The organism is Acinetobacter sp. 24-47-67, assembly GCF_056779735.1.
In genome coordinates this window covers 57,672-115,342 of sequence record NZ_JBWYIK010000003.1, presented here as the reverse complement: position 1 = coordinate 115,342, position 57,671 = coordinate 57,672, and the positions used below count along the sequence as shown (strand labels likewise).

At 39.8% G+C, this 57,671-nt stretch carries 58 protein-coding genes (2 of these 58 cut by a window edge); 37 read left to right on the top strand and 21 right to left on the bottom strand.

Features of this window, described 5'->3' with window-relative positions:
* Together AC1M9K_RS06115 and AC1M9K_RS06110 are read right to left on the bottom strand one after the other, a co-directional pair.
* Positions 1–495: the 5' portion of an ankyrin repeat domain-containing protein gene (locus tag AC1M9K_RS06115; RefSeq protein ID WP_035264700.1), read on the bottom strand. The gene continues 48 nt to the left of window position 1, outside the view; the window shows 495 of its 543 coding nt (coding positions 1–495); the start codon lies at positions 493–495; its stop codon lies off the left edge, out of view.
* Positions 496–620: 125 nt separating this feature from the next.
* Positions 621–980, bottom strand: a complete 360-nt coding sequence (locus AC1M9K_RS06110) for an HPF/RaiA family ribosome-associated protein (protein ID WP_035264715.1) — start codon at positions 978–980, stop codon at positions 621–623.
* Between the two features lie 240 nt (positions 981–1,220).
* On the opposite strand from AC1M9K_RS06110, the gene puuE reads away from it, so the two are divergent.
* From puuE to AC1M9K_RS06080, 6 genes are all read left to right on the top strand, one after another.
* On the top strand, positions 1,221–2,183 hold the full coding sequence (puuE, locus tag AC1M9K_RS06105) for an allantoinase PuuE (RefSeq protein ID WP_481588788.1): 963 nt from the start codon (positions 1,221–1,223) through the stop codon (positions 2,181–2,183).
* 133 nt (positions 2,184–2,316) lie between these two features.
* A complete protein-coding gene (gene uraD / locus AC1M9K_RS06100; RefSeq protein ID WP_481588787.1) occupies positions 2,317–2,820 on the top strand; it encodes a 2-oxo-4-hydroxy-4-carboxy-5-ureidoimidazoline decarboxylase in 504 nt (167 codons plus the stop codon).
* Positions 2,817–3,143 carry a hydroxyisourate hydrolase gene (uraH, locus tag AC1M9K_RS06095; protein WP_481588786.1) on the top strand — a complete coding sequence of 109 codons (327 nt, stop codon included), beginning with the start codon at positions 2,817–2,819 and terminating at the stop codon, positions 3,141–3,143. Before uraD ends, uraH begins: the two co-directional genes overlap by 4 nt.
* A 34-nt stretch (positions 3,144–3,177) precedes the next feature.
* The gene (locus AC1M9K_RS06090) at positions 3,178–4,536 is read left to right on the top strand and encodes a nucleobase:cation symporter-2 family protein (RefSeq protein WP_481588785.1); all 1,359 of its coding nucleotides are present in this window, start codon (positions 3,178–3,180) and stop codon (positions 4,534–4,536) included.
* 122 nt (positions 4,537–4,658) lie between these two features.
* The gene (locus AC1M9K_RS06085) at positions 4,659–5,408 is read left to right on the top strand and encodes an outer membrane protein OmpK (protein WP_035264928.1); all 750 of its coding nucleotides are present in this window, start codon (positions 4,659–4,661) and stop codon (positions 5,406–5,408) included.
* Positions 5,409–5,503: 95 nt separating this feature from the next.
* Entirely contained in the window at positions 5,504–6,010 is a 507-nt protein-coding gene (locus AC1M9K_RS06080; RefSeq protein WP_179999697.1) for a GNAT family N-acetyltransferase, read from the top strand.
* 31 nt (positions 6,011–6,041) lie between these two features.
* On the opposite strand, the gene hpxO is transcribed toward AC1M9K_RS06080, so the two are convergent.
* Positions 6,042–7,199, bottom strand: coding sequence for an FAD-dependent urate hydroxylase HpxO (gene hpxO, locus AC1M9K_RS06075; RefSeq protein WP_481588784.1), 1,158 nt, complete (start codon positions 7,197–7,199; stop codon positions 6,042–6,044).
* 212 nt (positions 7,200–7,411) lie between these two features.
* On the opposite strand from hpxO, the gene alc reads away from it, so the two are divergent.
* The 3 genes from alc to AC1M9K_RS06060 all read left to right on the top strand — a co-directional run bounded on the left by alc (position 7,412) and on the right by AC1M9K_RS06060 (position 9,790).
* Positions 7,412–8,419 (top strand): allantoicase, encoded by a 1,008-nt coding sequence (gene alc / locus AC1M9K_RS06070; RefSeq protein WP_481588783.1) that lies wholly within the window; start codon positions 7,412–7,414, stop codon positions 8,417–8,419.
* 93 nt (positions 8,420–8,512) lie between these two features.
* The gene (locus tag AC1M9K_RS06065) at positions 8,513–9,013 is read left to right on the top strand and encodes an ureidoglycolate lyase (RefSeq protein ID WP_481588782.1); all 501 of its coding nucleotides are present in this window, start codon (positions 8,513–8,515) and stop codon (positions 9,011–9,013) included.
* Between the two features lie 69 nt (positions 9,014–9,082).
* The gene (locus tag AC1M9K_RS06060) at positions 9,083–9,790 is read left to right on the top strand and encodes a phospholipase D family protein (protein WP_481588781.1); all 708 of its coding nucleotides are present in this window, start codon (positions 9,083–9,085) and stop codon (positions 9,788–9,790) included.
* Positions 9,791–9,878: 88 nt separating this feature from the next.
* On the opposite strand, the gene AC1M9K_RS06055 is transcribed toward AC1M9K_RS06060, so the two are convergent.
* Both AC1M9K_RS06055 and AC1M9K_RS06050 read right to left on the bottom strand, forming a co-directional pair.
* On the bottom strand, positions 9,879–10,787 hold the full coding sequence (locus AC1M9K_RS06055; RefSeq protein WP_481588780.1) for a response regulator: 909 nt from the start codon (positions 10,785–10,787) through the stop codon (positions 9,879–9,881).
* Between the two features lie 3 nt (positions 10,788–10,790).
* A complete protein-coding gene (locus tag AC1M9K_RS06050; protein WP_481588849.1) occupies positions 10,791–14,267 on the bottom strand; it encodes a hybrid sensor histidine kinase/response regulator in 3,477 nt (1,158 codons plus the stop codon).
* 202 nt (positions 14,268–14,469) lie between these two features.
* Between AC1M9K_RS06050 and urtA the strand changes: the two genes are divergently transcribed.
* The 9 genes from urtA to AC1M9K_RS06005 all read left to right on the top strand — a co-directional run bounded on the left by urtA (position 14,470) and on the right by AC1M9K_RS06005 (position 23,402).
* On the top strand, positions 14,470–15,708 hold the full coding sequence (urtA, locus tag AC1M9K_RS06045; RefSeq protein ID WP_035264741.1) for an urea ABC transporter substrate-binding protein: 1,239 nt from the start codon (positions 14,470–14,472) through the stop codon (positions 15,706–15,708).
* A gap of 79 nt (positions 15,709–15,787) precedes the next feature.
* The gene (gene urtB / locus AC1M9K_RS06040) at positions 15,788–16,708 is read left to right on the top strand and encodes an urea ABC transporter permease subunit UrtB (protein WP_035264743.1); all 921 of its coding nucleotides are present in this window, start codon (positions 15,788–15,790) and stop codon (positions 16,706–16,708) included.
* Between the two features lie 19 nt (positions 16,709–16,727).
* The gene (gene urtC, locus AC1M9K_RS06035; RefSeq protein WP_481588779.1) at positions 16,728–17,894 is read left to right on the top strand and encodes an urea ABC transporter permease subunit UrtC; all 1,167 of its coding nucleotides are present in this window, start codon (positions 16,728–16,730) and stop codon (positions 17,892–17,894) included.
* Positions 17,891–18,649 carry an urea ABC transporter ATP-binding protein UrtD gene (gene urtD / locus AC1M9K_RS06030; RefSeq protein ID WP_092766538.1) on the top strand — a complete coding sequence of 253 codons (759 nt, stop codon included), beginning with the start codon at positions 17,891–17,893 and terminating at the stop codon, positions 18,647–18,649. The genes urtC and urtD overlap by 4 nt, the downstream gene beginning before the upstream one ends.
* A gap of 9 nt (positions 18,650–18,658) precedes the next feature.
* Positions 18,659–19,357 (top strand): urea ABC transporter ATP-binding subunit UrtE, encoded by a 699-nt coding sequence (gene urtE, locus AC1M9K_RS06025; RefSeq protein ID WP_035264750.1) that lies wholly within the window; start codon positions 18,659–18,661, stop codon positions 19,355–19,357.
* A gap of 211 nt (positions 19,358–19,568) precedes the next feature.
* The gene (locus AC1M9K_RS06020; protein WP_035264753.1) at positions 19,569–20,612 is read left to right on the top strand and encodes an aliphatic amidase; all 1,044 of its coding nucleotides are present in this window, start codon (positions 19,569–19,571) and stop codon (positions 20,610–20,612) included.
* Between the two features lie 38 nt (positions 20,613–20,650).
* A complete protein-coding gene (locus AC1M9K_RS06015; protein WP_481588778.1) occupies positions 20,651–21,766 on the top strand; it encodes an AAA family ATPase in 1,116 nt (371 codons plus the stop codon).
* A gap of 39 nt (positions 21,767–21,805) precedes the next feature.
* The gene (gene fmdA, locus AC1M9K_RS06010; RefSeq protein WP_092766540.1) at positions 21,806–22,984 is read left to right on the top strand and encodes a formamidase; all 1,179 of its coding nucleotides are present in this window, start codon (positions 21,806–21,808) and stop codon (positions 22,982–22,984) included.
* Between the two features lie 121 nt (positions 22,985–23,105).
* Entirely contained in the window at positions 23,106–23,402 is a 297-nt protein-coding gene (locus AC1M9K_RS06005) for an FmdB family zinc ribbon protein (RefSeq protein ID WP_481588777.1), read from the top strand.
* Between the two features lie 44 nt (positions 23,403–23,446).
* Here AC1M9K_RS06005 and parE read toward each other — a convergent pair whose 3' ends face one another.
* Both parE and AC1M9K_RS05995 read right to left on the bottom strand, forming a co-directional pair.
* Positions 23,447–25,327 carry a DNA topoisomerase IV subunit B gene (gene parE / locus AC1M9K_RS06000; RefSeq protein WP_481588776.1) on the bottom strand — a complete coding sequence of 627 codons (1,881 nt, stop codon included), beginning with the start codon at positions 25,325–25,327 and terminating at the stop codon, positions 23,447–23,449.
* A gap of 14 nt (positions 25,328–25,341) precedes the next feature.
* Positions 25,342–25,926 (bottom strand): YqiA/YcfP family alpha/beta fold hydrolase, encoded by a 585-nt coding sequence (locus tag AC1M9K_RS05995; RefSeq protein WP_481588775.1) that lies wholly within the window; start codon positions 25,924–25,926, stop codon positions 25,342–25,344.
* 248 nt (positions 25,927–26,174) lie between these two features.
* On the opposite strand from AC1M9K_RS05995, the gene AC1M9K_RS05990 reads away from it, so the two are divergent.
* Entirely contained in the window at positions 26,175–27,506 is a 1,332-nt protein-coding gene (locus AC1M9K_RS05990) for a PGAP1-like alpha/beta domain-containing protein (RefSeq protein ID WP_180028389.1), read from the top strand.
* 43 nt (positions 27,507–27,549) lie between these two features.
* On the opposite strand, the gene AC1M9K_RS05985 is transcribed toward AC1M9K_RS05990, so the two are convergent.
* Together AC1M9K_RS05985 and gshA are read right to left on the bottom strand one after the other, a co-directional pair.
* Entirely contained in the window at positions 27,550–28,050 is a 501-nt protein-coding gene (locus AC1M9K_RS05985) for a disulfide bond formation protein B (RefSeq protein WP_180028388.1), read from the bottom strand.
* 18 nt (positions 28,051–28,068) lie between these two features.
* Positions 28,069–29,646: a glutamate--cysteine ligase gene (gene gshA / locus AC1M9K_RS05980; protein WP_481588774.1), complete on the bottom strand. Its 1,578-nt coding sequence runs from the start codon at positions 29,644–29,646 to the stop codon at positions 28,069–28,071.
* Positions 29,647–29,858: 212 nt separating this feature from the next.
* Here gshA and AC1M9K_RS05975 point away from each other — a divergent pair, with 212 nt between their 5' ends.
* Genes AC1M9K_RS05975 through AC1M9K_RS05965 form a run of 3 tightly spaced genes read left to right on the top strand, consistent with a single transcriptional unit; the run spans position 29,859 to position 32,333 of the window.
* Entirely contained in the window at positions 29,859–30,398 is a 540-nt protein-coding gene (locus AC1M9K_RS05975) for a DUF924 family protein (RefSeq protein WP_481586903.1), read from the top strand.
* Positions 30,399–30,433: 35 nt separating this feature from the next.
* Positions 30,434–30,988: a CC0125/CC1285 family lipoprotein gene (locus tag AC1M9K_RS05970; protein ID WP_481588773.1), complete on the top strand. Its 555-nt coding sequence runs from the start codon at positions 30,434–30,436 to the stop codon at positions 30,986–30,988.
* A 37-nt stretch (positions 30,989–31,025) separates the two neighbouring features.
* Positions 31,026–32,333, top strand: coding sequence for a DUF445 domain-containing protein (locus tag AC1M9K_RS05965; RefSeq protein WP_092766548.1), 1,308 nt, complete (start codon positions 31,026–31,028; stop codon positions 32,331–32,333).
* Positions 32,334–32,520: 187 nt separating this feature from the next.
* On the opposite strand, the gene thrH is transcribed toward AC1M9K_RS05965, so the two are convergent.
* From thrH to AC1M9K_RS05950, 3 genes are read right to left on the bottom strand one after another with little or no spacing between them, the layout of a single operon-like run.
* Complete coding sequence (thrH, locus tag AC1M9K_RS05960) at positions 32,521–33,153, bottom strand: bifunctional phosphoserine phosphatase/homoserine phosphotransferase ThrH (protein WP_481588772.1); 633 nt, start codon at positions 33,151–33,153, stop codon at positions 32,521–32,523.
* Positions 33,154–33,165: 12 nt separating this feature from the next.
* Positions 33,166–33,774, bottom strand: coding sequence for a LysE family translocator (locus AC1M9K_RS05955; RefSeq protein WP_035264787.1), 609 nt, complete (start codon positions 33,772–33,774; stop codon positions 33,166–33,168).
* A 3-nt stretch (positions 33,775–33,777) separates the two neighbouring features.
* Positions 33,778–34,548: a 2OG-Fe dioxygenase family protein gene (locus tag AC1M9K_RS05950; protein WP_481588771.1), complete on the bottom strand. Its 771-nt coding sequence runs from the start codon at positions 34,546–34,548 to the stop codon at positions 33,778–33,780.
* A 97-nt stretch (positions 34,549–34,645) separates the two neighbouring features.
* Between AC1M9K_RS05950 and AC1M9K_RS05945 the strand changes: the two genes are divergently transcribed.
* The 3 genes from AC1M9K_RS05945 (at position 34,646) to AC1M9K_RS05935 (ending at position 38,309) form a co-directional block, all read left to right on the top strand.
* Positions 34,646–35,518, top strand: coding sequence for a LysR family transcriptional regulator (locus AC1M9K_RS05945; RefSeq protein WP_481588770.1), 873 nt, complete (start codon positions 34,646–34,648; stop codon positions 35,516–35,518).
* A gap of 155 nt (positions 35,519–35,673) precedes the next feature.
* Entirely contained in the window at positions 35,674–36,837 is a 1,164-nt protein-coding gene (locus AC1M9K_RS05940) for a methionine aminotransferase (protein ID WP_481588769.1), read from the top strand.
* Positions 36,838–36,941: 104 nt separating this feature from the next.
* On the top strand, positions 36,942–38,309 hold the full coding sequence (locus tag AC1M9K_RS05935; RefSeq protein WP_481588768.1) for an MATE family efflux transporter: 1,368 nt from the start codon (positions 36,942–36,944) through the stop codon (positions 38,307–38,309).
* A 51-nt stretch (positions 38,310–38,360) separates the two neighbouring features.
* Here the strand turns inward: AC1M9K_RS05935 and AC1M9K_RS05930 are convergent, their stop codons facing one another.
* Positions 38,361–39,206, bottom strand: coding sequence for an SDR family NAD(P)-dependent oxidoreductase (locus tag AC1M9K_RS05930; RefSeq protein ID WP_035264797.1), 846 nt, complete (start codon positions 39,204–39,206; stop codon positions 38,361–38,363).
* Positions 39,207–39,404: 198 nt separating this feature from the next.
* On the opposite strand from AC1M9K_RS05930, the gene AC1M9K_RS05925 reads away from it, so the two are divergent.
* The 3 genes from AC1M9K_RS05925 (at position 39,405) to phoR (ending at position 42,402) form a co-directional block, all read left to right on the top strand.
* Positions 39,405–40,091, top strand: a complete 687-nt coding sequence (locus AC1M9K_RS05925; RefSeq protein ID WP_481588767.1) for a TetR/AcrR family transcriptional regulator — start codon at positions 39,405–39,407, stop codon at positions 40,089–40,091.
* Positions 40,092–40,319: 228 nt separating this feature from the next.
* Positions 40,320–41,030, top strand: coding sequence for a phosphate regulon transcriptional regulator PhoB (gene phoB, locus AC1M9K_RS05920; RefSeq protein WP_035264799.1), 711 nt, complete (start codon positions 40,320–40,322; stop codon positions 41,028–41,030).
* 10 nt (positions 41,031–41,040) lie between these two features.
* The gene (gene phoR / locus AC1M9K_RS05915; RefSeq protein ID WP_180028380.1) at positions 41,041–42,402 is read left to right on the top strand and encodes a phosphate regulon sensor histidine kinase PhoR; all 1,362 of its coding nucleotides are present in this window, start codon (positions 41,041–41,043) and stop codon (positions 42,400–42,402) included.
* A 43-nt stretch (positions 42,403–42,445) separates the two neighbouring features.
* Here phoR and asd read toward each other — a convergent pair whose 3' ends face one another.
* The 5 genes from asd to AC1M9K_RS05890 all read right to left on the bottom strand — a co-directional run bounded on the left by asd (position 42,446) and on the right by AC1M9K_RS05890 (position 47,724).
* Positions 42,446–43,294, bottom strand: coding sequence for an archaetidylserine decarboxylase (gene asd, locus AC1M9K_RS05910; RefSeq protein ID WP_179999637.1), 849 nt, complete (start codon positions 43,292–43,294; stop codon positions 42,446–42,448).
* Positions 43,291–44,139, bottom strand: a complete 849-nt coding sequence (locus AC1M9K_RS05905; RefSeq protein WP_180028378.1) for a sulfurtransferase — start codon at positions 44,137–44,139, stop codon at positions 43,291–43,293. The genes asd and AC1M9K_RS05905 overlap by 4 nt, the downstream gene beginning before the upstream one ends.
* A gap of 111 nt (positions 44,140–44,250) precedes the next feature.
* Complete coding sequence (gene pncB, locus AC1M9K_RS05900; RefSeq protein WP_035264803.1) at positions 44,251–45,453, bottom strand: nicotinate phosphoribosyltransferase; 1,203 nt, start codon at positions 45,451–45,453, stop codon at positions 44,251–44,253.
* A 113-nt stretch (positions 45,454–45,566) separates the two neighbouring features.
* Complete coding sequence (locus tag AC1M9K_RS05895) at positions 45,567–46,070, bottom strand: ankyrin repeat domain-containing protein (protein WP_035264806.1); 504 nt, start codon at positions 46,068–46,070, stop codon at positions 45,567–45,569.
* Between the two features lie 139 nt (positions 46,071–46,209).
* Complete coding sequence (locus tag AC1M9K_RS05890) at positions 46,210–47,724, bottom strand: catalase (protein WP_035264807.1); 1,515 nt, start codon at positions 47,722–47,724, stop codon at positions 46,210–46,212.
* 233 nt (positions 47,725–47,957) lie between these two features.
* Here AC1M9K_RS05890 and dtd point away from each other — a divergent pair, with 233 nt between their 5' ends.
* Positions 47,958–48,398, top strand: a complete 441-nt coding sequence (dtd, locus tag AC1M9K_RS05885; protein WP_481588766.1) for a D-aminoacyl-tRNA deacylase — start codon at positions 47,958–47,960, stop codon at positions 48,396–48,398.
* A gap of 89 nt (positions 48,399–48,487) precedes the next feature.
* On the opposite strand, the gene AC1M9K_RS05880 is transcribed toward dtd, so the two are convergent.
* From AC1M9K_RS05880 to serB, 3 genes are all read right to left on the bottom strand, one after another.
* Entirely contained in the window at positions 48,488–48,967 is a 480-nt protein-coding gene (locus AC1M9K_RS05880; RefSeq protein WP_092766561.1) for an SCP-2 sterol transfer family protein, read from the bottom strand.
* Between the two features lie 190 nt (positions 48,968–49,157).
* The gene (gene aciT / locus AC1M9K_RS05875; protein ID WP_035264816.1) at positions 49,158–49,472 is read right to left on the bottom strand and encodes a ciprofloxacin tolerance protein AciT; all 315 of its coding nucleotides are present in this window, start codon (positions 49,470–49,472) and stop codon (positions 49,158–49,160) included.
* 412 nt (positions 49,473–49,884) lie between these two features.
* Positions 49,885–51,105, bottom strand: coding sequence for a phosphoserine phosphatase SerB (serB, locus tag AC1M9K_RS05870; protein ID WP_035264823.1), 1,221 nt, complete (start codon positions 51,103–51,105; stop codon positions 49,885–49,887).
* 77 nt (positions 51,106–51,182) lie between these two features.
* On the opposite strand from serB, the gene AC1M9K_RS05865 reads away from it, so the two are divergent.
* The 8 genes from AC1M9K_RS05865 to glmS form a co-directional block, all read left to right on the top strand.
* Positions 51,183–52,454: a hypothetical protein gene (locus tag AC1M9K_RS05865; RefSeq protein ID WP_092766563.1), complete on the top strand. Its 1,272-nt coding sequence runs from the start codon at positions 51,183–51,185 to the stop codon at positions 52,452–52,454.
* Between the two features lie 284 nt (positions 52,455–52,738).
* Positions 52,739–53,860: a bifunctional 3,4-dihydroxy-2-butanone-4-phosphate synthase/GTP cyclohydrolase II gene (gene ribBA, locus AC1M9K_RS05860; protein ID WP_035264829.1), complete on the top strand. Its 1,122-nt coding sequence runs from the start codon at positions 52,739–52,741 to the stop codon at positions 53,858–53,860.
* A gap of 24 nt (positions 53,861–53,884) precedes the next feature.
* Positions 53,885–54,355 carry a 6,7-dimethyl-8-ribityllumazine synthase gene (gene ribH / locus AC1M9K_RS05855; protein ID WP_035264832.1) on the top strand — a complete coding sequence of 157 codons (471 nt, stop codon included), beginning with the start codon at positions 53,885–53,887 and terminating at the stop codon, positions 54,353–54,355.
* A 3-nt stretch (positions 54,356–54,358) separates the two neighbouring features.
* Positions 54,359–54,808, top strand: a complete 450-nt coding sequence (gene nusB / locus AC1M9K_RS05850; protein WP_035264834.1) for a transcription antitermination factor NusB — start codon at positions 54,359–54,361, stop codon at positions 54,806–54,808.
* Between the two features lie 12 nt (positions 54,809–54,820).
* Entirely contained in the window at positions 54,821–55,750 is a 930-nt protein-coding gene (thiL, locus tag AC1M9K_RS05845; protein WP_481588765.1) for a thiamine-phosphate kinase, read from the top strand.
* 10 nt (positions 55,751–55,760) lie between these two features.
* On the top strand, positions 55,761–56,237 hold the full coding sequence (locus AC1M9K_RS05840) for a phosphatidylglycerophosphatase A family protein (RefSeq protein WP_481588848.1): 477 nt from the start codon (positions 55,761–55,763) through the stop codon (positions 56,235–56,237).
* A 26-nt stretch (positions 56,238–56,263) separates the two neighbouring features.
* Positions 56,264–57,628, top strand: a complete 1,365-nt coding sequence (gene glmU / locus AC1M9K_RS05835; RefSeq protein ID WP_035264841.1) for a bifunctional UDP-N-acetylglucosamine diphosphorylase/glucosamine-1-phosphate N-acetyltransferase GlmU — start codon at positions 56,264–56,266, stop codon at positions 57,626–57,628.
* A gap of 12 nt (positions 57,629–57,640) precedes the next feature.
* Positions 57,641–57,671, top strand: the 5' portion of a protein-coding gene (glmS, locus tag AC1M9K_RS05830; protein ID WP_035264843.1) for a glutamine--fructose-6-phosphate transaminase (isomerizing). Its footprint extends 1,808 nt past the window's final position; only the first 31 of its 1,839 coding nucleotides appear in the window; the start codon lies at positions 57,641–57,643; its stop codon lies beyond the right edge, outside the window.

The window sequence follows — 57,671 nt, the reverse complement described above, 5'->3', positions numbered from 1 at the left end:
GAGTGTCTCACGTTCTTCCGGTAAAGCCTGTGACCAATCAATGGTATCAAAATCGCAGTCGAAAAATAAATCACTAATTGAACTCAGAATGGTATTCCCCTCTTCATCTTTGGTATTAGGATCAACTTGATGATCAAGTAAGCGTTGAACTGCAGGCACACATGCAGCACTCGCAGCATCCCAAAGTGGACCGTAACATTCCTCTGCATCCCATAAATGGAAATTAGCTTTCGCTGCAATCAGTGCATCTAGAATATCAAGATGTACTTGTAATTTCTGTTGTTTTTCTTCTGTTGAAAGCGCGTTTCCTTGCTCATACGCTTCACAAATTTCCTCCCACCATTGAAATAAAGTGTCTGACCACACAGAAACCGCAGGGCCTTTCTCTCCTGCGATAAAGTTTGGATCTAAACCTTCTGCTAACAGGCGCTGTACCTGTGCTAGGTCTAATTCTTCTAAGGCCTGTAAAAACACTTGTTGATGTGCTGTTAGCATTTACTTTCTCTACTATTTATCTATAACGACATTATGCCTAATAATGCAGATCATTATTCAATTAAATAAATCAAAACTGTTCATTCAAAATTTTATTCAAAAAAAAAGCCCCGAAGGGCTTTTTGCTATTCCACATCCACTTCATCTTCTTTCAGTTGGATGGGTGCTCCACGAGGGTTCTCTTTTTTCTCGAATACATGTTCAAGACTACGCTTTAATCGGTCAATCGCACCATGAATCGCTGTGTCAATATTATGACCTCTGTGATTGACCACGACTGGCTTTAATCCAGCTGGGCGAGCTTCGATCATACATTGAATATCGTCTGCACCGCCTTTATGGGCATTTTCATCACTTAAATGAACCGAAAAATGGGTAATTCTTTCACTATGGCGTTGAAACTCTGTATTTAGTTCTGCACGTACATAATCAATTAATCGCTCACTGTTTTGAATATTCTTATCTGTACGGATTTCTATGTTCATAAATATCATCCTCACTCTTCTTCTGAATCATTTTTGTGCAAAACTTTTTATCTTGGCACGTTTGTAGCTTGCAATCTAATTGCATCGAACATCTTCAATTGCTGTTTGGAATACGTCCCTCCACATTGAATGATGAACACTTTTGAGTCTGCAGAACCGTGTCCTTATACTTTGAATATCGGGCCTAACTCAAAAATATGCAAGTGGTATTTTAAAAAATTAATAAAAGGATTACTCATTGTGACAAGTACTTACTTACGCGGACAGGCGCTTATTGATTCGATTCAAAATGCACCTTATTCCAGAGACTTAAGAGGTTATGGGGCGAATCCACCTCATCCTCATTGGCCTAATCAAGCGCGTATCGCAGTGCAATTTGTCTTAAATTATGAAGAAGGTGGTGAAAACCACATTGAGCACGGTGATCAAGGTTCAGAGCAATTTTTATCTGAAATCGTTGGTGCTGCCAGTTTTAATGCTAAGCATATGTCAATGGATTCAATGTATGAGTATGGGTCAAGAGTCGGTTTTTGGCGTATTCACAATGAGTTCAAGAAACGTCAATTACCCATGACTATTTTTGGTGTGGGAATGGCTTTGGCACGTCATCCAGATGTGGTCGAAGCAATTAAATCTGCGGATTACGATGTGGTATCGCATGGTCAACGTTGGTTGCATTATCAGAATATGGATATTGAGACCGAAAGGCAGCATATGGATCAAGCCATTAGTGTACTTGAAACGCTATTCGGACAAGCCCCAATCGGTTGGTACACAGGTCGAGATAGTCCCAACACACGTCAACTTTTGACTGAATTTCCTCAAATCAAATACGACTGTGATTATTACGGCGATGATTTACCTTTTTGGACACAGCTCACCCATCCCAATGGCGAGCAGCATCCGCATTTAATTATTCCTTATACCCTAGACACCAACGACATGAAGTTTAGTTCAGCAGGTGGCTTCAATCATGGTGAACAGTTTTATCAATATCTAAAGGATGCCTTTGATGTCTTGTATGCCGAAGGGGAAACTGCACCAAAAATGATGTCTATTGGAATGCACTGCCGTCTTTTAGGACGCCCAGGACGCTTCAAGGCACTACAACAGTTCTTAGACTATGTTCAATCTCATGAACATGTTTGGATTTGTCGTCGTGGAGATATTGCGCAACATTGGATCGATCATTTCGCACCATAATTTCACATTCACGAGAAAAAGAGTGCTTTATAAGGTACTCTTTTGATCTTTTTTCAGTCACTTTTTCCACCAAATCTACGTTGGCATTGTTATTGCAATTTAAGCCTAAAGTTTCAATGTATAGGCTTGAATTGTGTTGCTTTCAGAATTTAATCAAACATCTGTTGAACATCAGAAAGCATTTTTATTGCAATGTGTTCATATCCCACGATGGGGCGAGGAAATCATTCATCACGGTCCTTTTGACACACGAGAAGGACTATTAAAGTGTGCTGAACAACATGCCATTACATGGACATGGGATGAAATTTTAGCAGCCCTAAATACACACCCAAGGATTGGCGAAAGAAAAGCAAAACTTGAATTATCAGAACAAGAACAAACTTTTTCAAGGCGTGAACAAGCACGCATCACACATGATCAAGAAGTTCTAGATGCGTTATATAAAGGCAACTTGGCCTATGAAAAAAAATTCGGTTTTATTTTTCTGATTAAAGCTTCTGGTTTGAATAGTGAAGAGATTCTGACAGCATTGGAATACCGCTTGCTAAACGATTTTGAGACTGAAAAAAGAATCGTCCATCGCCAACTTTTAGAAATTGCTTTACTGCGCCTCTCACAGGAAATTCAAGCATGATCAGCTCACATATTTTAGATACCCACCTTGGACGTCCTGCAAGTAATGTTGAAGTTAAGCTTTTTTCTGCATCTGGAGAGTTATTAGCGATAGCCAAAACCAATTCTGATGGACGTGTGACAGCAGCAGATTTTGGACTCGATCAAATTGATGTCGCTGAATACAGCATCGAATTTATGACGCAAGCTTATTTCTCAGCGCAGAACATCCCAACTTTTTTTCCAAAAGCCGTCATTCATTTTTCAGTAACCGATGCTCACCAACATTATCACATTCCCTTGCTCATTAGCCCTTATGCCTACTCCACCTATCGTGGCAGCTGAGCACTCGCAAATTTAAAATATAGAGGGATTTATTATGACTGCACACGAACAACAACAATCACCCGAACATGAATATCTTGGTACTGGTAAAAGTGCTGCTTATGGCTTACAACATGTTTTAACCATGTATGGTGGTATTATAGCGCCTCCTCTGATCGTGGGTACGGCTGCAGGCTTATCAGGTATGGAAATTGGGCTACTCATCGCTGCTGCTTTATTTGTCGGTGGCTTAGCGACAATTTTACAAACCATAGGCGTTAAACATATTGGTGCACAATTGCCCTTGGTTCAGGGTGTCTCTTTTGCTGGTGTAGCCACAATGGTCGCAATTGTCACCACAGGTGGCGGATTACAGGCAGTCTATGGTGCCGTCATTGTGGCATCACTTTTAGGGTTTTTCTTAGCGCCCTACTTCTCTAAAATTATTCGATTTTTTCCCCCAGTTGTTACAGGCTGTGTAATTACAATCATAGGCTTATCACTCCTGCCAGTTGCTGTGCGTTGGATGATGGGCGGCAATAAAAGTGCACCTGATTGGGGAAGTGCTGAAAATATTTGTTTAGCGTTAGCGACGCTTGCAATCGTCATAATATTGAATATGGCTGGCAGTGCCACAATTCGACGCCTTTCAATTTTACTGGCAATTATTCTTGGCACTGTCTTAGCATTTATGTTTGGCTTTGGTGATTTTAGCAAAGTTGGGGAAGGTCATTGGTTACAGGTTCCTAGCTTCTTTGCATTTGGTATGCCGACCTTTGAGTTTACAGCAATACTTTCCATGATCATTGTTACCCTCGTGATTATGACTGAGACTACAGCTGATATTATTGCAGTCGGTGAAATTATCGGTACCGATGTAGATTCAAAACGTATTTCAGATGGTCTACGCGCAGATATGTTATCAAGTGCAGCAGCACCGATCTTTGGTTCATTTATGCAAAGTGCGTTTGCGCAAAACGTTGGTTTAGTTGCAATAACAGGGATTAAAAGTCGCTATGTTGTCGCTGCTGGCGGGATAATTCTGGTCGTACTTGGATTACTCCCAGTGATGGGGCGTTTTATTGCAGCGATTCCTGTGCCTGTACTTGGGGGGGCTGGCCTTGTTTTATTTGGTACAGTAGCCGCGAGTGGTATCCGTACACTGGCAAAAATTGATTATAACGATCAGAAAAACTTAATTATTGTCGCGACTTCAATTGCTGCAGGAATGGTACCCATTATTGACCATTCGTTCTATTCTGACTTCCCAAAATGGGTCCAAACCTTGTTCCATTCGGGTATTAGCTCAACCTGCTTAATGGCGATAGTCCTCAATATATTATTTAATCACTTAAAATTATTTGGACCGAAAATTAGTATTAAAAGTAAACAAATAATTGATTCTCATCATTAATTTAAACCATCTTTGTATCAATGCCTGCATACGTGGGCATTAATTTTTCCTTTCATCCACTTTTGGCTTTATTTTTGCAAAAGAATCGTTATTCTGTTACCGCTTTCTCTGGGGATTCTTTTATGAAACTTAATCAAATCGCAGCACTTTGCGCATTAGCTTCTACAGCAGCGTTTACTCAAGCAAGTCCAATTGTTTGGCAAGATTTCAGCCTAACTGGTCTTTATGGCGATAACTACCTAAACCCTTTCTCTCAACAAGAAGGTGAACGCTATACCATCACTGCTGAATATGCTGCAAAGCTTAAGTACTCGGATGTTTTCTTTTTCGTCGATCAACAATGGGGCGGAAAAGATGGCGATTCAACTTACCTTGAATTAGCTCCACGATTAAGTTTAAGTGAAGTTTCTGGCCAAAAACTAAGCGCTGGTCCAATCAAAGATGTATTGATTGCAACGACTTGGGAACACAACGCTGGTTATAACAACAATACTGAGTTCAATAACTTCTTGTATGGCGTAGGCTTTGCTTTAGATATTCCTTACACGCAATATGCAAATATTAACTTCTATCGAGTTGACAATGACTTGACTGAAGATGACTACCAAATGACGATCACTTACGCTGTTCCATTCAAGCTAGGCAATGAAGAATTCTTGGCAGATGCATTCCTTGATTGGTCTACAAATGAAGGTCCTGGTCATGCGAGTGAATTGAACTGGACAAGCCAATATAAATGGAATGTTGGTAAACATATCTCTCCAAAAACCAAATTGTATGTAGGTGTTGAACACTCTGTTTGGAACAATAAATTCGGTCAAAAAGGTCAAGACCAAAACGATGTAAGCGCATTGGTTAAATATCATTTCTAATTGATATTTATAATAAAAAAGCAAGACTAGTGTCTTGCTTTTTTTATGCTCAATAATCAAAATAAAGTTATAAATACTGACGATTAGAATAAAAAATGTCTTTTAAAATTCGTTTCGCAACTGAACAGGATTTAACTCAAATCCAAGATATTTACAACGATGAAATTCTGAATGGTTTTGCAACATGGAATGAGCAAGATCAAGACATTTATTATTATCAGAATTGGTATCGTCAGCATCTAATAGATCATTTCCCTATTTTTGTGGTTGAAAACGAACTCACCCAACAAATTGCAGGTTATGCTGAATATAGTACATTTAGAGCGATCAGTGGTTTTAGACAAACTGTCGAACACTCTGTGTATATTCATCCCAATTTTACACGTTTGGGTTTAGGCAAAGCTTTACTCCAACATTTAATTCAACACGCAAGCCAACATAAAATTCATGTCATGATCGCTGCTATAGATCATGAAAATTTTGCATCCATCAAATTACATGAATACTTTGGATTTAAACAAACAGGCTATTTACCTGAAGTCGGACAAAAATTTGGATCTTGGCGCAATCTCGTCTTATTCCAACTGAATCTAAATACTTAAAAAGGGCATTTAGCCCTTTTAGTTGAAATCTTTAATCCAAAGGATTTCCAACAATATTACTGATAATACCATTCATAATATGAGGTCCTTGTTCTTTTCTTAAGTCCTCATACCATTCACGAGTAATCGATTCGTCTTTCATATGCGTCACATCACAACGTTTACGCGCTCTCAATACCATTTCAGCAGTGCGTTCATTACGTTTGTTTTGATAACGTCTTAAAGCATCCTGAATTCCCAGTGTATTAATCTGTAATGCCCGAGCCAAATAAATGGCATCTTCCATCGCTTGGCAACCGCCCTGCCCAATATCAGGTGTTGTACTATGTGCTGCATCGCCAACAATCACCACTCGCCCTTTATAGAAATCTGCAAATGGTTCTATATCATGGATTTCAACACGATTGGTTCGCTGTTCATCAATAGCATCAATCAAAGTTTGTACTTGCGGACACCAACCGTCAAAATATTGTTTTAGTAATTTTTTATACTGAGTACGATCATTTTCCAAACCTAATTCAAGTGGTACATCAAAGAAGAAATAAAAACGATTACCTGCGACTGGCATTAAAGAAGCTCGCTTCCCTTCTCCTACAAAGGTGGTCCACTGATCAGCAGGTGCCAGCGACTCAGAAATTTCGACCAACCCATTCCAATTCACATAACCTGCATAACGACGCTCAACTTGCTCACCTAAAACATAGGCACGCGTGATCGAATGAGTGCCATCCGCGCCGACCAATAAATCCGTCGTTATTTGTGTTCCGTCAGCAAAATGGATTTTGACGTCATCACCTTGAGCCTCAAGTCCGATCATTTTTTTTGCAAGATGAATATCTTCACGTCCAAACTCATCCATCAACATATTTTGTAATTCAGCGCGAGAAACTGGATAAGGTCGCTGCCCAACTTCTTCAATCAACGGATATAAATTAAATTGCGTCATGACATCACCCGTGAGCCCATCGACATAAGCAAGGTGATCCATTTTCCCACCAAGTTGAGCGACTTGATCCGTGAGTCCTAGATAGTTCAAACATTTCACACCATTTGACCACAATGAAATCGCAGCACCCACGGGTAAAATTTTTTCAGTTTGTTCATATATTGAAACTTGATGACCAAATTTCTTCAGCGCAATTCCGGTCGTTAATCCTGCCATTCCGGCACCAATAATGGTGATATTCATTTTTACTTCCACAATTTTTTTTGCTTTAACCCACTGCTTAAAGCGAAAAACGTGCCATTTCCACCAATAGAGCGCTACATAAGTGCAAGGTTGGCACATGCTGTGCATTCTTTTTAAAGCCCTTAAGCAGATGCGACATAACAACGCATTACGATTCTAAGAATGCATTCTTTTGATAAGAATCAAGTTTTAAAGCAATAATGGAAGATGACATGGCAACACTATTGGCACCGGAATTTGAAATCCCTACTCCTTTACAGCAACTTACTAACCTTGCAGATGCCCGAATTGGTGCAAAAGTCACAACATGTTCTGATGATTTTTTTGCTGAAGCTCAACGTATGCTTCAGTTTGATGCGCCTATCTTTGTAGAAGGTAAATTTGATGATCATGGCAAGTGGATGGATGGATGGGAAACCCGTCGTAAACGTCACAGTGGTTATGATTGGGCGATTGTTCAGTTAGGTGTTGCAGGTAAAATTAAAGCACTCGATATTGATACCACTTTTTTTAGTGGTAATTATCCCGCTTCTGCTTCAGTAGAAGGGTGTTATGCACCAAATGAAAACTTAGATGATGCTGAATGGCACCAAATTTTACCAAATAGTATATTGGGACCAAGTCAGCACCATGTCTTTGAAGTTTCAATGAATCAGATCTTTACCCATCTGCGTTTAAATATTTTTCCAGATGGAGGTATCGCACGATTCCGCGTATATGGTGAAGTCAGCGTTCAAATCCAAGATCAAAACCAAACCCTCGACCTGCTTGCACTTGAAAATGGTGGACGTGTTATTGCCTATAGTGATGCACACTTCGGACATCCACGTAATCTGATCAATCCAGGACGTGGGGTTAATATGGGTGATGGTTGGGAAACCGCACGCCGTCGTGCACCCGGTTTCGACTGGTGTATTTTAGCTTTAGGGCAAGCTGGTCACATTGAAAAGATTGATATTGATACAGCCCACTTTAAAGGGAATTATCCTGCTGAAGTGTCCATTCAAGCCATTTATATAGAAGATGCAACGGATCCTCAATTGATCCCTCAAAGTATGTTTTGGCCTTTTTTACTCGCACCTCAACCGATGCAAATGGATCACATTCATAACTTTGTAAATGAAGTATTGCGACACGAAAAAATTTCTCATATTCGGGTGAATATGATTCCTGATGGTGGGATTAGTCGTATACGCCTCTGGGGTAAAGTGAATCCTTAGTTGAGTATTTGTTACTTTTAAAGTGATCTTATTTTGACTGCATTTTCGACTCAATTCTAAATTGAAAATGCAGTTTCTTTTCAGCGAATTTTTATGATGCATACCATTACCCTACAACCTTTAACCTCCGAAAATTTTGCACCTTTTGGTGACGTCATTGCTTGCCAAGGAAATGATTATTTTCATATTAACGATGCGCATACAGAGCGCTATCATGCTTTAGTGACCACTGAAATTATTGGCGATGCCAAAGCCGGGATTAGTATTTTTCGAAATATTCAAAGTACCAATATTCCGTTCAAAATTTCAATGCTTGAACGTCATCCTCATGGATCACAAGCTTTCATCCCGATGCAGGGACAAAAGTTTTTAGTAGTGGTTGCACCAAACTTAAATGCGGATCAGCCCGATATTTCAAAGCTACAAGCTTTTATAACCAATGGCTCTCAAGGTGTGAACTATCGGGCGGGGACTTGGCATCATCCACTTTTAACATTGGAAAGCCCGAGTGATTTTGCGGTGGTGGATCGGATTGGTGCTGGGAATAATTGTGATGTGTTTCAGTTTGATTTTTTTAAAATAATTGATCGATAATGTTATTTGGTATGCATAAATTCTGAGCTAATATCGCACTGTACAATATAAAATATACTAGAGGGAATAATGGCGAAGTTCCTAAATACCAGTGCTACTAACTTTTATCTTGAAGAACTCATAAAAAATGCAAAGGAGCGCTTGATTCTAATCAGTCCTTATCTTCGACTAAATGATCGAATTAAAGAATTATTAGAAGATAAAGATCGTCTAAAAATTGATATTCGAATCATGTATGGGAAAAGTGATTTACATCCTGAAGAAATTAAATGGCTGCAAAAGCTTGATTACGTCCGTCTCAGTTTTTGTAAAAACTTACACGCTAAATGCTACCTAAACGAAGGTGAATGTATTATTTCAAGCCTCAACCTATATGAGTTTAGCCAAGTTAATAATAATGAAATGGGTATTTTAGTCCGTAAATACGAAGATGATGAAGTGTTTAAAGAAGCTTATGAAGAAGCGCAGCGGATTATCCGTATTAGTGAAGAAGTTCGAATTAGCTTAGATGAAGTTAAATCGGATAATACAGAACCTGAGCATATAGCTGATAACGAATCTGAGAGTAGCAAATTTAGCAAATTAACTTCAGCAAAACTTGCTGCAAAAGTTGGTTTAAAAACACCTGTTTTATTAGAAAAATTAGTTTCCAAGGGTTATCTCAAACTTGAAAATGAGAAGCATTTTTTAACGGATGCAGGCAAAGCAGCTGGGGGTGAATTTAGATCAGGTCAATTCGGAATTTATTTTTTATGGGATGAAAATTTAGAAATATAAACATCATGTTAATCAAAAAATTAATCTCCAACAGTATTTGGCATTGATTAGGCTTAAAGGAGTTATATCGATTTTCTTTAAGCCATGTTTAATTTTGACAAGCTGACATCACATGTAACACCGCAGCAGTTCTCGTTTCCACAAACAGCTTCTCAAAAACATGCTCTAAATGTTTATTGACGGTGCGTGGACTCAACTCCAAAATTTCTGCAATATCTCGGTTGGTTTTGCCAAGCGTTACCCAATGCATAACTTCAGCCTCACGTGGTGTTAAATTCGGACAAGCTTGAGCGATCTCTTCAACACTTGGCATGTGTGTTTGCTCTTTGAGCTGAACCAAAACATGTTTAGGTAATTGTCCTTCTTTCAACTTGGTTAATAAATTTAATTGTAATTGCTGATGCCCATGACCATATTGACCATGTAGCATTTCTTCTTGATTCGATTGCTGGAAAAGTGCTTTTAACCACTGATTTATACTCTTTCTAAAATGAGCAATATCAATTCCATGTTGCGTTAATAAACCTTGCACTACAGGTGTCTGCCAAATAATTTCCCCATCCATATTCATCGACAAAATTGCACTGCCTGTTGCATCGAGCATTTGTTTCTGTTGGTGCATTAAACGGGCTTGCAGTAAATGCGTTTTGACACGTGCTTGTACTTCATCGATATTCAGTGGCTTTGTCACATAATCTACACCCCCAACTTGAAAGCCTTTTACAATATGTTCGGTTTCCGTCAAACCCGTCATAAATATGACAGGGATGTGCTCAGTCATTGGACTCGCTTTAAGCTGGATACAGGTTTCAAAACCATCAATCTCAGGCATACTCCCATCCAATAAAATCATATCTGGCTGTGAACGGTGCGCAATTTCAATAGCAGTAAAACCATTGGTGGCAACTAAGACCTGATAGCCGGCTTGATCAAGACTCTCATGTAATAAACTTAGATTTTCAGGAATATCATCCACAATTAAGATACTTTCTAACATAGCTTAACTCCCTTCCAAATCAGATCTGATATCAGATAGGTGCTCGTGTAATCGTTGTAATGCACGTTGGGTATCGAAGCGTTGAATATCAAATTCTATGTGCTGCCATATAGAAGGATCACAGACATTGAGTTTCTTGCAAATTTCGAGCATCTCTTTGGCTCCACGGATATAACCAATACTCAAATAATCTTCTAGTTTGATTAGCGCTTGTTCTGGTGCTTCATCATTCTCATCAATCACGCTGACAGATAAAGCGTTGCCATCATGGTGTAAGGGTTCAACCTGTTTTTGAGGTTCTTCTGCGGCTTGATTCGGCTCATTCTGATGAAGCCAGTTTAAGCCTAATTTATCTCCAATCTTGTTCAGTAGCAGATTTAAGTCCACGGGTTTGACCAGAAAGTCTTCATTCAATACATCGGTTTCAGGATTCTGCATTCGTTCATTGGCATCTGCGGAAATAATGATGATGGGAACATTGGTCATTTTATTATTTCTCAATAATTTCGCAGTTTCCCACCCTCCCATCAAAGGCATACTCAAATCCATCAAAATTAAATCTGGTCGAAATTCAGGGACTTTTCTTAGACATTGCAATCCCGATTCTGCTTCTTCAAGAATAAAGCCGAGAGGTTTAAGGAAATTTAAAACTAGTCCACGATCAGTTGCTTCATTGTCTACGACCAATATTTTACGGCGATGTCCCGTATAGCCAGATACTGTATTCGATGCGACATCAGCAATGGGATGAATGACCGATTTTGAAGGTAAATATAGTTTTATTTTAAAAATTGAACCGTTTTTTAACGTACTGCTTACCTTTAACTCCCCACCGAGAATATCCACCAATAGTTTAACAATTGGTAAACCCAAACCTGTTCCAGCAAAGCTACCTTGTACGACATTTTGTCCGCGCTCAAAAGGCTGGAATATTCGCTCTAGATCTGCTTGAGCAATCCCGCATCCCGTATCATGAATTTCAAAATATGCCGTCTGAAAGCGATAATCTACTCGAAATTTCACCTCTCCTTCGAGCGTAAATTTCAAAGCATTTCCCATTAAATTGATAAGGATCTGTTCAAGTCTTTTTTTATCTATACGTACGTATTGTGGTATTTTTTCACTAATTTCGACCGTAAATTTCAGTTGTTTCTGTTGGAATTGTGGCTCAAACATATTCACGATTTGTTGGAGAAACTTCGGAAATTCAATATTCGACATTTCTAAAGAAATTTTACCTGTTTCAATCCTTGCAAGATCAAGTAAACCATCAATCAAGGACGTTAAATGCTGCCCACTACGACGAATCACACCCAGCGCAGCTTTTCCTTGTTCAGAGAGTTGTTCTTGTTTATTGAGTAACTGGCTATATCCTAAAATACTATTTAGAGGTGTTCTCAGTTCATGACTAATTCCAACAACATAACGACTTTTGGCCTCATTGGCTTTTTCAGCTTGAGTTCGTGCATCTTGTAATTGCCGATCTGTAATTTTATGCGCTTCAATTTCGTCCATGAGCAGTTGTGTTTGCATATTACTTTCAAGCTGAGCTTGTCGGCGACTTTCATCATTGAGTACCAACCACCATGCTGCAACACATAACAGTAAAAATAATACGGCATAAATTTTAACAAATAGCATCAGCAACTCATGCTGTTGAGTTGATCCAAATACTGTGCCGAATTTACTCAGTTCTTGTAAATAAACCAGACTTAAACTGACTGCCAAAACCACACTCAGAACAAAGATCATCAAAATATAAAGACTCAATCTAGTATTGATGTATCTCAACCATTGGCGCGGTAGAAACCAAACTGCAAAATGCTTAAGTTGTGCAGACCACCGTGCATGAGGCTTACATAAATCATGGCAACGAGCTTCTAAGGTACAGCATAAAGAACAAATCATATTGTTATAAGCAGGACAAGTCGCCATGTCAGCCATTTCATAATCATGCTCACAAACCACACATCGTTGTGTCTCTATTGGTTTTAATGATTTATCTTCATGACGTGCGATGTAGTATTTGCCACGAGTAAAATAAGCAAGCATTGGGACACAGACGATAGCTGAACCTAAAGCAATAAATCCTGCTAAGGATTTTGCGATATCACCAAATAATCCCCAGTAGCATAAAATCGACAATAAGGATGCAATACATAAACTGCCAACACCGACTGGATTAATGTCATAGAGGTAAGCACGCCTAAATTCAATTCCTTTCGGGCTCAGCCCCAATGGCTTACAAATGACGAGATCAGCAACGATGGCACCCACCCATGCCAAAGCCACATTACTATAAAGCCCCAATACACGCTCCACCGCATGGATGACGCCTAGTTCCATCAACAATAGCGCAATAAAAATATTGAACACTAACCAAACCACACGTCCGGGATGACTGTGCGTTAAGCGTGCAAAGAAATTAGACCATGCCAATGAGCCAGCATAAGCGTTGGTTACATTGATCTTTAACTGTGCGATACACACAAACATGACTGTAAGAAATAATGCAGCAGCAGGATGCTCAATCACTTGTTGGTAGGCGATCCAATATAGATAATTCGGATTGCTTAATTCATGATTCGGCACCATAAATTTAAGGGCGAGTACCATTAAAATCATGCCCATAAAAATTTTAATGAATCCCACCAATATCCATGCAGGACCGCCTAAAAATACCGCCCAATTCCATTTGTTTTGAGCATGTTTTTTGTCTGGCAAAAATCTTAAATAATCAGCTTGTTCACCAATCTGCGTAATCAGCGCAAACAAAACAGTGCAAGATGCGCCAAAAAAAGCCAAATTGAATCCTGCACTTTGACTTTGCGCGCCTTCTATTAGGGCAACTTCTGAGAGCAGAGTCGGGTGCTTCACCAAAACAAAGCACCATGGTAGTAATAATAAAAAAATCCATAATGGTTGGGTAAACGCTTGTACTTTATTAATAAACCCTATGCCTTTGATTACTAGGGGCAGAATAATAAGCGCAGAAATTAAATAACCTAGACTCAGCGGCACACCTAAACCAAGCTCAAGCGCCAAAGCCATGATAGCGGCTTCAAAAGCAAAGAAGATGAAAGTAAAACTGGCGTAAATGACTGAAGTTATAGATGAGCCGATATAGCCAAAGCCTGCGCCCCGCGTAAGTAGGTCAATATCAACATTGTATTTGGCCGCGTAATATCCAATAGGCCAACTGGTCAAAAAGATAATGATTGAAACGACCACTAAGGCCCAGAATGCATTGCTAAAGCCGTATTGCCATAACATGGTTGCACCAAGCGCTTCCATCGCTAGAAAACTGACTGCTGCAAGCGCTGTATTGATCACTGTCCAAAGGGACCACCGTCTTACTGACCTCGGTGCGTAGCGTAGTGCATAGTCTTCAATACTCTCATCAACCACCCAAGTATTGTATTTACGGCGTGTATGAATCACCCGTTGCGGTGCTTGAGGAGTATTGCTAGATGAAACCATAAAGCTAGGCAATTTAAATAGACCCTTACAGTTAGCAAAATCTATGCCCAGCTTAACTTTCATCAAAAATCATTTTGAGGAACATCGATATACGTAAAGTGACGTATATGCTCATTTTTTAACACCCCTTAGGCTTAAGTCCATAGCAAGCGCAAACAATAAATCGCGCAATGGCCTTATCCACTTCATCAGGGGAACACCAATGACCTTAAAATCTAAAGTTAAAACATCTGGCTTACTCGCAGGACTACTCGCTGTTCCTTTTTTACTGGCACCTGTCTTGACCACTGCGAGTGCTCCAGCGACAGCAAAAGTAAATACAACCAAACTTAACGTAAATGATAAATTCGTCTATGTCGGTCAGCTTCATTCAGCGACGGGAACGATGGCAATCTCTGAAACAGGAGCCATCCAAGCAGAACGTTTAGCCATTGAGCAGATCAACAAACAAGGTGGTGTATTAGGTCGTCAGATTAAAATTGTTCAAGAAGATGGTGCATCTGACTGGCCAACTTTCGCTGAGAAAGCCCGAAAATTAACTGAAAAGGATCGTGTTGCAGCAATTTTTGGTTGCTGGACTTCAGCTTCTCGTAAAGCCGTATTACCTATTATTGAACGAAATAATTCGCTTCTGTATTACCCAACATTCTATGAAGGTCTAGAACAATCTAAAAATGTGATTTATACCGGTCAAGAAGCTACGCAACAGGTGCTTGAGTCTCTGAATTGGCTTGCACGTGAGAAAAAAGCCAAAACATTCTATTTAATCGGTTCTGACTATATTTGGCCACGTACCACCATGAAAATTGCCCGTACACACATTGAAAAAGTGTTGAAAGGTAAAGTCGTCGGTGAAGAATACTACCCGCTTGGACATACGCAATTTGGTTCTTTAATTAACAAAACCAAACTTCGTAAACCAGATGCAATTGTCGCTGCCGTGGTGGGTGGATCAAACGTTTCATTCTATAAGCAAATGAAAGCTGCAGGCGTGACTGGCGATAAGCAAACACTGCTCACCTTCTCTGTGACAGAAGATGAATTACTGGGGATTGGTGGCGAAAATATGAAGGGCTTCTACTCTTCAATGAAATATTTCCAAAGTCTAAATAATTCAAGTAACGCAGCTTTCGTAAAAGCATTTAAAGCGAAATATGGTCCTAAAGCAGTAATTGGTGATGTGACTCAAGCCGCTTATCTTGGTCCATGGCTATGGAAAGCCGCAGTTGAAAAAGCTGGTAGTTTTGATGTTGCCAAAGTTACCAAAGCCTCTCCAGGCATCGAAATGAAAAATGCGCCTGAAGGTTACGTGAAAATTGATGCCAATCATCATTTATGGAGCAAATCACGTATTGCACAAGTGCAAACCAATGGTCAATTCAAAGTGGTCTACGAATCAAAAGGTTTAATCAAGCCTAATCCATTCCCTAAAGGCTACTAATCGACAGCACATGATCAGGAGAGCCCTCTCCTGATCTTTTCATTTCAAACCTATTATTTAAAGCTTGGAGGATGAGGCGATGGATTTATCTTTAGCTGACTTCGGTGCAATATTTGCGATGCAAGGCTTTAATGGTCTTTCTGTTTTCTGTGTGCTGTTGTTAATGGCACTGGGCCTTGCAATTATTTTTGGGCAAATGGGTGTCATCAATATGGCACATGGTGAATTCCTCACAATAGGCGCGTATACCACATTTGTCATTTCAACCCTGACTGAAAGCTATTTTCCTCAATTGCTTCCCTATTATTTTATTGTAGCGATTGTGGCAGCTTTTCTGACAGCAGGCATTATCGGCTATATGGTCGAACGGCTCATGATTAGTCGGCTTTATCAGCGGCCACTCGATACTTTGCTTGCAACTTGGGGCTTGAGCTTAATCATGCAACAAGTGTTTCGCTCTACATTTGGTCCCAAAGAAGTGAGTCCAACACTACCTGATTGGCTTATGGGCTCTTATCAACCGACAGAGACGATTGATATTCCTATTAATGGCTTATTCCTTGTCGGTGTCACACTCACCGTGACCGCTTTCGTCTATTTCCTCATCTATCGTTCTCGCTGGGGCTTACAGCTTCGTGCGACAAACCAAAACCGTTTCATGAGTGGTGCCGTTGGTATTAATACAAAGCGTGTGGACAGTCTAACATTCGCATTAGGTTGTGGTTTGGCCGGTATTGCTGGTGCGGCGTTTACGACAATTGGCTCAACTGGTCCAACTGCAGGCTCTCTCTATATCGTAGACACGTTCTTGGTTGTGGTGTTTGGTGGAGCTGCAAGTCTATTAGGCACTATCGCTTCGGCTTTCAGTATTGCACAAGCCCAATCAATCCTAGAGTTCTTCCTGTCAGGCTCTGTTGCCAAAGTCATTACCTTAGCGACGGTCATCATCATTTTGATGTTACGTCCTCAAGGTTTGTTCTCAATCAAAGTTCGTAAATAGGTATTCAGGAGAGATTGATATGAGTAATCCAATGAATGCCTTGTTAGGCGGTAAAGAAGGTGCGATTGGACTGGCTATATTGGCAGTACTGATCCTATTTGTAATGCCCATGTTTTTAGATGTTTTCCGTCTCAATTTAATGGGTAAATATCTTACGTTTGCCTTTGTCGCGATTGGTTTAGTGCTGTGCTGGGGTTACGGCGGCATTTTGAGTTTAGGTCAGGGTATTTTCTTTGGGATCGGTGGCTACTGTATGGCCATGTTCCTCAAGCTCGAAGCTTCTGACATGCAATCCACAGCAACTCAAACCACACCCGGTATTCCTGATTTTATGGACTGGAACCAAATTACCAGCCTACCAATGTTCTGGGAACCATTCCATAGTTTCACATTTACCCTATTCGCGATTGTAATTATTCCAATTTTATTGGCTTTTATTATTGGTTTTGCAATGTTTACTCGTCGTGTAGGAGACGTGTATTTCTCTATCATCATGCAAGCAATTGTGGCGATTTTGACAATTTTGATTATTGGTCAACAAGGCTTTACTGGTGGTATCAACGGTATTACTGATCTCAAGACATTACATGGCTGGGACATCCGTACGGATGAAGCAAAGTACGTTTTGTATTACATCAATGCATTGTTACTCATCGCAGTCATCATGATCAGTCGCTTTGTTCTCAGCTCAAAGTTAGGTCGCTTACTTTCTGCAATGCGTGAAAAAGAAGAACGTGTACGTTTTTCTGGCTATGACGTTTCAATGTACAAAGTCTTTATCTTCTGCTTTGCGGCAGTCGTTTCTTCCGTCGGTGGGGCAATGTTTACGCTGCAAGTCGGCTTCATGTCTCCAACGATTATTGGCATCGTCCCATCTATTGAAATGGTGATCTTGGCTGCAGTAGGCGGACGTTTATCACTGATTGGAGCTGTATATGGTGCAGTTTTAGTTAACCTTGGTAAAACTTACTTCTCTGAAGCATTCCCTGAAGTATGGTTGTACTTCCTTGGTGCATTGTTCATAGGCGTTGTGATGTTCTTACCGAATGGTTTAGCTGGCCTATATGAAAAATATGTTCGCCGACTTATCTTCAAAGATAAAAAAACAACGGCTTCGCCTATCCCCCATCAACCCACGGAGTCCAAAAAAGATAGCAATATTGAAGTAGAAGGAGGTGTGAAATGAGTAAAGTCGGCGTAGAAATGGCAAAACCTGTACTTGTAATTGAAGATCTCACAGTCTCGTTTGACGGCTTTAAAGCCGTCAGCGATCTCAACTTCTATCTCGATAAAAACGAAGTTCACGTGGTGATCGGCCCTAATGGTGCAGGTAAAACAACAGTGTTAGATTTGATTTGCGGTAAAACTAAAGCAACTTCTGGCACGATCAAATTTAATGATATTGAACTGACTAAGCTCAAAGAGTTCGAAATCGTTCGTAAAGGTGTCGGTCGTAAATTTCAAAATCCCAATATTTACGAAAACCTTTCAGTCTATGACAACCTCGAAATGTCTTTCCCACGTGGTCGTAATGTGTTTGGGGCTTTGTTCTTTAAGCGAACCAAAGATGTCGAAGAGCGTATCCAAGAAGTCGCTTCAAAAATTTTCCTCACTGATTTATTACACACCTCCGCAGGCCTATTGTCTCATGGACAAAAACAATGGCTTGAAATAGGGATGTTGCTTATGCAAGACCCCGAGTTGTTAATGCTGGATGAACCTGTGGCAGGCATGAGTGTTTCTGAGCGCGAACAGACAGCACAACTGCTTCGTGAAATCAGTAAAGGACGCTCAGTCCTCGTGATTGAGCACGATATGGAGTTTGTAAAAACCATTGCAGATAAAGTGACAGTATTGCACCAAGGGAAAATCCTCGCAGCAGGAAAAATGGATGATGTGCAAAGTGATCCAAAAGTCATTGAAGTCTATCTCGGACACTAAGGAGGCCTTATGAGCGGATTATTAGAAATTAGTTCTTTGTGTTCAGGTTATAAACAAAGCCAAGTCATTCATGATCTAGAACTTAAAATTCAACCCAAAGAAATTGTGGCGATTATGGGGCGAAATGGGATGGGAAAAACCACACTGTTTAAAACCCTTATCGGTGATATTAAAAATACTCAAGGCGAAATCAAGCTCGATGGTAAAAACTTAGAAAAGCTTGACCCGTATCAACGTGTGGAAAATGGTGTTGCTTATGTTCCTCAAGGTCGTATGATTTTCTCAACCATGTCTGTTCTAGAGAATATTCAAACAGGTCTCCCTGCGTCTGCCCATGGCAAAGTACCTGACGATCTGTATGAGCTTTTCCCTGTACTTTGGGATATGCGTAAACGCAAAGGGGGAAATTTATCTGGTGGACAACAGCAACAATTGGCAATTGCACGTGCACTCGCCACCAATCCCAAAGTATTGCTGCTCGATGAACCTACCGAGGGAATCCAGCCCTCGATTATTAAAGATATTGCGAAAACGCTAAAAGAAATTCGCGATCAACGAGACCTCACTATCGTGGTCTCCGAGCAAGTACTGAGCTTTACTATGGCGATGGCAGATCGCTTCTTGGTCATCGATAAAGGACGTTTTGCTTATGAAGATGTCAGAGCGAATGTCGATGAAGCAACCATTAGTAAATATCTTTCAGTTTAAAGCACGTCATCTCATCAACTCTTAATTTGGCATTTCCCTCGATTTTTCGGGGGATTTTTTGACCATTTGTTGGAGTGGTATTGTTATTTCGATCTAAAAACTTATTTGAAATATCGCTTCATATACGCAATTCACCGTATTTTGCATCGATCAATTTCACGCGAAACTCCTTATATAGATTTTAATTTTAAAGATATGGGGAGTAAGTTGAATGCGTCACGGTGATATCTCAAGTAGTCCTAATACAGTGGGTGTAGCAGTGGTGAACTATAAAATTCCACGCCTGCACACTAAAGCAGAAGTACTTGAGAATGCAAAAAAAATTGCTGAAATGTTGAAAGGGATTAAGCAAGGTATTCCAGGTATGGATCTCATTGTTTTCCCTGAATACAGCACCATGGGCATTATGTATGATCATGATGAAATGATGGCAACTGCAGCCACAATCCCAGGTGATGAAACGGCAATTTTCTCTCAAGCTTGTATTGAAGCAAATGTTTGGGGCGTATTCTCAATTACTGGGGAACAGCACGAAGAACACCCGCATAAAGTGCCATATAACACCTTAGTGCTCATCAATAACAAAGGTGAAATCGTTCAAAAATATCGCAAGATTATTCCATGGTGCCCAATTGAAGGCTGGTGCCCTGGAGATACGACTTATGTGACAGAAGGCCCTAAGGGCATCAAGATGTCACTCATTATCTGTGACGACGGCAATTACCCTGAAATTTGGCGCGACTGTGCGATGAAAGGTGCTGAACTTGTGGTGCGATGCCAAGGTTATATGTACCCGGCTGATGAACAGCAAATCAATATGGCCAAATGTATGGCTTGGGCAAATAACGTTTATGTCGCTGTTGCCAATTGTACTGGATTTGATGGGGTGTATACCTACTTCGGACATTCGGCAGTGGTCGGCTTTGACGGACGTACATTAGGTGAATGTGGTACGGAAGAAAATGGTATCCAATACGCACAGTTATCACTCACAGAAATACGTGATGCACGTAAATACGATCAATCACAAAACCACTTGTTCAAGCTGCTACACCGTGGTTACACAGGCGTATACAACAATGGTGATGGTGATAAAGGGGTTGCCGATTGTCCATTCGACTTCTACAAAACATGGGTCTTAGACGCACAAAAAGCACAGGAAAATGTTGAGCAGTTTACGCGTTCAACCATTGGCGTTGCAGAGTGCCCAATTGGCAACTTACCTCACGAAGGGTTAGAGAAAGAAGCTTCTTAAAGAAGCTTCGTCCGACTTGATTTCAGGAGGTTTCGAACATGACATTTGCCAGTGACCGTATACATGCCAATCAGGAAAGTTTGGCAAAACAACGCTATGACATGCAAAGCAAGGAATGTATTGCACGTACTTCCCGATTCAGTTTTGAACCAGATGCCGTGATGACCCATCTACGTGAACATATTATTGGACAAGAAGCCGCACTTGATGAAATTGAAAATATGCTCACCACAGTGAAAGCAGATTTTAACGCAGCTCATCGTCCTTTAAGTGTCACACTGATGTTAGGTCCTACCGGTGTAGGAAAAACTGAAACAGTCCGCCTCATTGCTGAAGCGATACACGGTAAAGCTGATGCATTCTGTCGAATTGATATGAATACATTGGCACAAGAGCATTATGCAGCCGCCCTGACAGGTGCCCCACCAGGCTATGTCGGCTCTAAAGAAGGAAATACTTTATTCGATGAAGCCCTGATTCAAGGGAGTTTCTCCAAACCTGGCATTGTTCTCTTTGATGAAATTGAAAAAGCCAGTACTGAAGTCATTCGAGGGCTACTCAATGTGCTTGAAACAGGAACTTTAAAATTAACTGCGGGTACAAAGGTTTTAGACTTTAAAAACTGCATGATTTTTATGACCAGTAATGTGGGTGCTAAAGATGCTCAAAAGCGTCTGAAACAACTCAGTCAATTACCAAAACCACTCCAGAATTTAGCCAAGCATTTGAAATTAGATGACAGTGAAATCACGACAAAAGCACTCGATAAAAAGTTTGATCCTGAGTTTCTAAATCGCATTGAGCGAATCTTACATTATCAGCCAGTTGAATCTGATTTTGCTGCAACCTTAGTCCAACTCGAAATTGACAAAATGAACCAACGTCTAAAAAAGCAAAGTCGAACCATTGCTTTGACCGATGCTGCCATTCGATTCCTGAGTTCAGGACATGATGTTCGATTTGGTGCTCGGGGTTTAAGCCGTCGTTTTAAAGTGTTAGTTGAACCTGAACTCGCGAAAGCTTTTCTAAACAACAAGCACATTAGTGAATTCATCATCGATTACGACAATACGAAGCTTCAAATTCAGATGATTGAGCCTGCAGTGAAACAACTTGATCCGTTACTGATACACGAAGCATCACAACAACACTGAGACCTAAACTTTATTTGACCTCAATACAGGGGATACATTATGCAACATATTAAAATCAAACCAGGAGTTCCACTTGCGGAACAAGCCGAAATTGGTCACAACCGTTGGCACCCAGACCTACCTTTTCTAACATCAGTAAAACCTGGTGAAGAAATTCTGATTGAAAGTTTGGATTTCCTTGACGCACAAATTAAAGATACTGACGATATTTCTGATGTTAAAAATGTGGATTTAACACGTGCTCATCCTTTAACAGGTCCATTCTATGTTGAAGGTGCGGAACCAGGTGATTTGTTGGTCATTGATCTACTAGACATTCAACCGATTTCTGATGTGGGTTTTTCGGGTGTTTTTGCCAAGGAAAATGGTGGTGGCTTCTTGGCGGACTATTTCCCAGAAGCAGATAAAGCTATTTGGGATTTGAAAGGTTTATTTGCAACTTCACGTCATATCCCTGGTGTACGTATTGCAGGTTTAAAACATCCTGGCTTGATGGGAACCCTACCATCACATGATTTACTGAAAGAATGGAATCGCCGTGAAGCATTGCTCGTTCCTAAAGGTCAAGCAAACCCTCCTGATCCACGTACAGCCGTTCTGCGTGGTGTAAAAGGTCCCGAATTTGATCGTATGGCGGCTGAAGCCGCACGCACAGTTCCTCCACGTGAACATGGAGGTAACACAGACATTAAAGACCTTGCTGCAGGAAGCCGTATTTACTTCCCTGTTTATCAAAAAGGTGCTGGCTTCTCAATGGGCGACCTCCACTTCTCACAAGGTGACGGTGAAATTGGTTTCTGTGGTGCGATTGAAATGGATGGCGTTACACGTGTCGGTTTCGATTTAATCAAAGGTGGGATGGAAAAATACAATATTGATTCACCTATCTTTGTTCCAAGCAATGTACGTCCAAATTATGATCAATGGCTGACTTTCGAAGGGATCAGTGTTGAAGATGGTGTAAATCACTATCTCGATGCGACAGTGGCTTACCGCCAAGCATGTCTAAAAGCCATTAAGTATCTTGAAAATTTTGGCTTTACTGGGTCACAAGCCTACATGTTACTTACCGCTGCACCGGTTGAAGGTCGTATCGGAGGTATTGTAGATATTCCAAACTGTGCATGTACCGTCTCACTCCCAACCTCCATTTTTGAACAAAATATCTTGCCGCAAGGTGCTTTAAATGACGATAAATTTTGGGGGCATAAACGCTAATTAGCGCATTATTGTTGTTACAGGTTTCACCATTTTACGGGGTAGCTTGAGTAAGCATGCGAGCTACCTCCTTTTTAACTTTTAAACATGCACATGCTTAAAAATAAGTAGGAGCACGACCATGCCATTATACGATTTCCGCTGTGAGCACTGCGAAGGAATTTTTGAACAACGTGTGCCTATTTCTAGGATTGCAACTGACACCATCGAATGCAAATACTGCCAACAACCCACCTTAGCGAAACCGATGATTACTGGCAGACAACAAATCAACATGAAGACCAAATGGCGCCCAGGATCAGGTGCAGAACAACTTGCAGGACCTTTAGTGGGCGGTCCAGGTACCAATAAAAATAGTACACGCAGTTCAGTGCTACACAACTGTCGTGGTGTGAATTGTTCACTCTGTGAAGTATAAAAAAGCCCGCATCTGCGGGCTTTAATGCTCGTGTCTGCAGAAAATTAAACGACTAATTCAGCTAAGTTGCCTTTTTGTTCCAACCATTCTTTACGATCACTTGCGCGTTTCTTGGCTAATAATTTATCTAATAAACCTGAAGTAAAATGCACATCATCCAAATCTAGTTGCACCAAACGACGAGTATTGGGATCCAATGTTGTTTCACGGAGCTGACTTGCATTCATCTCACCCAAACCTTTAAATCGTGTGATTTGTGGGGATTTAGTTTTGGCTTTTTTCAATATGCCTTCTAATTCTTCTTCGTCAAGCGCGTAATGCACATCTTTACCGTCATCAATACGGAATAAAGGTGGCATCGCAACAAATAAGTGCCCTGCTTCAACTAGGCTTGGGAAGTGCTTCACAAATAATGCACATAGCAAAGTCGCAATATGTAATCCATCTGAGTCTGCATCGGCAAGAATACAGATCTTGCCATAGCGAAGTTCAGACAAATCATCAGAACCCGGATCGACTCCTATTGCGATTGCAATATTATGAACCTCTTGAGAAGCAAGTACTTCATCTGAAGAGACTTCCCAAGTGTTTAAAATTTTTCCGCGGATCGGCATAATCGCTTGGAAATTCTTATCACGCGCCTGTTTGGCAGATCCTCCAGCAGAATCACCTTCCACAATAAATAGTTCTGACTCTTCCAAACTATGTCCCACACAATCAGATAATTTGCCTGGTAAAGTTGGACCTGAAACGATTTTTTTGCGCTCAACTTTCTTTGCAGCTTTTAAACGACGTCCCGCTTTTGAAATCGCCATTTCAGCCAATTGCATTGCAATTTCTGAATTTTGATTCAACCATAAGGCAAAAGCATCTTTTGCGATGTTCTGCACAATCCCAGAGGCTTCACGACTTGAAAGACGCTCTTTGGTTTGACCTGAAAATTGTGGCTCTTGAAATTTCAAAGACAGAATATAGTTCACGCCATCCCACACATCTTCCGCTGAAAGTTTCATATTACGTGGTAAGAGATTACGTAACTCACAGAACTCACGGATCGCATCCGTCACACCTGAACGAAGACCATTCACATGTGTGCCACCTTGCGCCGTTGGAATCAAGTTCACATAAGATTCTTGAATGCTCTCTCCGCCTTCAACATTCCAACAAATCGCAAACTCCGCACTGGCACGTTCCGCGTCACCTGTAGCGACAAATGCAGGCATAGGGATGATTTCACGATCTTCCAACTCATCCATCAAATAATCGACGAGACCATTTTCAAACTGCCAAGTGATCTTTTCGTCGTTAATTTCATCAACATAATTGATTTGTAAGCCAGCAGCTAATACCGCCTTCGCTTTTAAATTATGTTTAAGCGCCTTTAATGCAAATTTAGGAGAATCAAAATATTTCGCTTCAGGCCAAAAGTGAACTGAGGTACCCGATGCACGTTTAGGTGCTTTACCTTCCAAAACTTCAAGTGGTGCCGTTGCTTCACCTTGCTCAAAAGCCATTTTGTATAAATTACCTTGGCGCTGAACTTGGACTTCCACACGTGTGGAAAGCGCATTTACAACAGAAATACCAACCCCGTGCAAACCACCAGAGAATTGATAATTATCTGTGCTGAATTTTCCCCCTGCATGCAGTTTAGTCAGAATAATTTCAATGCCGCTTTGACCATATTCAGGATGAATATCAACTGGCATACCACGCCCGTTATCTTCTACTGACAATGAACCATCTTTATACACAGTCACTGTAATTTTATTCGCGTGTCCTGCCAATGCTTCATCGACCGCATTATCAACGACCTCTTGCGCCAAATGGTTTGGACGTGTGGTATCGGTATACATGCCTGGACGACGGCGTACAGGATCTAAACCAGATAAGACTTCAAGGGATTGGGCCGTATATTGAGACACGTTGAATTGTTTCCTTATTTTAAGCTGTCAGCTAAAAACTGATATACCAAGGGTATTTTATCCGCGAAATCATCCATCGCGTGATTGCCATATGTTTCTGTAATGAGAAACGCTTGATGACCATTGCAATTATAATAACGTTCCGCTTCACGATAATCCAAAACTTCATCACCTTGTTGTAACAAGACCAAGATTTTGTCTGCATCTTGCACAAACGGAACTGCCATATGCTCCAATTGATCAAGCTGAGCTTCATCTAACGACCAATTCGCAGTGACTGGATAAGGAAACTGCGCCGTTGAAAACAAGTTTCTAAATAATTTCCATGGTTGCATAGCGGGATTAATCAGTACAGCTGCGACTCCATGTTTCGCGGCAAGCTGCGTCGCATAAAATCCACCTAAACTGCTCCCAATCAAAACGACATTTGACATAGACTCGATGAGTGTCGAAATCGAAGTCATGACCTGATCAGGCGGCATATTTAAATCGGGCAAATGCACTTGTACATGTTCATGTCTTTCAAAATACTGACGAATCAGTTGCCCTTTAATCGAAAAAGGACTACTTTGAAATCCATGTAGATAGATAATATTCATGAACTGATTAATTGCATTTTCCTCAAAATTGTTCTAATTTTTATTGTGAATCAGATCACATATTTGTTTCTCTTTTGTACGATAACAAATATTGTCAGACAAAAAAATTAGAGCCGATCTGAAATCAAAGTTATCTTAAAAATTGTTCGGGATGAACAACATAAGATAAATACAAGGAATTTTATACAGTGATCATTGCTAAAAATAAAGTGTCTTTAGATGATCATGCACTATCAGGATAAGACTAGATGCCGAGTTTAACGCCACTACATGAAACCTATTGTAAATGGGATCGATCTCCTCCAAGTCAGGCCGATGTGCTTGAAGGTTTGGCACAACTGGTCAGCACTCCAATTAACCTTGCTGTTCAAAATCTCATTCAATCACTTCAACGTGAAGTGCTCTTAACCGTATTTGGTTTAAGTAAAAAAACATCAAAAGAATTTCAAAAGAAAACCTACGTTCGAAAGTTATATCAATTTTCATATGACACGCTTCTAAATTACGGAAATTATTTGGTCGCACCAGCCCTGCGCAAAATCATTGATCAATTTCCGAAACTCCATGATAAACCCCTCACGCCAAAAATGATTTTTTTGGTCAGTGCTCTTAATGGCGTGATTGGCGACTATTTACTCAAAAATCAAAATCCGTTGGCGATTACAAGTAATCTGTATGATCACTATGGAGAGTTACAACAGGGTGACCTGTCAGGTCGTGTCGTGATCTTTTGCCATGGTCTGTGCATGAATCATCTTGATTGGACCAATCGTAACTATGGCGGTATTGGTGAAAAACTGCTTGCACAACGCGACAACAACACCATGCTTTATTTGCATTACAACACTGGTCGCAGAATTTCAGCGAATGGTCGTTCGTTGGCCAATATGCTTGAAGACTTGGTAAAGCGCAATCCACGTATCACCAGCCTTGATTTAATCGGTCACAGTATGGGTGGTTTGGTTTCTAGAAGTGCTTTGTTTTATGGTAAACAAAATCTCCATCAATGGTTTCACATGGCAGAGAATTTGGTCTGCTTAGGTTCTCCACATCATGGTGCGGTTCTAGAACGTATTGGCTTTGCCGTTCAAGAAAAAATTGGACACTTTCCCGTCATCAAGTTAGCCAGCCACATTGTGAATATTCGCAGTGATGGTATTTTGGATTTACGCCATGGTAGTGTCCGTGATGATGACTGGGAACACAATCATGCTCGTATTGGCATGATGGATGATAATCGTAAACCTGCACCGCTGCCTTCACATATCAATACATTCTTAGTAGCTGGAACAATTGAGTTTGAAAATCGTAAAAATCGTACACTCAAAGTCATTGGCGATTACTTAGTGAGTGTGCAAAGTGCTTTGGGTGAGCATCCAAATCCGCGATTCCAACTGAAATTGCCAGAATCACATAAAGCGGTGTTCTACGGGCTCAATCATATGGAGATTCAATACCATTCCAGTGTTGCTGAGCAAATCGTTAAATGGTTCTATCCACATCACGATGAATTAGCTGAAGAGCAAATCCGTAAATATTTAATCAAATTAGAAAGCATGGAAGGAATCGTAGAAACCTGACCATCTTCAATAAAAAAGCCAACTATTAGTTGGCTTTTTTATTTTAAGCAGGATACTTTCTGAATAACTGCCAAATCGAGATGATCAGCAAAATACTAAAAAATACCAAAGACCATACAGGTAAAGACTGACCTAGGAAAGTCCAGTCTACTACCGCACATTCGCCTGATCCTGACAGCACTTGTTGAAGCACTGTTTTAAGCGGCAAAGCATCTACCAAATAATCTAAACCAGGCCCACAACTTGGCACTTTATCTGGAGGTAAACTCTGCAGCCAGACATGACGTGCAGCAACACCCGCTGACCATAAAATCGATAATGTCCCTAGGAAAGCATATGCTCGTTTTAAACCATTACGGACGGGATTGTGTAGAACCGCAATAAAAGAAATCAGTCCCAGTCCGATCAGACCTAACCGTTGAAATACACACAATGGACAAGGCTCAAGTCCTTGGACATGTTCGAGATACAACGCGAAGGCCATTCCAATCACGCTGGCTACAAACAACAGACCACTCACCATGCGATAATTTTGCCACTGCATATACTTTCCTCAATATTTTTATCGATATGCTTTTAAATATTCTTTAAAGCTTAGACTGCACTCTGCTTCCAACTGTTGTTGCTGTTCAAGTGATTGCACTGTGAGTTGTTCAAAATAGGTGACTTTATCCTGAGATAACACATAATTTTGATAATGATCAGCATGTTGATGCGCGAGCACACTACCTAAGCTCCAAGTACCACTATGTTTTACTGTATCATCTACTATTTTCGCAGAGAAGGTTTCATCCACTTCATCTACTCGTGATTGCATAATTTGCATTGCATCAGAATACAACGAGGTCGAGTGAGCTTGATCTAACGTTTCTGCTAAAGGCTGCATCTGTTTGAGATATTGATTTGCCCATGTCTCAATTTCAATTGATTGACCATTTTCAACAATGGCAGCATTTGGTGCACGCCCACGATTCACAACTTCTTGCTGGTTTTGTTCAATCACTTCAAGTTCATCATCTAGCAGTTCAGGACTGTCTTTTAATAAACAATAAAGCGCTAATACCTCAAGGAAGCCTGCAGTATCTTCATTGATACCAATTGGGCTGTATGGATTCACATCTACTGCGCGCAATTCTACATACCCTACACCACGGTTTGCTAATGCATCAGATGGTGTTTCACCAGACTGTGGTACTTGTTTAGGACGTACAAGACTGTAGTACTCGTTTTCAATTTGCAGTACGTGATCATTAATTTGGATCGGCTCACCCGCTTCGTCATCTAATCCCAAACGACTGAAAGCAGCATAAGACGTTTTCACCGCCTTTTGTAAACCTGCTAAATATCCTTTCAAATCATTGTAATGAATACCTAACTCTTTCTGCGCCGAGTTTTGATATCCAAAGCGCCCCATACGCAATGCAGTGGCATATGGCAAATACAATGTTCCCTTAATTAAAGGCAATAAATGATGTTCACGACCCGTCATAAAACAACGACAGACCGATGGGCTTGCACCTATCAAAAACATAACCAATGGGGTTAAACGAATGAAATTTCGAATTAAAGCGAAATATCGATGGCTGCGATAATCCTGCAAACTGAGCTGTTTTAAAGCTTCATCTTGCTCGTTTGCTTGCAACTGCTCAAACAACGCATCAGGGAATGAAACATTGTAATGTACACCTGAAATCGTCTGCATACGACGACCATAACGTACACCTAAACCACGACGGTATAAGGTTTTGAATTTACCAATATTGGACGAGCCATATTGCGCAAGACGAATACTTTCTTCTTCATCATCCAACATACATGGCATCGACATTGGCCATAGCTTTTCACCATCTTCTAGATGTCGATGAGTGAAAGCATGAATATCTTCTAAGTAGCTTAATGCTTCAGGAATTGAAGATTGAGGAGGCGTAATAAACTCAAGTAAGGCTTCAGAATAATCTGTCGTAATATGAGGATGAGTTAACGCAGAGCCTAAACCCTTAGGATGATCTTTCTGGGAGATAAAGCCATCACTTTGCATCCTTAGGCTTTCGCGCTCAATGCCTCGTAACATACCTTTAAACACCGTCGAATCCACCCAATTTGGTAAAATTGTTTCAGAGAGCGCTTCGGGTTGACTCATTACTTACTCGCTTATCTAGAAGAACGACTGAGATAAAAAATTATTGATTTATATCAAGTATACCGTGATTTATATTCGCAAATGCAGTTTGCATATACATTTCAGTTGGATAAACCTTTTATTTTGGCAAATTTTTAACACAATCTTAGTCTTTAAGACATCTGAAATTTGTGATTTTATTGCAGAATAAATGCTAACAAACTGTAAAGAATATGAATTATCACAACGTTATAGATTTTTGGTTCAGTGCTGAAACTCAACCGCATTGGTTTGCGAAAAGCGATGCTTTCGATCAACTTATTCAAGCGCAATTTGGTCACACCATCCAACAAGCTGCCGCAGGCGAACTATGGACATGGCGGGAAACTGCTTTAGGACGCTTAGCAGAAATCATTGTCTTGGATCAATTTTCTCGTAATGTTTATCGTGGCAAACCTGAATCTTTTGCCCAAGATCCATTAGCACTTGGGCTAGCTCAAGAAGCGGTTCGTCTTGGCTTAGATCTCGAACTGGAACCTGAACAACGTAGCTTCTTATATATGCCTTTCATGCATAGCGAATCAAAAATCATTCACACTCAAGCACTTCGTTTGTTTGAGGCATTAGGCAACCCTGTAAATTTAGACTTTGAGAAGAAGCATCAAGTCATCATTGAACGTTTCGGTCGCTATCCTCATCGTAATGAAATTTTAAATCGTCTCTCTACACCTGAGGAAATAGAATTTTTAAAACAGCCAAACAGTAGCTTCTAAATTGATATTGATACAACAGACTTCAGGAGAGCGAAATGAAGAACTTATGCATGATTTTGGGATTATCTGGCATGATCCTGCTGTCTGGTTGTGTCACGACGCCAAGTAAACCGCCTACATTTGATCAGCTTGGGCAATTCGCAACTATTCCCTTGAACCAATCAACGTATCGTATTAGTTTTCAAGGCTCATCCAACATGAGCTATGGTACAGCTGAAGAAATAACCTTACTTAAAGCTGCACAAACAACGGTCAAACAGGGCTATCATTTTTTTAAAGTCCAAGATGATCCAAGCAATCGCACACAACAACCACCTCGTCAAGCTGTGGTTTATTCCAATCCTTACCCGTATGGTTATGGATATCGTAGACATCCTATGTTCTTTGATCCTTTTTATGATGTGCCACAGGTGGTCAGTTTAGAGCCAGTTCAAGTAGCCTATACCATCACCTGTTTTAAAGATCAAAAAACAGCACCTCAAGATGCTTTTGATGCACGTTTAATTTTACAGGCCTTAGGGTCTAAATATGGTTTAAGTGCTACAGGCGACGTACTGCCTGTACAAACACAGCCTTCTCTATCACAATAAAATAATATTAATACAACAGCTTACATAGGAATTATGCATGAGTGCATCACCAACAATGACTACCCCTAGTCTGGATCGAAGCAAACGATTTGCCATGATCGCACTGGTTGTCGCTGTATTGGCTTGGATATCGCTCATGGTGGCTGCCAAAATTTTTCCAGAATATGTTTGGCTTATTCATATTTTAATGTTGTCTGCTGAAGCAGGTGTGGTTGGTGGTTTAGCAGATTGGTATGCCATTACGGTTTTGTTTCGGAACCCATTCGGCCGTATCCCTATTCCTAAGTTTTTAAAAGATCACACCGAAATTATTCCACGTAACAAAGCGCGTATTGCAGAATCCATGGGACGTTTTGTTCAAGAAAACTTCCTATCGCCACAGATTGTGGCAAAAAGCTTGAGTCAAACAGATGTGAGTTTGGCAGTAGGACAATGGCTAGCCAATCCAGATAACAATCGTCAAGTGACTCAAGTGATTCAACAGACAGTGCCTAAAGTTTTTGAGTTTGTTGGACAAGAACAAGTCGGTAGGTTTATTCAAACTAACAGTGTGCAATGGGTAAAGAACACTCAAATCAATACCCTGGCCAGTGAAATGATTCGTGCCGTATTAGAAAATGACTTCCACCAAGATGTTTTACAACGTGGTCTCGATGTTGCGCACGGTTGGGTGACTTCACATCCTGAACAAACTCGGGAGCTAACCCGCACCCTATTTAAAGAACTCGGAGTGTGGCGTTTAGCCAAAGGCGCAAGTTGGATCGGTATCGATGTTCAACAAAGAACGATTGACTCTTTAATAGAGCGTGTCGAGTCAATGTTGGCAGATCCAGAGCATCCATGGCGTCAAAAAATTGAGAGTATTGCACAGCATTTAATGACTGAACTGGCAAATCCTGAAAGTCAGGCGAGTCTTAAATTAAATGAAACTAAAAATGCATTGTTAGATAGTCCTCAAGTTTTAAATTTTATTACTGGTGCCGTCGTCATTCTGTGCAATGCCATTCGTGAAGATTTGGAGAAAGCAGATTCAGGTATAGCTGAAAATTTACGTGTTGCGATTCAACAAGTCGGTCAAAACATCATTTCCAATCCTGCATTACGCCAATTATTAAATGAAAAAATGAGTTCAATGGCAGTCAATCTCAGTGATCAATACAGCGAAAAAGTCATTTTATTTATCAGTGAACGCATTCACGAATGGGACTCACGAGAAATGATCGATAAAATTGAAAATGAAGTCGGTGGTGACTTACATATGATTCGCGTCAACGGTGTTGTCGTTGGTGCATTTATCGGTTTAGTGTTAGGGATCATCCGAGCAGCAGTTGAATTTTTGATTTAACTTAGAAATGAAATTTAAATTTGGTCGCTGACTAAAATTGAATTCATTGTGAATTGACGTCATCAAAAAGCCCATTTCTGCATGAATGGGCTGTATTTATTATTCTTAATCCATTTAAAGAACTAAGCTATCACTAGAGTCATTCCTATCTGCTTCATCTTATATAAACCATAATAATATTATAAGGTTACATAATTTTTTTACGATTTAAATGTGAAATAATATCTTGATAAGAGTCTACTTTACAAAAATAAGCTGGGGAGTTCTTTCTCACGTCTTCTGAGGGTTGAAATAAAAAACCATAATCAACTAAATGCAACATCGAAAAATCATTGAATGCATCACCGATCGCAATACTATTGGTCATTGAAACGTTTTCTTTTTGGAACTTTACAATAATTTCATGTTTCCCTTTATCTCGTGTATACAGAACATTTTCTATAAATCCATCTGGTCCAATTTCTAAGTGATGACAATATGTATTTTTAACAGGAAGATTTAATTTTTCAAAAAAGGGAAGTAAAAACTCATAAAAGCAATCTGAAATAATGTTAACTTCAAAATTTTCAGCCTTTTGCAAATATTCTAAAAACTCCTTAGCATCTGGAATGACATCCAGTTCTTTAATGTCATCGATTAATTGTTTTAAAGGAATTTTATTTTCTTTCAGTAAATTAATTCTAAATTCCATCAGAGACTTATAGTCTGCGACTTCTCGAGTTGTAATCGCCAACTCTGGGATATTGTATACATTTGAAAAGTGTTTCCATATTTCAGGGACAAGAACACCTTCCATATCGATAAAAGCCATCTTTTTCATATTGCTACCCTATTATTGAAATTTAGCAAACAGAAGTGCTATCCCTAGCAGACATAATACAGTTCCAATCACTCTGTTAATCTGTACTTGCTTAGCTAACATTTTCTGTCTTAAAACAATCGATGAAAAAAGCAAAGCCACCAATCCAAACCATAAAAAATGAGCAAAAGACATAAATAGCCCATAACCGACCAGAATCGCTTTCGGCGTACTCACACTGATGATCTGAGTGTATGTACTAATCACAAATAAAGTCGTTTTAGGATTAAGTGCATTGGTGAAAAAGCCATATTTCACTGCTTGAAAAGGATTAATTGCAGCAGTTGATGACGTCTCGACAACCGGACTTTGTACAAAAGTTTTATAACCGATATAGATGAGATAGATGGCTCCAATATACTTCACAATATTTAGAATTTGAGGTGTATACGCCATGACAAATGCGACAGCAATGAGCGTATAAGTCACATGAATCAACACACCTAAAGAAATTCCCAGTGAAGTGAGAACACCTATCCTTCTACCATATAAGTAACTGTTTTTTGTCACGATAGCGAAATCAGCACCAGGACTCACAACAGCGAGTATGGTGATGAGAATAACTGCTATAAACTCACCCATTCATTATGCCTTTTTAAACGTGATCACTAATACATCTCTTAATCCAATATCACCCAACGTAAAATCATTGACTTTGATTTCCGTTACGCTGTGATAGACCTGATGATCATCCACAAGTGCGATATCTAAAAAATTTTCAAGCATAAGTTCTGCTTTCAAATTCTTATTCAAGTCATAAATTCGGGTCATTCCACCTTGAACATTTTGACGGTTGATCATGGCCATTAAAACGAAATCCACCCCATCGCGATGTATCCCCTCAGGGGTTGGCTTACCACTATCGTTAAATTTTGCTTCAATGCGAAATTGATGCGCTTCGATAAACCAATTTTCAGTTTCAATTTCTGAAAAGGTGAGATATGCGAATTGTAGTAAATTTCTAAAAATTGGATTTTCAATTGTATTTTTATCAATCTCTGAAAAATATCTCGCAATTCCACCATTCAAAGTGTTGTATTCAATCGTCTGAAAATGAGGAATATAAGAATTTTTCAGTAAAATTTTATGCTTATCATTAATAGTAAAAGTTGCATGTTTTCTTGTTCGATATTTACCTTTATCCGACATAAATTGATCTAAATCTAGAGCGTTCCAACTGTCTATAAAATCACTGACATCTTGCTCATTAACATCGTGGAAATTATTATTTTTCTGTATTTCTTGGAATGTATTTAAATCAATAAACGTATAACCCTTGTTGATTATCTCTTTTGAATATGTGTATTCATCGAGATGCTGCTTGTTAAATGGACTGAATTTTAATATATTTTCCATTGTATTAGCTTTATTTTGCTTTTGGTAATCTTCATTTTGAACAAAAGTTAAAAAAATAAAATCAATAAAATCGACTAAAAATACATGAGTTTTTAGAATGATAGAAAAAATATCTTTGAATTCACTGAAGTTTTTTTATTTTGTCGCTAAATACAGCAGTGTCACGATTGCAGCAAAGAAATTATTTGTTACGCAAAGTGCCGTCAGTAAGCAAATTTACAATCTCGAAGAAATATTAAATATCACATTATTTGAACGACGAAATAAAACCTTGATACTCACCAAAGAAGGAGAAACTCTTTTTCATTGCGCTCAGAATATTTTCAATCGATTGGATGATTGTTTAATTGGACTAACTCAAAATAAAACTGAAAACAAACAATTGGTACTGTCATGTGAACCAACCATTTCGATGAAGTGGTTAATTCCACGACTTGTTGAATTTAAAAAACTTGGACATGATTTTGAAATAGTTTTGCTCACAGGTGGTGGTGTAGTCGACTTTGAAAAAGATAATATCGATATCGCTATACGAAGAAATGATTTTGAATGGGGGTCGCATCTGTTTAGTGAGAAAATTGGCGATGAATATATTGTGGCAGTCCAAGCATCTCACCACCCTAAAACCAAAGAATTGTTAATTTCTAAATCACGCCCTTATTTTTCAAAAAAATTACACCAATTGGATGAACTCAAAGATATTTTGAAGAAACATTCCAAAATAGAATTAGAGCATTTTTACTTATGTTTAGAAGGCTGCTTGGCTGGCTTAGGAAAGACGATCATTTCTATCTACATGATTGAAAAAGAATTAGAGCTCAAGTCTGTAAAAAAAATAACACCAATTCTTCAGGATGGTTCTGCCTATTATCTACTGTCCCATACTAGATTTATTGAAGATCCTCGGAAGATTATTTTTTTAAATTGGTTAAAAAATGAAATGAAGCAAAGTCAGATCAATCATTTTTAACATGAGATCACATAGATCATCTAAGGTTTTAAACTTAATTGAAGATCATTAGAATCTTATGAGAATTAAAACGAATATGTCGCAGATATTTGTATTTAGTGCAGGCATTTCAACTGCTAAACTACGAAGAAACGGGCTAAATATTACTATCCAGCATGATTAAAATTGAATCTAAATTACCAGACTTAGGTGTCACTATTTTTAGCGTGATGTCAGCACTCGCCCAAAAGTTGAACGCGTTAAATCTTTCTCAAGGTTTTCCTGATTTTCCACCTCCTCCTGAATTAATTGCAGCTTTAGCTCAAGCCACACAACAAGGCTATAACCAATATCCACCTGGTGACGGTCTGCTGAGTTTAAGACAAAAAATTGCAGCCCAATTCTGCCAACGAGACCAAGTCGATTTAGACCCGATCAGCGAAATTACCATTACACCTGGTGCAACGACTGCAATTTTGTGTGCGATTCAAGCTGTTGTAAATGCTGGAGATGAAGTAATTATTTTCGATCCTGCTTATGACAGTTATGCACCTGCAGTGAAACTCGCTGGGGCGCAAGCGATCCATATCAACTTGGTACATCCAGACTTCCATGTTGACTGGAATGTGGTGAAAGATCGAATAAATGAACGAACGCGATTAATCATTGTAAATACACCACATAATCCCTCAGGTGCAATTTGGTCCAAGCAAGATTGGCAACAACTGATCGAGTTGATTCAGGATAAAAACATTTGTGTACTTTCTGACGAGGTCTATGAACATTTAGTGTTTGATGGTCAACAACATTATTCTGCGCTTAGTTTTCCTGAACTTCGAGATCGTAGTTTTGTGATTGGTTCATTCGGAAAAACGTTTCATGTTACTGGTTGGAAAACTGGATATTGCGTTGCACCTCAGGCACTGATGAAAGTATTTCGTCAAATTTATCAATTTGCCAATTTCTGTGGTGTCCATCCGATTCAAGTCGCGCTTAATCAATTCATCGAACAACATCCTGAACATATTTTAGATCTCCCCAATTTTTATCAAGCTAAACGTGACTTATTCATCCATGGAATTCAACATTCAAAATTTCAATATCTGCCGTCACCAGGAACTTATTTTCAAAACTTAGATTTCAGTACACTAAGACCTGAGCTCACAGATATAGAAATGTGCCAATATCTTGCAGAACAACACAAACTGGTAGCTATTCCTATATCAGTGTTTTATCAACAGCCACCTCAAGATCTGAAGCTCATTCGGGTCTGTTTTGCAAAACGAGAGGAAACCTTGCATCTTGCAGGAGAAATTTTAACGAAGGTTCAATCACAATAACGAAAAGAGACGAGACGGATTACTTTATTACTAAAGCAATTTGAATGATAAGGTGTTAAGGTCAATCCGTTGATATAGAAAACAATAATGGATAAGACTTATATATGGCGAGAACCTTACGGCCGATTGATGAACCTGGTTTCTGGAAAGTTTTTTTAGTTTTTTTAGTTCCGCTGATTGCAACCAATATCCTGCAAAATTTATCAGGCACAATTAATACGATCTTCGTCGGGCAAATGATGGGCGTCCAAGCAATTGCTGCTGTTTCCGTCTTCTTCCCTATTTTGTTCTGTCTCTTGGCTTTCGTAATTGGGCTTTCGGCTGGCTCGACGGTATTGGTTGGTCAAGCGTGGGGAGCACAAAATTTAGAAAAAGTAAGAGCGGTTGTCGGCTCTACTATTTTTATGACATTGATCGGCGGGACGATTATTGCCATTTTAGGTGTTCTATCTGCACGCCACATTCTTGAGTCCTTGGGCACAGACCCAAGTGTCATGCATTTATCTTTGCCTTATGTTCAATGGATGTTAGCAGGTAGCCCACTCCTTTTTATTTATATTATTTATACCTCTATTTTACGTGGTGTCGGTGATAGCATTACACCTCTCATCGCTTTGGGAATGACCAGTTTAATTGGGCTCTTTATTACCCCTGTTCTCATCGCTGGATATTTTGGATTTCCTCAATTGGGTATCATTGCACCTGCCATCGCCACGATTGTGGGTTATCTGGCCGTGCTTATTTTTCTGTACGTTTATTTAAATAAAAAAAATCATCCATTACGTCCAGATTTAGCAATGTGTAAACATGTACGCCACAATCCTGAACTAAGCAAAATTATTCTCAGGCTTGGCGTTCCTACTGGCATTCAAATGGTCACGACTTCTGTGGCAGGTTTAGTCATTGTCGGCTTGGTCAATCGCTATGGTTCAGAAGCAACAGCTGCTTATGGCGCAGTCAATCAGGTTTTGAACTATATCCAATTCCCTGCTCTGTCTATCGCAATTGCCGCTTCTATTTTTGGGGCTCAAGCGATTGGTGCAGGTAAAGCGGATTCTTTATCACGTGTAACTAAAACAGCACTGGGCATGAATTTTGTCTTTACAGGCGGGCTCGTAATCTTGGCTTATTTGTTCTCAAAATATCTCATGGCATTATTTATTACAGATGATAAAGTTGTGATACTCGGGCAACAATTATTGTTTATTGTGCTGTGGTCAATTTTATTTTTTGGCGCGAGTGCTATTTTCGCCTCAATTATGCGTGCAAGTGGCACTGTCACTATGCCAATGATCATCAATATAGTGGCCATACTCTGTATTGAACTCCCAGCAGCTTATCTATTTAGCGCATGGTGGGGGCTGGCGGGAATCTGGTACGCTTATGCTTTGGCTTTCGTTTGCTTATGTGTGATACAAGGTTTGTATTATCAATTTGTTTGGAAAAAGAAAACTGTTCAAGTACTGATTTAAATTAAAAATCAAGAAAATAAAAAACCCGCATGACGCGGGTTTTTTTAACGATTATTTAGAATCGAAACGTTTACTCATTTTAGTCGCAAATGCAGTCACTTTTTGATAGCCCGTTGGCATAACACGTTGCATTAAATCAATCACTTTCGCATCGTTACCAATCAGTAAACGACGGCGATCTTTTTGCACTGCTTCTAGAATTTGACGCGCTGCTTCTTCAGGTGGACAACGTAATAACTTATCAAATGTCTGTGCAGATTTCTGTGGATTCATGCCCAAAGATTTTAAACTGTCATTCATTTTTGCAGCTTTCGCAATATTGGTACGAATGCCACCTGGATGTACGCAAAGCGCGCTCACACCCACATTTTCAATATCTAGCTCTTGACGAAGAGATTCAGTGAAACCACGTACAGCAAATTTAGTTGCATTATAAGCAGACTGAGTTGGTTGCGCAGTTAAACCGAATAGACTTGAAATGTTGATAATGTGTCCATCACCTGTTTTCTTAATATATGGTAAGAATTCTTTGGTGCCGTACACGACACCCCAGAAGTTAATGTTAACAATCCATTCCAACTCTTCGTATGTTGCGCCTTCAACGGTCGAACCCAATGCCACCCCAGCATTGTTGAAAATCATGTTCACTGAACCATGATTCTGTACAGTTTCAGCCGCCCATGCTTTAACTTCGTCACGATTCGCAACATCTACTTTCTTGGTTGTGACTCGTACATTTGCATTCTTCGTCAGTTCAACTGTTTCTGCTAAGCCCTTTTCATTTACGTCACTTAAAGACAAATGACAACCTTGCTTGGCCAGTAACACCGCAAGTTGTTGACCAATACCAGAACCTGCACCTGTGATTGCAGCCACTTTGTTTTTAAAATTTTTCATTGTGAATCCTTTTTTTGATTTTTATGCACCACAGCATTGATCTGGGTCATTCATGTTCACTATAATTTTGACAATTATTATTGTCAATGTAACTATCGACCATTTTTATTGTTACTATAGACCAATTTAGTATCTTTAACTGATCAGTACTCTATACTGACCGCAGCATAACACTTTTATAAAAAGACTCGAATTGCTATGAACCCAGAGAACCTCACTCCATCAGAACACGAGCAAGCGATTGAAAAGCCTCCCACAAAAGAGCGTCAATTTAAAGGGATGTCCTTAACTGAACGCAAACAAGCGCGTCGTGAGAAACTTATTGAAGCGGGTATTGAAGCATATGGAACTCATGGTTTTTTCTCAGTAACCGTTAAAGATATTTGCACACAAGCGAAATTAACTGAACGTTACTTTTATGAATCTTTTAAGAAAAGTGAAAACTTATTCCAAACGATCTTTTTAGAACTGATTGAGAAGCTTCAACAAACATTAATGCAAGCTATTATGAAAGCCTCTCCTGAGCCTCTCAACATGATTGATGCAGGTCTAAATGCGTTCTTTAGTTTTTTAGAAGATGATCCGCGTACCGCTCGGATTATTTATATTGATGCAATGCTCGTCCAAGAACTTCATAATCATGCAACCATTCAAGAAACAATGGGCCGTTTCGACCGAATGATTCATGCCTTTGTCACATTAATGATGCCACATACCCATCTCACTGAAAAAGAGATCTCCTTGATTGCAACTGGTCTAAATGGCTATGTCACTCAAGTTGCTGTTCGATGGGTAGTAGGTGGTTTTAAACTTCCACGTGCTGAGGTCGTTCAGGCATGTAAAACCGTTTTTCTCGCCCTATTGAATGATCTAATGAAAAAGTAGCATCAAATTAAGATGAAGAAATTGTGACAAATCGTAAGTAAATTTAAGATATTGATTTAATTTAAAATTAATAAATATCAATGAGACAAAATATCAGCCTAATTGTCACAAAACATTGCTATATTTAACTTCGATTTCCATCTTGCAATGATACTGTCATAATTAATCTTTGTAATAAGCCTGTCATAAATATAAAACGGTTCACCGTTCATCATAGGATATTGCGTTGTGAAAGATGACTACATTTTAATTGTCGACGACGAGCTCCCAATTCGGGAAATGATCCATACTTCTTTAGATATGGCAGGCTTTCAATGCTTGGAAGCAGAAGATGCGAAACAAGCACATCAAATGATTGTTGATCAACGTCCAGCGCTTATCCTACTCGACTGGATGTTACCGGGTGGCGTGAGTGGCGTAGATTTGTGTCGTCGCCTTAAGCGTGATGAAACACTTTCAGAAATTCCAGTCATTATGTTGACTGCGCGTGGCGAAGAAGACCATAAAGTTCAAGGTCTTGATGCTGGAGCAGATGACTATATGACGAAACCATTTTCAACACGTGAGTTGGTATCCCGTATTAAAGCGGTGTTAAGACGTGCAAATGCGTTAAATGGCGAAAAAACCATTGATGCAAATGGCTTAATTCTTGACCCAGTAAGCCAACGTGTCAGCTATAATCAAAATATTCTTGATATGGGGCCAACAGAATATCGTCTATTGGCATTCTTTATGACTCATCCAGAACGTGCCTATACCCGTGCTCAATTACTTGATCAGGTATGGGGTGGAAATGTGTATATTGAAGACAGAACCATCGACGTCCATATCCGTCGCTTACGTAAGGTGCTCGAACCTTATGGTGCAGACCGTTATGTTCAAACTGTGCGTGGTACTGGCTATCGTTTTTCAACACGAGCTGATGTTGCTTTAGGTTAATTTAGATTTTATGTACGAACCCTACCCCGTCCCAGAATTGGCACGTGAACATCAAAAGTTTCTATATAGCAGTTTATGGACTTTTGCCAAGCAAGACTTACGTTTACTGGTATTTCTACTGATTATTGCGGGCTGTATCGGGTTAGGGATTGGCTATCTTTGGATATGCTTAGGCATTGCCTGTCTCATATTTTTTGGTATCCAATTACGCTCATTATATTTAGTCAATGATTGGATTTCGAATCGTCCTTACGATGTACCACCAAATTTAAATGGAATCTGGGGGGCATTACTGTTCAATGTATATCGGGCTCAACGCCAAGAACGTATTGTTCAGTCTGAAATGGTTGGACTGATCGATCGAACTCAATCTTCTCTCGTAGCTTTATCAGAAGCGATTATTCTTACGGATGATTCCCATCAAATCGAATGGTGGAATCCTGCTGCGGAAAAACTATTTGGGATTCAAGCTGTTGATCGTGGCCGTAACCTGCTCACGATTATTCGCCAACCTGATTTTATTGAGTATTTTCATAATACCCATCAAGCACCAGATGGTGTAAAAATTAAATTGGTGAACCATGATAATAAGTATGCGCAAATTAAACTGACTCGCTTTGGCAATGAAAGTCGCCTCTTAGTTGCGCACGACATTACCCGTATGAAAAATCTCGAGCAAATGCGTTCAGATTTTGTTGATAATATTTCACATGAATTAAGAACACCACTCACAGTGTTAAGTGGGTATATCGAAACATTCACAGATCAAGAAGATATCAATCCGCGTTGGAAACGTGCCTTTGAACAAATGCAATCGCAAACTAAACGCATGAATGCATTGGTCAATGATCTTTTGCTTTTGTCTCGTTTAGAAAATGAAAAACAAATTGCGAAAAATCAAATTATCGAAATGCCAAGTTTAATGAACCATCTGTTCGATGACGCGCAAGCTTACAATATTGATTATGGTCATACACTTAACCTTGATATAGACAGCCACTGTGACTTAATTGGTTCAGATATGGAATTGGCGAGTGCGTTTAGTAACTTAATTACCAATGCCATAAAGTACACCCCGAAAGGTGGCACCATTACCATCGGCTGGCATGATGATGGGGAACGTGGCTATTTTTCTGTTCAGGATACTGGTATTGGAATTGATCCAAAACACTTACCGCGTTTAACTGAGCGTTTTTATCGTGTGGATAGTGCACGCAGTCGTCAAACAGGTGGTACTGGTTTAGGCCTTGCGATCGTTAAGCACGTACTTATGCAACATGGCGCACATATTGAAATCGAGTCGAAAGAAAACGAAGGCTCTACATTTATTGCCGTGTTTCCCAAAGAACGCTTGTATAAAATACACGAATAAAAAAAAAGCGCCTTAGGCGCTTTTTTTTATTCAGAAGATATACTCAAATAAGATGACCCAACGCTTCACCCATTACTACAGTTGAGTTCGCCTTGAATGCTTGGTCCCATTGCATTTTATCTTTCTCAAACAAAACTACAGCCGTTGAACCCAAATAAAAACGTCCGAGCTCATCACCTTTTTCAAGTTTCATCGCATGATGGTTCAGCTCTAAGCGACCTGTTGGTTTTACTTTACCTGTCGCAACAGTTTCAATTCCAGCAACAATCATTGCACCAACTAAAACAACAGCCATACGACCAACATCAGTATCGAATAAACATACCATTCGTTCATTACGTGCAAACAAACCCGGAATATTTTCAGCTGTAGTTTGGTTGACTGAAAATAATTCACCTGGAATATATAAAGTTTCAGTCAATGTGCCAGAATAAGGCATATGCACACGATGATAATCACGCGGTGATAAGTACACGGTTGCAAATTCACCATTTTTGAATGGTGCTGCCAATTGAGGATCACCAATTAACTTTTCAACTGAAAAGCTTTGACCTTTTGCCTGAAAAATATCGCCCTCATTGATTTTACCTAATTGTGAAATTGCACCGTCTGCAGGTGACACGACACTTTTAGGATTAGGATCAATTGAACGAACGCCTGTTTTCAAAGAGCGAGTGAAAAACTCATTAAAGGATTTAAATTTCAAGGCATTTTGTTGCTCAGCAATTGACATATCAATGCCATATTTTGCTTTAAATGCTTGAATGACAACATTCTTTAATACTGGGTTTTCACTAGCTGCGACTTTACCCACCAAACGGCTGAGTTTTTGTTGCGGGACGATTTGCTGCGCTTGAATAAATAGTTTCTTTTTTAAATTTGTCAGACTCACTCAGGTGACTCTCCAGTAATGATTGGACTGTCGAGGCGGTTGCCCCACTCGCTCCACGCACCATCATAAGCTTGGATATCCCAACCCAGTAATCGACCAATAATGTAAGCTAAACCTGAACGGTGATGAGACTGACAATATACGACGACTGGCTGATCAAATTGAAAGCCCAATTGTTCTAAACGTTGTTGCGTGCGTTCTAAGGGGTGCAATTTTAAATGATTTTGACGATTAAGTGCAGTACTCCACTCAAAATGTCTAGCCGTTGGAATATGTCCACCACGACGTGCCGCGAGACGTTGCCCGGTATACTCCTCAGCCGTTCGGCAGTCCCATACTTGGCAAGTTTTATTTTCAATTTTTTTTATTAAAGTTGAATAATCAATACGGTGTTGATCAACATTGGATGTCTTAACTTGAAAAAGACATGTGACTGGCTGAACCTCTTCAACTTCTGAAGAAGTAGGATAGTTAGCGCCTAACCATGCATGAATACCACCATTTAATAAACTGGTGTTATAAAAACCCATACAGTGTAGATTCCAGATCAGTCGACCAGCCCATGCCCCACCTTCATCATCATAGACCACGACATGATGCTCAGGTGATATGTTTAATATCTGGACTAGCTGCTGAAGCCCTTCATCATCAGGCAATAAACCCGTAGTTTGTTCCTCTTGGCGCACTAAAAATTTTGGCTTCAGATGTATAGCATGCGGAATATGTAATTGCTCATAGACCGAACTTCGGGTCAAATCAACAATACGTAACTTTTCACTTCCTAAATGAGGAACAAGTTGTTCTGCTTCAATGAGCAGACCGAAATCAAAAGCGTTAGTGGTCATATTTATTGAATAGTTCTATTGGCCTTGTTCAAATCTTAGCACAAGACTTTTTCAAAATTATTCTGATTTTTTGCATGGTATTAGCAAAAAATCAGAAAAGGGAAATTATGATTAAGGAGACTCAACATCAAATACCTGACGCAAATATGCGAGGAAGGTATCATTATCAGTCATCGTTTTTCCTGGACTATCAGAGAGTTTAGCTACCGATTGACCATTGCATTCGACTAACTTTAAAACAATATTCAAAGCAGTTTGTCCCATATCATTGGTGAGGTTAGTACCAATCCCGAAACTGACTTGGAAACGATCTTTAAAATATTGATGCAAATCCCATGCCTTCTCTAAGTTTAGACCATCACTGAAAGTGAGCATTTTAGTTTTGCTGTCAATTTTTAATTTTTTATAATGTGCGTAGGCTTTATCGCCCCACTCATATGGATCACCACTGTCATGTCGTAGACCATCAAACAATTTGGCAAAATACAAATCAAAGTCTCTTAGGAATGCATCCATACCAACAACATCTGTCAGTGCAATGCCTAAATCTCCGCGATATTCCTGCACCCAAGTTTCAAGTGCAGCTTTTTGGAAATCACGTAAGCGAACATCAAGTGCTTGGAAAGCTTGTAAAAATTCATGCGCCATCGTACCAATGGGTGTAATACCCAACTGCTTTGCCAATAAAACATTACTTGTGCCACGAAAAATATGTGGTGCAGCCTTATTAAACTCTTCCACCACATGTTTCTGCCAGTCAAAACTATAGCGACGGCGTGTTCCAAAATCGGAAACAAGAAATGGTGGATCATTCGGTTGTTGACTACTTTCATAGTGTTTCAACAATTCAATTTTAGCTTTAAGACGGCGCTCTCCTTCTGCCAATACCTGCTCATCGCGAATACGACGAAAATAGAGTTCATTGACGATTGCAAGCACGAAAATTTCAAACATCATTGCTTGAACCATAGGTCCTTCGATACGGATATCTAAACGGCCTTGATCATCGATACTGGCTTTAATAAAGCGGCGCTTAAGTTGAAATAATTCTAAATAGTCTACAAAATCACTTTTAATAAAGCGCAAACTTCTTAAATATTGTAATTCATCTTCTTTAAATTTGAGCTGACACAGTAAATCTAACTGTTCGTTCAGTTCCTCTAATATATCCACGAGTGGATAGGCTGTATCTTCAAGGTTACGACAACGAAATTGATAGACACTATCCGTTTGAGGAAATTGATGTAATACCACTTGTAACATCGTGAATTTATACAAGTCAGTATCAAGTAAGGATTGAATAATGGCAGACATATTATTTTTCAGTTTTTAGCAACTTATTGCATTAAAGCATATTTTGTTGCGATTCATAGCTCGTTTTAGTAATTGTCGAAGATTATTCGACTAATTACTAAAACTTAAACTGATTATTTTTTTGCATTGTCTTGACTATATGACTCAGTCAAAGCTTTCAATGCTTTATCTTGCCCAATAACTTTTGCGAATTCTTCTGTGGTCTTGTGTCCTGTCTGTTTTGCTTGAGCATCACAATCGACCTGGCGTAATTGTTTGGCAATCGACCATTCAAGCTTAAAGATAGCACCCATCAAAGCTGTATTACCCTTATTATCACGAGCACAGCGGTCTGCGCCGTTTTCCAATAGAGTCGTTACAATATCTTGATGACCATAGTAGGTCGCCATCATTAATGGTGTAAAACCAGCATGGTTTTTAATATTGACTGGAAAACCATGTTTCAAAAATTCATGAATAACTTCTTTGTTTCCTGTTTTCGCTGCTGCAAAAAATAAGTCAATCACTTCTTTCTGATCTGATTGTTGTGAGCCACTGACAGACGTCGTTTGAGCGTGAAGCATTACTGAACTTAAACTCAGTAAAGCGATTAATAAACTATATACAATATTTTTCATTCTTCCCTCACCTGAGTTTAAATTCGATAACGAATGCCTGTAAAACTCCCCTAGGGTTGCAGGAAAGGAATTGAGTTTTACAGGACTTTTTTGAGGTGACACCTTAGACCCTAATCACCAATTCAAAGACTAATCTTGATTAGTCTTTTAAAGCTGCCGCTTTCGCTTTAACAGTCGCTAAGTTACCGTTTACAGCTTTAGTCATACGTGTGCCGTAATCCGCATCTGCTTTATAGAAATAAGACAACATGATGTGTTTAGTTTCTGAATCTTTTACGTTACCAAGATCAGCTGCTAAGTTCATAATGAGGTCAGATTTCTCTTTAGCAGAGTATGAACGGTATAAATCACCCGCTTGCTTAAAGTTTTGCTCTTTCACACCACGTTGCTGAACTGTGCCAGAAAGTGGAGTTTCAACAGCACGTGCTTTAGGAGTCGATGGTTTTGGCTCCATTCGGCTTGGTTCATAGTTCACGTTAGATGAAGTTGCACCAACATTCATATAACCATCTTGGTTATTGTTGTTCACATTTACCAATGGACGGTTTACTGGAATTTGCTGGTGATTTGCACCCAAACGGTACATTTGTGTATCAGAGTAAGAGAAGATACGACCTTGAAGTAAGCGGTCTTCTGATGGCTCGATACCTGGTACTAAATTACCTGGTGCTAAAGCAACTTGTTCCGTTTCTTGGAAGAAATTCTTCGGCATACGATTTAATGTCAAAGTACCCACTTTTGTTTCTGGTACTAAATCAGTAGGCCAGATTTTAGTTGGATCAAGTGGATCGAAATCGAAGCTATTCAAATCTTTAGGATCCAACACTTGGATATAAAGATCCCATTTCGGGAAATTGCCCGCATTGATGTTCTTATAAAGATCATTCGTTAAGTGGTTGAAGTCTTTACCTTGTAATTCAGCAGCTTCTTTAACGTTTAGACCTTTAACACCTTGCTTAGAACGGAAGTTAAATTTAACGTATTTATATTCGCCTTTATCGTTGTACAATTTAAATGCATGTACACCGAAACCGTCTTGTTCACGGTAGCTCGTAGGAACACCTTGGTTACCATATACATAAGTCAACATATTTGTTGCCCATGGCTGGCTAGACAAGAAGTCAAATACGCGATTAGCGTCTTGAACGTTGTCAATTGGGCTTGGTTTCATTGCGTGGATGAAGTCTGGGAACTTGATCGCATCACGAATGAAGAATACAGGCGTTTGGTTACCAACTAAATCCCAGTTACCTTCTTGAGTATAAAACTTAATTGCGAAGCCATGTGGGTCACGTAAAGTTTCTGGAGAATGCTTACCATGAATTACTGTAGAGAAGCGTAAGAATACTGGAGTTTTCGTACCTGCTTTGAAAAGTGAAGCAATAGTAAGATCTGATAAATCTTTAGTTGCAACGAATTCACCATAAGCTCCCGTACCACGTGCGTGTACAACACGCTCAGGGATACGCTCACGACCGAAACGTTGAAGTTTTTGAATCAACTGTACATCTTGTAATAATACAGAACCATTTGGACCTGCAGTGATTGAATTTTGGTTATCACCCACTGGTGCGCCGTTATCTTTTGTTAATGGTGCAGCTGATGCTGCTGTCGCAGTTGCAAGCATTGCAACCAACATTGAACGCTTAAACATCGTTTTCTCTCTCAAATTTACCTTTCCTGCAGGCGTAAAGTACCTTCTTTAACAAAATTGGTAAAAAGGTTAATTTTTATTATTTCAATCGTTTTATTAGATTAAAAATATATGCTCTGCTTAATTCTTTATTTATGAATAATTTAGCCAACACAATGACGACTTTATCCCTTTTCTTTTTTTCAATTTGCTACAATTCATTTGAATTAAAAAACATCAAACTTGGTTGAATTATGCGTGCTTTACTCCAACGCGTCCTTGAAGCGAAAGTCGTTGTGGATGGTGAGATTACTGGTCAAATTGAAAAAGGGATTTTAGTTTTTCTTGGTATTGGCAAAGAAGATAACTTTGAAAAAGGTAAGAAGCTCATCGATAAGATTTTAAAATACCGTTTTTTTGATGATGACCAAGGAAAAATGGGTTGGAATCTTAGCCAAGCCGGAGGCGGATTATTATTAGTCTCGCAATTTACCCTGATGGCACAAACCCAAAAAGGTTTGCGTCCTGACTTCGCCCCTGCAATGCCGCCTCTCGAAGCAAAAGCACTGTATGAACAGTTAGTGGAATACGCAAAATCTCAGTTTGAACATGTACAAACAGGAATCTTTGCAGCGGATATGAAAGTGCATCTCATCAATGATGGTCCGGTAACTTTTAATCTTGAAGTTGAATGACAAAAAAGCCCTCTTATGAGGGCTTTTTCTCTTGCATTTAAATACTCATTTTTAGAATCAAAACGAGAAAAGTCCGTATAGGTGCTGTATTACTTACCCGTCTTTTCTTTAATAAATTGACGAGCAAATTGTATTTTTTCTTTTACAGGTTTAGGAATTTTTGGTGGAATTAATTTAGCGACTTGGTTAAACCATACCAATAAGCTGAAATCACCTTCCATTTTAATACTGCCATTTTGCATACCCGTCATGAATGCAGTTGGATCACCTTTCATCAGGGTTTTAACACCTTGCTCGCTATCAGCAAACTGAAGTACGAAATCTGCTTTCTCTGCATCACCTGAAACAGAATCAATCTGGCCATTGTTGACTAAAATCTGACGTGCAACACCTAGATCTGTACCAATTTGAATACGGAACTGACGATCATGAATTAACTCAATAAATTTTGGACTCGTACGTGACAATTGTTTCATACGCAACGCCAAACCTAACACCAAAAGGTCTAGTGGATCTGTGCTTGCATCAACGATAGGTAATTTCACAACAGGTATTGAAGATAGTTTCATGACAATTTAAGTCCGTTTTTTTAATATCAAAAATAATTGATTCATCCTAGCATATCTTATAAGTAAGGAAATGCAGCTTTGTTTAACAAAACGTATAGGCAAAAAAAAGGTATATCATTTTGATACACCTTTAAATATAAAATTGTTACTACGCAGTTTTGGTCTACATCTCATCTGTCATGAGCTGGATTTAATCGTCCTCATATACAGGAGTATGTTCAATATAACGACGATTTTCTAAAGCCTTTTGCGCACGACTATCTTCGCGAAGTAAGAAAGCCGTTAAAGCCACCATGGCTAAGCTAATCGCTGTTAAATAACTATATGCCAAGGACATGTCAAAGACGTGTTGAACACTATAACGAATACCTTCAAGTAAACCCCAGAAGACCATACCCGCCAACATAAACCCTAGCCAATGACGATAAGGTGAAAAGAATACGGCCGCCAATGCTACAGCGATCAGAGCAAATCCAAGTATCGTTGCAAAAGTTAAAGTGACCATAAAAATCTCCGTCAAAATTCAGATGTTTCAAATACTGCCCAATGGTGTTTCACAACAAATTAAATAACGCTTCACTTTCTTCAATGGTCTTGTTGGCGTCTATGAAAGCATTATGGTGAGTTTTTTTCAGAAAAAAAGACCTGATGCTTTTGTAAGCGACACATATTGTCGCAACATTCTTTTGTCATTACATTTTTTAAGATTAGACATTTTTCATAGAGTCAGGATCAGTCAATCTTGGCGTGTCATTACAAAAAAATACCTCGTAATTTTTTGTCAAAAACATCTTTTTTCGATGATGACCATCTGTTTTTTCGTCTGAACTTAGCTGATTAAAATTTGTCTAAGAATGATTCACTTAGATAAAAAAAAGCGACCATTTGGTCGCCTTTTTAATAAGCTTTTTTTGATTTTAAGCTCGACTTAAATCTTTATCATGTACACCTAACAGGTACAGAACACCATCCAAACCAACACTTGAGATGGCTTGATTTGCATTTTGACGCACCAATGGTTTAGCACGGAATGCAACGCCCAAGCCCGCTATAGAGAGCATTGGCAAATCATTCGCACCATCACCTACTGCAATCGTTTGCTCAAGTGAAATGCCCATTTCATCCGCAATTTGGCCTAATAAAAATGCTTTACGAGCGCCATCCACAATATGCCCTTTAACTTCGCCAGTGACCTGCCCATCTTGAACATCCAAGATATTGGCATGAACTTCATCAATCCCAAGTTTTGCTTGTAAATATTCAGCGAAGTATTGGAAGCCACCAGATAAAATAGCCGTACGATAACCCAAAGATTTCAGGGTTGAAATAAGACGTTCTGCACCTTCAGTAATCGTTAAACGTTCTGCAATTTTAGGCAATACAGAAGCATCCATACCTTTCAGTAGCGCCACACGCGCACGGAAACTGCTCTGAAAGTCCAGCTCACCTTGCATAGCACGCTCAGTAATTTCTGCGACTTGTGCACCGACACCTGCTTCAATTGCAAGCTCATCAATCACTTCTTGTTCGATCAGCGTTGAATCCATATCAAAGCAAACTAAACGACGATTACGACGGTACGGCGTGTCTTCTTGTACTGCAACATCGACACTAAGGTCATTTGATAAACTTAAACATGCCGCTCGCATCGTTGCAGCATCTAACATCTGACCGCTCAAACCAAATTGCACACAAGCACGTTTTGGTTCATTTTCAAAATGATTCAACGTTGGGCGACCAGACAAACGAGTGACTGTTTCAATATTAAACCCTTGACTTGAAACAATATTAGTCACTGCTTGCAAATGTGCTGCAGTAAGTTCAGGTGCCAATGCCGTCACGATATATCGTGTACGTCCACCCTCTTTCACCCATTGCTCATAATCTTCTGAATCGATCGGTTTAAAGCGCACAGTAAGACCAATATCGTGTGCTAAAATCAGAATATCCTTCATGGCCAAAGCCGTTGCTGTCTGGTCTTCGGAAGCAACCACGATGCCGAGAGTCAATTGGTTATGGATAACTGCTTGTCCTACATCTAAAATTTGCAAAGAATGTACGGACAACACCTGCATCAATCGAGTAAACTGATTCGGTTGGTCAGGTCCTAAAAATGAAATAAGAATGATTTCTCGCATGAATTGACTCGGGTCTGAGCTACGAATATTGTAAGAATCATAATCGAAATTGAATTAATTTTCTTTGGAAGTTTACGTTGAATGCGCCTAGACAAGGGCTATTTGCTAGCCTGCTGATTGTAAGTTTTGCCTTGCATACCTTTTTATTGGTTATTGCAACGACACATCAATTAAATGAAAACCGTGCAAGCCAAGGTTTGCTAATGACGACTCAACTGGTCGCAGATAGCTTAACTGAACTTGAACCTGCTAATACTGTATCTCTTGCCTTATTAGCCAATCGCTATGCAACGAATCCAAGTGTTGCATATATACGTATTCTTGGCACAGGAGATCAAGTTCTCGCAACTGCAGGCTTGTCTAAGACGCGTCAGGGTGAAATCTTCGTTCGAGATGCACTACAAAATGAAAAGAAAATTGGCAGTGTGGAAATCACATTGGTTAAACCAAGTATCGGTGAAATATTAAGAACACAATGGCTGGCGATCCTCTCTTCACTCTTTATTCATGGCTTATTATGGTTGGCTTATCGTGCCATTGCTCGCCCTACGCGTAGCGAATATCTTGCGAGATTAAATAATGAGTCCCGTTTACGTCATGAGATCAAGCTGCTCACTGAAGCATTAGAACTGGAAAAGAGTCAGCCTAAACAACCTCATACGCCAGAGCAAAATAAAGAACAAGCTGCAATTACGCCAAAAGTACCGACTCTGCAGTTAGATCAGGATGCTTTATCCCTGAATATCCAATTTTATGATCCGAAACAATTAATTAATACGGTTAACAAATCTGTCTCTTTACCTTATTTTAATTTATGTCAAATTTTCTTAAATAAGAGTATCGAACTGTGTACAGCGCATTATCATTTGAATGTTGATGATATCGTTGTGAATCGTAGTTTTGATCAACAAGGCGCTGTCATCAGTATTTCTTCACTCAAGAATAACTCGATTGCTTGCATCTTAATGATTGGTTCGGTGTTTCAATTATTGTCAGAAGTACTCTATAAGCGTTACCGTGAGGATAAACGGTTCGTATTGCAAACGCGCTGTGCTGTAACCGCACCAGTGGAGGCAATGCAACTCGATTCAGTACAAGCGGCGGAAAGACTCACACATCACCTGATTGCGAAAGAAATGGCGCTATATTTGACCCACGATCAGTTAAAGCATATTGGTGAATGCTATCAATTGGTTCCGATGCCGAATCCGACCAGTGTGTTAACTCGTCACGCTTTCATGATTAATGGTATGAACGAAGCCTGTGCCGAACTCGCACAAAATATCCGTACTGAAATTTTGAAAGGCAAAGCTCAAAGCTCTTCGACGGATCGCACAATCAGCTCTTAATTAGATTAAATTTTAATAAGTAAACCAGATTTGATGCTAAGTTAAATCTGGTTTTTCTTTTTTAAAGCTCACAGTCGTGAAAAGTTAGACTAAGCGTCTAGTTTGTATACAAAATTGCTCTTTTGGTAATTTTATCTCTCTTTTCAATGTGCTATGAAGGTGTAAGTTGGACTGTGTTGAATGGTACAGTCATAAGCATAGGCAAACTGACTAAAAAAGCGTTAGACTATGGCGCAACAAATTTATTCAAATGTCAGAATGACATAACAAAAAGGTGAAGGTTGATGTCGCTCAATACTGTAGAAGAACTTGTAGCAGATATCCGTGCAGGAAAAATGGTCATCCTGATGGATGATGAAGATCGTGAAAATGAAGGCGACCTCGTTATTGCTGCAACGCACGTACGACCTGAAGACATTAATTTCATGATCACGCATGCTCGTGGCTTAGTTTGTTTAACCTTAAGCCGTGAACGCTGCAAACAATTAAATTTACCGTTGATGGTTGATGCGAATGGCGCTCAACACGGGACAAACTTCACGCTTTCTATTGAAGCTGCAAATGGCATTTCTACAGGTATTTCTCCAGCAGAACGTGCGCACACGATTCAAACAGCAGTTGCGGCACATGCAAAACCTGCAGATATCGTTCAGCCAGGCCATATTTTTCCACTCATGGCACAACCAGGTGGTGTGCTCCATCGTGCAGGTCATACCGAAGCAGGTTGTGATTTAGCTCGTCTTGCAGGTCTTGAACCAGCTTCTGTGATTTGTGAAATTATCAATGAAGACGGGACTATGGCCCGTCGTGCTGACCTTGAAATTTTTGCTGAAAAACACGGTCTAAAAATTGGTACAATTGCTGATCTTATTCACTACCGTATGACCAATGAACAAACGGTAGAGCGTTTGGATCAACAAAAACTCGATACCGAGTATGGTACTTTTGATCTTTACCGTTATCGTGAAGTCGGGAATCCTGATATTCATTTGGCATTGGTTAAAGGTCAACCTGAAGAGGGTGTGACGACTGTTCGCGTTCATGGCTTCAATCCGGCGCGAGACTTATTAAAGCTTAATAAGCAAGATGGTGAAGCAGCTTGGAATTTAGATCGTGCTTTAAAAGAAATTGCTCAAAGCGATCGTGGTGTCTTGGTATGGATTGGACAACGTCAGCCGTCTGATTTAGGTCCAGCATTAGAAGCATTAACTGCGCCAAAACCAGCCAAGTCAAATGCTGCCTTATCGCAGCAATACCAAACCATTGGTGTGGGTGCACAAATTTTACGTGATTTAGGCGTACAGAAAATGAAGCTCCTGAGCTCACCTTTACGCTTCAATGCATTGTCTGGCTTTAATTTAGAAGTGGTCGAATACATCACAGCTGATCAGAGCTCTCATTCATAACTCTTATTAAATATCGAGGTTGCTATGGCGATTCGCCGTATTGAAGGTTTATTACATCTCGCGAGCGAAGATCGTTACGCGATTCTAGTTGGTCGTTTTAACAGCTTTGTTGTTGAACATTTATTAGAAGGTGCAATTGATACATTGCATCGACATGGTGTTAAAGACGATAATATCACTGTCGTTCACGCGCCAGGCGCTTGGGAACTTCCGGTTGTGGCGAAAAAACTCGCAAATTCTGGTAAGTTTGATGCGGTAATTGCACTTGGTGCAGTTATTCGCGGTAGCACTCCTCACTTTGACTTTGTTGCTGGTGAATGTGCAAAAGGCCTTGGTGTTGTTGGTTTAGAAGCTGGTTTACCTGTAATCAATGGCGTATTGACTACAGACAGCATTGAACAAGCCATCGAGCGTTCAGGTACAAAAGCAGGTAATAAAGGTGGTGAAGCTGCCTTGACTGCAATTGAAATGGTTAACTTGCTAAAGGCGATCTAAAGCATGTCGCAGACACTCCAAGCTACTTATGCAGCTAAACGCAAAGCACGTCGTTTTGCTGTACAAGGGATTTATGAATGGCAAATGAGCCACAACCCTGTGCATGAAATTGAAGCACGTACACGTGCTGAAAATGCCATGCATAAAGTGGATCTCAGCTATTATCACGAGTTGCTCACACAAGTGATTGCAAATCATGAAGCATTGGATGCGTTATTAATTCCAGTACTAGATCGTGAGATCTCGGCACTGGACGGCGTTGAATTAGCTACTTTGCGTCTTGGCGCGTATGAATTGAAAGAGCATCTTGAAATTCCATATCGCGTCGTTCTCGATGAAGCAATTGAATTGGCTAAACACTTCGGCGGTGCAGATAGTCACAAATACATCAATGGTGTATTAGACCGTTTGGCACAAAGCCTACGTGAAGCAGAAAAGCAACAAGCAAAATAAGTTGTTGTTGAAATGGCTGAGTTTTCTATTATTGACACCTATTTCAATCGACCGAGTTATTCTTCAGTCGATCTAGGTGTCGGTGATGACTCAGCCCTGCTCACCCCGCCTCCACAGCAACAATTGGTCATTTGTGCCGATACCCTCGTTGCTGGTCGACATTTCCCCATCGATACAGATCCCCATGCGATTGGATGGAAATCTGTAGCTGTGAATCTTTCAGACATTGCAGCCATGGGTGCAAAACCTCAAAGCATTCTCTTGGCATTGAGCCTACCCCAAATTGATCATCACTGGCTAAAAGGGTTTAGTCAGGGTTTGTATGATTGTTGCGATCAATTTGGAGTAAGTTTAATTGGCGGCGACACAACGCAAAGCCCACATCTCACATTATCAGTTACCGCTCTAGGCTGGGTGGATATTGGAAAAGCCGTGCCACGTTCTGGTGCTCAAGCAGGTGATTTAATCTGTGTATCCGGCACTGTCGGTGATGCTGCATTCGGATTAAAATATCCCGATCATGCTTTAAAAAAACGTCTCGATTATCCCACTCCACGTTGTGAACTCGGTCAAGCGCTTAAAGGATTGGCGCATAGTATGATTGACGTATCCGATGGTTTAGCACAAGATTTAGGACATATTCTCAAAGCATCTCATGTTGGTGCCGACCTACACTTAGATCAACTTCCACTTAGTCCTGCCTTACAAGCATTGTCCAATCAACAAAAATGGCAATTGGCTTTAGCAGGTGGTGATGATTATGAATTGTGTTTTACCATTCCTTCACCTGCCTTGGATGAATTAAAAGCTCGACACTGCGATACACCGATCACGGTGATTGGTGTCGTAAAAGAGACTCAGCAATTAGATTTTTATCATCATCAACAACCACAAGAACTAGAATTACAGGGATATCAGCACTTTGCAAAAACAACCAATTAATTTTAAAACGATGACTTGGTCTGAACGTTTCATTGTTTTTTGTGGCGTTGGATTCGGTTCTGGTTTAGCGCCAAAAGCACCTGGTACTTTTGGTTCAGCTTTTGCCTTGTTGTTTATCCCTGCTTTCATGGCAATAGGTTTTTTGTATAGCACGATTGCCATAATCGTTATGTCATTGATTGGGATATATATTTGTGGAAGAGCCGCTGATATAATGCGCGTCCATGATGACGGACGAATTGTGTGGGATGAATTTGCGGGGCAATCGATCACGTTTCTACCTTTAATCTACCTAGGTCTGATGAATTGGGTATGGCTTTTGATTGGTTTTGCACTTTTCCGTCTCTTTGATGTTTGGAAACCTTGGCCGATTCGCGTCATTGATCGTCAAGTCGACGGTGGTTTCGGCATTATGCTTGATGACCTGATCGCAGGTTTGTGGGCAGCACTTTGTATTATAATTTATCTCTATATTGATATGGCTTAAGCCAAGCTCCAAAGAAAGGATGTTGTATGTCAACCACAGTTGTTATTCTTGCTGCAGGTAAAGGGACGCGAATGCGTTCAAAACTACCAAAAGTATTACAGCCTTTAGCAGGACGTCCACTCTTAGGGCATGTCATTGAAACCGCAAAAAAAATACAAGCTGAAAATATTATTACTATTTTCGGTCACGGCGGCGCTCTAGTTAAACAAGCATTTTCGACAGAAAATATTGACTGGGTTGAACAAGCTGAACAACTTGGTACAGGTCACGCTGTTCAAATGACCTTACCTGTATTACCCAAAGATGGTATTTCTTTAATTTTATCCGGTGATGTTCCTTGTATTACAGCCGATACATTACAAAAATTACTTGAAGCAACACAATCTAAAGGTATTGGCTTAGTCACACTTACACTAGACGATGCTTCAGGTTACGGTCGTATCGTGAGAGAAAATGGTAAAATCCAAGCCATTGTTGAACATAAAGATGCTTCTGAAGCGCAACGTTTAATTCAAGAAATTAATACTGGCATTTATGCAGTAAGCAATGCCAAATTGCACGAGTGGTTGCCACGTCTGAATAATAATAATGCGCAAGGCGAATACTATTTAACAGATATCGTAGCAATGGCTATTAACGATGGACTCGAAATTGCTTCAGTTGAACCTGCTTTAGCTTTCGAAGTTGAAGGTGTAAATGATCGTGTGCAATTGGCAGCATTGGAAAGAGAATACCAAAACTACCAAGCGAAATTACTGATGCAGCAAGGTGTACATTTGATCGATCCGAGTCGTTTCGATCTCCGAGGTTCACTCAAGGTTGGTCAAGATGTGCGTATCGATATCAATGTCATTATCGAGGGCGAATGTGAACTTGGTGACAATGTCGAAATCGGTGCAGGATGTGTAATTAAAAACTCCAAAATTGCTGCAGGCACGAAAGTTCAACCGTATAGCGTATTTGATTCAGCCATTGTGGGTGAGCAGACTCAAATTGGACCATTCGCACGTTTGCGCCCTGGTGCTAAATTGGCAAATGAAGTACACATTGGCAACTTTGTTGAAGTGAAAAACACCACCATTGGTTTAGGCTCTAAAGCCAATCATTTTACGTACTTAGGTGATGCTGAAGTGGGTGAGGGTTCAAATATCGGCGCGGGTACGATCACATGTAATTATGATGGTGCCAACAAGTTTAAAACGATCATTGGTGACCAAGCCTTTATAGGTTCAAACAGCTCTTTAGTCGCGCCGGTTAAAATTGGTAATGGTGCAACAGTTGGTGCTGGATCGACGATTACTCGTGATGTGGATGATCATAGTTTAGCCGTAGAACGCTCTAAACAATTTGTGAAAGACAATTATCCACGTCCACAAAAGATTAAGAATTAAGGGGATTACAATATGTGTGGTATCGTCGGCGGTGTAGCAGAAC

Bases quoted from the DNA above. Each gene is read 5' to 3' on its own strand.
- AC1M9K_RS06110 (WP_035264715.1), bottom strand. From the start codon at position 980: ATGAACATAGAAATCCGTACAGATAAGAATATTCAAAACAGTGAGCGA.
- uraH (WP_481588786.1), top strand. From the start codon at position 2,817: ATGATCAGCTCACATATTTTAGATACCCACCTTGGACGTCCTGCAAGT.
- AC1M9K_RS06090 (WP_481588785.1), top strand. From the start codon at position 3,178: ATGACTGCACACGAACAACAACAATCACCCGAACATGAATATCTTGGT.
- AC1M9K_RS06085 (WP_035264928.1), top strand. From the start codon at position 4,659: ATGAAACTTAATCAAATCGCAGCACTTTGCGCATTAGCTTCTACAGCA.
- AC1M9K_RS06080 (WP_179999697.1), top strand. From the start codon at position 5,504: ATGTCTTTTAAAATTCGTTTCGCAACTGAACAGGATTTAACTCAAATC.
- hpxO (WP_481588784.1), bottom strand. From the start codon at position 7,199: ATGAATATCACCATTATTGGTGCCGGAATGGCAGGATTAACGACCGGA.
- alc (WP_481588783.1), top strand. From the start codon at position 7,412: ATGGCAACACTATTGGCACCGGAATTTGAAATCCCTACTCCTTTACAG.
- AC1M9K_RS06065 (WP_481588782.1), top strand. From the start codon at position 8,513: ATGATGCATACCATTACCCTACAACCTTTAACCTCCGAAAATTTTGCA.
- AC1M9K_RS06060 (WP_481588781.1), top strand. From the start codon at position 9,083: ATGGCGAAGTTCCTAAATACCAGTGCTACTAACTTTTATCTTGAAGAA.
- AC1M9K_RS06055 (WP_481588780.1), bottom strand. From the start codon at position 10,787: ATGTTAGAAAGTATCTTAATTGTGGATGATATTCCTGAAAATCTAAGT.
- AC1M9K_RS06050 (WP_481588849.1), bottom strand. From the start codon at position 14,267: ATGGTTTCATCTAGCAATACTCCTCAAGCACCGCAACGGGTGATTCAT.
- urtA (WP_035264741.1), top strand. From the start codon at position 14,470: ATGACCTTAAAATCTAAAGTTAAAACATCTGGCTTACTCGCAGGACTA.
- urtB (WP_035264743.1), top strand. From the start codon at position 15,788: ATGGATTTATCTTTAGCTGACTTCGGTGCAATATTTGCGATGCAAGGC.
- urtC (WP_481588779.1), top strand. From the start codon at position 16,728: ATGAGTAATCCAATGAATGCCTTGTTAGGCGGTAAAGAAGGTGCGATT.
- urtD (WP_092766538.1), top strand. From the start codon at position 17,891: ATGAGTAAAGTCGGCGTAGAAATGGCAAAACCTGTACTTGTAATTGAA.
- urtE (WP_035264750.1), top strand. From the start codon at position 18,659: ATGAGCGGATTATTAGAAATTAGTTCTTTGTGTTCAGGTTATAAACAA.
- AC1M9K_RS06020 (WP_035264753.1), top strand. From the start codon at position 19,569: ATGCGTCACGGTGATATCTCAAGTAGTCCTAATACAGTGGGTGTAGCA.
- AC1M9K_RS06015 (WP_481588778.1), top strand. From the start codon at position 20,651: ATGACATTTGCCAGTGACCGTATACATGCCAATCAGGAAAGTTTGGCA.
- fmdA (WP_092766540.1), top strand. From the start codon at position 21,806: ATGCAACATATTAAAATCAAACCAGGAGTTCCACTTGCGGAACAAGCC.
- AC1M9K_RS06005 (WP_481588777.1), top strand. From the start codon at position 23,106: ATGCCATTATACGATTTCCGCTGTGAGCACTGCGAAGGAATTTTTGAA.
- AC1M9K_RS05995 (WP_481588775.1), bottom strand. From the start codon at position 25,926: ATGAATATTATCTATCTACATGGATTTCAAAGTAGTCCTTTTTCGATT.
- AC1M9K_RS05990 (WP_180028389.1), top strand. From the start codon at position 26,175: ATGCCGAGTTTAACGCCACTACATGAAACCTATTGTAAATGGGATCGA.
- AC1M9K_RS05985 (WP_180028388.1), bottom strand. From the start codon at position 28,050: ATGCAGTGGCAAAATTATCGCATGGTGAGTGGTCTGTTGTTTGTAGCC.
- gshA (WP_481588774.1), bottom strand. From the start codon at position 29,646: ATGAGTCAACCCGAAGCGCTCTCTGAAACAATTTTACCAAATTGGGTG.
- AC1M9K_RS05975 (WP_481586903.1), top strand. From the start codon at position 29,859: ATGAATTATCACAACGTTATAGATTTTTGGTTCAGTGCTGAAACTCAA.
- AC1M9K_RS05970 (WP_481588773.1), top strand. From the start codon at position 30,434: ATGAAGAACTTATGCATGATTTTGGGATTATCTGGCATGATCCTGCTG.
- AC1M9K_RS05965 (WP_092766548.1), top strand. From the start codon at position 31,026: ATGAGTGCATCACCAACAATGACTACCCCTAGTCTGGATCGAAGCAAA.
- thrH (WP_481588772.1), bottom strand. From the start codon at position 33,153: ATGAAAAAGATGGCTTTTATCGATATGGAAGGTGTTCTTGTCCCTGAA.
- AC1M9K_RS05955 (WP_035264787.1), bottom strand. From the start codon at position 33,774: ATGGGTGAGTTTATAGCAGTTATTCTCATCACCATACTCGCTGTTGTG.
- AC1M9K_RS05950 (WP_481588771.1), bottom strand. From the start codon at position 34,548: ATGGAAAATATATTAAAATTCAGTCCATTTAACAAGCAGCATCTCGAT.
- AC1M9K_RS05945 (WP_481588770.1), top strand. From the start codon at position 34,646: ATGATAGAAAAAATATCTTTGAATTCACTGAAGTTTTTTTATTTTGTC.
- AC1M9K_RS05940 (WP_481588769.1), top strand. From the start codon at position 35,674: ATGATTAAAATTGAATCTAAATTACCAGACTTAGGTGTCACTATTTTT.
- AC1M9K_RS05935 (WP_481588768.1), top strand. From the start codon at position 36,942: ATGGCGAGAACCTTACGGCCGATTGATGAACCTGGTTTCTGGAAAGTT.
- AC1M9K_RS05930 (WP_035264797.1), bottom strand. From the start codon at position 39,206: ATGAAAAATTTTAAAAACAAAGTGGCTGCAATCACAGGTGCAGGTTCT.
- AC1M9K_RS05925 (WP_481588767.1), top strand. From the start codon at position 39,405: ATGAACCCAGAGAACCTCACTCCATCAGAACACGAGCAAGCGATTGAA.
- phoR (WP_180028380.1), top strand. From the start codon at position 41,041: ATGTACGAACCCTACCCCGTCCCAGAATTGGCACGTGAACATCAAAAG.
- AC1M9K_RS05905 (WP_180028378.1), bottom strand. From the start codon at position 44,139: ATGACCACTAACGCTTTTGATTTCGGTCTGCTCATTGAAGCAGAACAA.
- pncB (WP_035264803.1), bottom strand. From the start codon at position 45,453: ATGTCTGCCATTATTCAATCCTTACTTGATACTGACTTGTATAAATTC.
- AC1M9K_RS05895 (WP_035264806.1), bottom strand. From the start codon at position 46,070: ATGAAAAATATTGTATATAGTTTATTAATCGCTTTACTGAGTTTAAGT.
- AC1M9K_RS05890 (WP_035264807.1), bottom strand. From the start codon at position 47,724: ATGTTTAAGCGTTCAATGTTGGTTGCAATGCTTGCAACTGCGACAGCA.
- dtd (WP_481588766.1), top strand. From the start codon at position 47,958: ATGCGTGCTTTACTCCAACGCGTCCTTGAAGCGAAAGTCGTTGTGGAT.
- AC1M9K_RS05880 (WP_092766561.1), bottom strand. From the start codon at position 48,967: ATGAAACTATCTTCAATACCTGTTGTGAAATTACCTATCGTTGATGCA.
- aciT (WP_035264816.1), bottom strand. From the start codon at position 49,472: ATGGTCACTTTAACTTTTGCAACGATACTTGGATTTGCTCTGATCGCT.
- serB (WP_035264823.1), bottom strand. From the start codon at position 51,105: ATGCGAGAAATCATTCTTATTTCATTTTTAGGACCTGACCAACCGAAT.
- ribBA (WP_035264829.1), top strand. From the start codon at position 52,739: ATGTCGCTCAATACTGTAGAAGAACTTGTAGCAGATATCCGTGCAGGA.
- ribH (WP_035264832.1), top strand. From the start codon at position 53,885: ATGGCGATTCGCCGTATTGAAGGTTTATTACATCTCGCGAGCGAAGAT.
- nusB (WP_035264834.1), top strand. From the start codon at position 54,359: ATGTCGCAGACACTCCAAGCTACTTATGCAGCTAAACGCAAAGCACGT.
- thiL (WP_481588765.1), top strand. From the start codon at position 54,821: ATGGCTGAGTTTTCTATTATTGACACCTATTTCAATCGACCGAGTTAT.
- AC1M9K_RS05840 (WP_481588848.1), top strand. From the start codon at position 55,761: ATGACTTGGTCTGAACGTTTCATTGTTTTTTGTGGCGTTGGATTCGGT.
- glmU (WP_035264841.1), top strand. From the start codon at position 56,264: ATGTCAACCACAGTTGTTATTCTTGCTGCAGGTAAAGGGACGCGAATG.